Origin of the sequence: Nocardia sp. NPDC058519, assembly GCF_042719755.1 — a bacterium.
Classification (GTDB): Bacteria; Actinomycetota; Actinomycetes; order Mycobacteriales; family Mycobacteriaceae; genus Nocardia.
The window spans coordinates 55,565-111,903 of record NZ_JBHXNK010000019.1 but is presented as its reverse complement, the minus strand read 5'-3'; the positions used below and the strand labels follow the sequence as shown (position 1 = coordinate 111,903).

Sequence of the window (56,339 nt, the reverse complement as noted above, 5' to 3'; positions counted from 1 at the left end):
CTGCTCGGTTCCTTCGCCAGCACCTACGCCTCGCCCGACCGCTGGTTCCTGGCCGCGGGCGCCATGCTCGCCAGCGTCATCTGGTTCGTTGCCCTCGGCTACGGTGCTCGCAGGCTCGGTCCGCTCTTCGCGCGCCCGATCGCGTGGCGTGTCCTCGATTCGCTGATCGCGGTGGTCATGCTCGCGCTGGCCGCCGGGCTGCTGCTCGCCTGAGCCGGTATCGCTAGGACTGCGCTGCCCACGGCTTCACCGGGGGCTTCACCCACAGCAGTTTCTCGTCGGCGTGTGTGCGCACCGCGGCGGCGTGCTCGGGGTTGCGGGCTGCCCAGGCGTCCTTCTGGTCGAGGAGGTCGGCGACCACCTGCCAGGTCTCGCCGGTGCTCGGCGGGTTGGTGTCGGCGGCGCGGGCCAGCTTGCGCAGGGTGGTCGCGGGCAGGGCGAGGAGTTCGGCGCTGCGGATGTCGCGCGACCAGGCGTAGGCGGCCATGCGGCGGGCTTTGGCGACGCGGCTGGCGGTGGCCGCGTCGGAATGCGCGTGATCGGGTGCCTGATCGGCGCTGTCTGGCACGACGGCGATTCTACGACGAAACGCCCCCGCTCCGGTCGGCGATGACCGGAGCGGGGGCGTTACCCCGTCTGTTGACGGTTGTATCAGTACGCGCTGTTGACGTTGTCCATCGAGCCGTAGCGGTTGGCCGCGTAGTTGCAGGCCGCGACGATGTTGGACACCGGGTTCCACACGTCGAAGGGAGTGCCCTCGACGTGGTAGGCCGCGAAGGTGGGGTCGATCACCTGGAGCAGGCCCTTGGAGGGGATGCCGTTGATCGCGTTGATGTCCCACAGGTTGATCGCCTGGGGGTTACCGGTCGACTCACGCATGATGTTGCGGTGGATGCCCTCGTAGCTGCCGGGGATGCCCTTGGCGGCCATGATGTCGAGAGCCTCGGTGATCCAGCCGTGCAGGTTGTCCTCGTAGGACTTCACCTCGGGCATCGGGGCCGGGGCGACCTCGGGAGCCGGAGCGGCCTGCGGCGCGGGGGCCGGAGCGGCCTGCGGCGCGGGCGCCGGGATGGCCTGAACAGCAGGTGCGGCGCCGACGGCGGGGATGTTCTCCACCTGCTCGACGATGGCGGCACGCTCGGGGACGCTGTCGTCGGCGAACGAGACGGCGGAGGACGCGGCTACGGCGACCAGACCGACCGCGGCAACTGCCACGGTGAACGCCTCACGGCGCGAGCGACGGCCGATAACGGTGCTGAGCTTGTCTTTGATGAGCATGTTTCTTCTGTTCCTTCATCTCTGTCTGGCGACGCAGGCCCTGGAGGAGGGCGCGATGGATCGCGCAGCGCGCACGGGAGTACACGCCGGTCAGGCGATGCGTTGTTTCTGTCTGTATGGGGAAGGTGCGACACTGTCGGGGGACGAACGCTCGGTGGCAGTTCATCGCTGGCGTCGCACGGTGCTCCACAGCTGGCTGCGGGGAGACCACGCGCTGTTCGGTGCTATCGGAGGTTGGATACTTCCGGGCTAACCAAACCGCAGGTCCGTTTGTGACCTGATGACAGAATGGTCACGAAGGGTTAACGCAAGGTAAACGAAACTTGAACGGCAAACGTTGCCGATCTTGTTTCCTTTCCGGGCAGTTGCAGAATCGTTATGTATGCAGGAGGTTTAGAACTCCGAACTGCGTGGTGGCCGTCACAAAAAAAGTTCGCCCGAATCGGGTTTTGCGGGGGTTTGCGCAGCTCGGGGGAGTCCGAACCGGGGTCTGAGCGCTCTAGCGCGGGATTCTCCATGGCGGTTCGATAACGAGACCGTGACCGTCGTCTGGCAGGCGACCCGCAGCAGAACGACCGCATCCCGGCAGTTGAGGTAACTGCCGGGATGCGGTCGTTGGTGCGCCGTCACTCGAACTGGCTCATGCGGCGTACTGATGCGCCGGGTAGGTCAGGTAGCCGTTGTCTCCGCCCTGGTAGTAGGTCGATTCGTCCGCCGGTGCGAGTGGCAGGTGGTTGCGCAATCGTTCGACGAGATCCGGGTTGGCGAGGAAGGCTCGACCGAAACTGATGAGATCCGCGCCCAGTTCCAGCCAGTGCTCGGCCTCGGTGAGTCCGGTCTGCTTCGGTCCCATCGGCAGCACCGGGTTCATGATGAGCGTGCCCGGCCATGTCCGCCGCAACTTCAGCAGCACCTCGTGGTCGGTGGTCGCCTCCAGGTGGATATAGGCCGGATCGAGGCGAGCGAGTTCGGTCAGCAACTCGCGGTACAGCGCGGGGACATCGGTTTCCGCCACACCCCAGAACTCCCCGCCCGGGGACAGCCGGATACCGGTCCTGGCCGCACCGACCGCGTCGACGGTGGCGGCGACCGCCTCGACGGCGAACCGGATGCGGTTGCGGATCGAACCGCCGAAGCGGTCGGTGCGCAGGTTCGCGTTCGAGGACAGGAACTGCGAGATCAGATACCCGTTCGCACCGTGCAGTTCGACGCCGTCGAAACCGGCGTCGACGGCCCGGCGCGCTGACTCGGCGTAGGCCTCGACGTGGTCGGGGATCTCGGCGATGTCCAGGGCGCGCGGCACGGGCACGGGCTGTGGTCCGGTGGGGGTGAACACTTCGCCGGTAGCGGGCACGGCGGACGGGCCGACCGGCTGCAGTCCGGTGGTGTCAGGGTGGGAGACCCGCCCGCCGTGCATGATCTGAGCGAAGATGCGGCCACCGTTGACGTGCACCGCGTCGGTCACCTGCCGCCACGCCGCGACCTGTTCGTCGGTGTGCAGTCCGGGGGTGCCCGGATTGGATTGCCCCACCGGGTTCGGGTGCGTTCCCTCGCTCACGATCAAGCCTGCGGTCGCCCGCTGGGCGTAGTAACTGGCCATCGATGGGGTGGCCAGGCCGCCCGCGGCGGCGCGGACCCTGCTCATCGGGGCCATCACCACGCGGTTGGGCAGTACCAGGTCACCGAGCCGAGAGCTTTCGAATAGGGATGCCATGTCGCTTCTCCAGATAGTCCGACTCGCCGGGTTGCCGGCGATAGACCTACGCTAAAAGCTGACACGGATGTGAGAGGCAACGGTCTGTGTCGCAGATCACGAGGAGGAACCTGTGCGGATCGGGGAGTTGTCCACCAACACGGGAGTCAGTGTCCGGTCGCTGCGCTACTACGAGGAACAGGGGCTGCTGACCAGCACTCGAAGTCCCAGCGGCCAAAGGCATTACACCCTCGACCACGTCGACCGGGTGCTGCTGCTGCGCCGGCTGTACGCGGCCGGGGTGTCCAGCCGCACGATCTCCCAGCTGCTGCGCTGTGTGGACGCCCCCAGCGAGCAGAATTCCGAGCTCGCCTTCGAACGGATGGCGCAGGAACGTGACCGGCTGACCGACCACATCGCCGAACTCACCCGTGCCCGCGACGCCCTCGACGGCCTCATGGATGTCAACCGCGCGCATCACCCGCGCGCCCCGGCGCAACCCCGCGCCGATGCGGTGATGCGCGCCCGATGCGACGCCACCCGGCTCGCGGAGTCCGGCTGAGCTAACGGTCGAGAGCGGTTGCGGGTGAGCCGGTTTCGATGATGCGTCCGGCGTCGACAATCGTGACCCGATCCGCGCGGGGCAGGTAACCGCGCAGGTCGTGGCTGATCACCAGCACCGCGGCGCCGGTGCGGTGCCGGTACTCGTCGAGGTGGTCCAGAATCCGTTGGGCCAGAGGCTGATCCAGCGACGTGGTGATCTCGTCACACACGAGGACTCGTGGCCGGGCGCCCAGTGCCCTGGCCAGCGCGGCACGCTGCAACTGGCCACCTGACAATCCGGCCGGATAGCGCCGGGCTTGATGGTGGTCGATTCCCAGGTGGTGCAGTATCTCGAGCGCGTCCGCCGCCGCGCGGGAACGGTCGGTGCCGGTCAGCCGGATCGCGGTGGCGGCGACTTGGTCGAGGACGGTGCGGCGCGGGTCGAACGACGCGGCGGACTCCTGCCAGACGTACTGCACTGCGGCGATCTGGGCTCGGGTGCGTCGCCGTAGCGACGGCAGCGGGCGGTCGTCGAGGCGTACTTCGCCCACGTCCGGGGTGACGAGCCCGGCGATGCAGCGGCCGATCGTCGACTTGCCCGCGCCGGACGCACCGATCATGGCCACCATCTCGCCGCGACGCAGTTCGAGGTCGACGGCGTGCAGGACGGTCGAACCGCGGTACGACACCGATACTTCGCGTACCCGCAACGCGGGCTCGGCCGGTGCTTTCGGTGTTCGATCGAGAGGTCCGGTGGTCACCGCTACCGGTAGATCGCCGGTTTCGTGGAGATGGCCGTGACGGATGAACAGGGTGCGATCACTGACCTGTTCGAGGGCGAACGTGTCATGGGTGACGAGCACGACGGCCTTGCCCGCGCGGCGCAGATCATCGAGCCCGGTGAGCAGTTTCGCGCGCGCGATCGGGTCGAGCCCAACGGTCGGCTCGTCGACTACGAGCACGTCGGGGTCGAAGGTCAGCACCTGGGCCAGGGCGAGCCGGGCTCGTTCGCCACCGGAGAACTCGAACGGATATTTCCGCAGGACGCCACCGAGTGCGTCGATATCGAAGGCCGCGGCCGCCAAGGTCTCGGCGATGCGACGTTGCCGCTCGGCTCGACTGCTCCCGCGGATCCCGTTGCGGCGTCGGCGGATTCGATCGAGTTCGCCGAGTGCGGTGCCGATCCTGCGGGCGGGATTCAGTGTCCCCGCCGCGTTCTGGGGGAGGTAGCCGATGCGGACCGCGCCGCGGCGACCGTGGAGAACCTGTCCGGAGACGACGGTGCCCGCCGCCGGAACACCGGCGAGCGCGGTAGCGATGGTGGTCTTGCCCGCACCGGAGGGCCCGAACAGTGTCACGATCTCGCCGCCGTGTACGTCGAGGTCGACCCCGTCGACGAGCACGGTCTCGCCTGCGCTGACCCGCAGACCGCGCACCCGGATGAGAGGTTCCTCGGTATCAGCCATGCCGGTCCGCCCGGACTGCCCGCCGAGCGGCCAGGGTGCGTGGGTCAGCGAGCATGTCGTCGGCGAGCAGATTGATCCCGATGATGAGCAGCACGATCAGCCCGCCCGGCAGGACGACCGACCAGGGGGCGATGGTCAGCGCGTCCTTGTTGGCGGCCACCGACACCGCCCAGTCGGTGGAGGTGGTGTCGAAGCCGAGGCCGAGGAAGTTCGCCGAAGCGAGGAAATAGACGGCGGCGGTGAAGCGGATAGCGAGGTCGGCGGCGATCGGCCGGGCCATCGCCCTTGCGGTGTAGTTCCCGTAGCGGAAGGTGCGGCTCTCACCCTGCATCCGCAGCGCGTCCATCACCGGGCCGCGCACTGTCCCCTTGGCCGCCATCCGGACGAAACGGGTGATCGGCGCGATCAGCGCGAGTCCGATCGCGCACGCGATCGCCACCGCGGACCCGCGCGTGCGCAGGGCCGCCACCATGATGATGAGCAGCGAAGGCAGACAGAGCATCACGTCGATCGGACGCATCAGCAATTCATCGATCCACGCTCGAGGTGCCGCCGCGGCGGCGAGACCGATCGCCGCGCCGACCACGTAGGCGAGCGCGACGGTGACGGCCGCGATGAGGATGAAGGTCTGCCCACCGGTGAGTGCCGCGGCCAGGACATCACGTCCGAGCCGGTCGGTGCCGAACGGGGACCATTCCGAGGGACCGAACGGAGCCTGCCGCCGCGTCGGCGCGGCGGCGGCGAAGAACGGACCGATGAAGGCGACCATCAGCGGCACCGCGACGATGCCCGCGTAGATCCAGCGGCGCGTGGTCATCGGGCCGAGCTTTCGGCCGAATGCGGGACCATCCGTTGCCCGGCGATGTCGATGGCGGTGTTGATCCCGATCGCGATCACACCGGTGATCGCGACGATCGCCAGGATCACCGGGTCGTCGCGATTGCCGATGGCACCGATCAGCGTCGAGGCGATACCGGGAACCACGAATATCGCCTCGACGATCAGCACGCCGGAGAGCAGCCCGTCACCGGTGCGTCCGAGTTCCTGCATCGCGGGCGCGAGCGCGTTGGGTGCGACGTGGCGTGCCAGCAGCGATACCCGGCCGACCCCGAGCCGTCGGGCCTGGGCGATATAGGGCTGATCGATCACGTCGATCACCCCGGCACGCACGAGCCGAACCAGGGGAGCGGCGACGCGGGCGACCATCACCACCAGCGGCAGCACCAGATACTCCGGCCGGTCGAGCAAGGTGTCGAGGTCGGTGCCGAGGAATGTCGCGGGGAGCAGGCCGAGTTCGAGGGAGACATAGCTGACCAACAGCACCGCGAGCACGAAGTCCGGAATGGAATCCAGGCCGATACTGATCGTGGTGACGAGGCGATCAACCCACGATCCCGGCCGCAGCCCCGCCGCGAACCCGGCCGTGACACCGATGGGGACCAGCAGCACGAATGCCAGCGCGGCCATCAGCGCGGTAGTCAGCAACGGGTCCGCGATCACCTCGGCGACCGGGCGGCCGTTGGCATAGGAGACACCGAAGTCGCCCGTCACCGCGTCACCGAGCCAGTCGGCGAAGCGTCTGACCGGCGCGACATCGAGTCCGAGCAGTTGCCGTGCCGCCGCCCGCTGTTGTTCGCCGAGTACATCATTGCTCTGCACATCGGCCGCGTCGCCGGGCAACAGCAGCGACAGCCCGAACACCAGCACCATCAGTATGCTGAGCTGCCCTGCTCCGATCACGCTGCGGCGCACCAGGAATCGGGAATACGGTGTCGAAACACGCACGGACGCTACCGAATACTGGTCACGATGCGGCGATCCCAGCGGTCGACCCGGCACCGCGCCCGCGCGGCGTCCAGGACGGTCATCGGGCACCCACACGGTTGAAGCGAGCCCAACCGTGCGAATTGGGCACGGCGTCCGGCAGGTTCTGGAACCGATCGCGGGCGGCAGTGTTCCACGCCGTATTGCCGAAGAACACGAATCCACCTCTGTCGTAGAGGATCTCGTGCATCGTCTGATAGATCGCCGCGCGGGCCTGCTCGGTCGGTGTCGCCTGTGCCCTCGCGTACAGGGCGTCGAACTCCGGGTCGGACCACTTCGTCCGATTCTGTGGTGAACCGGTCAGCAGCCGCGAGGCGAAATGGTTCGGAATCGGCAACGGTCCGGACTGGCCCATCGTCAGCTGGCCGGTGTTGAGCGCGTCGGTGTAATAGGTGTCCTTCGAACCGAGGACGACATTCACCTTGACCCCGCAGCGTGCGGCGTGCTCGGCGAAAAGCCTTGCCGCCTCGACGAATCCGTGCGCGACGGGCGCGGTGAAAAGATCGAACGACAGGTCGCGCACCCCGGCACGACTGAGCAGGCGCCCCACCTCGTCGGGGTCGAAGCTGTGTTGGGGCAGGTCGGCGGAGTACTGGAAGCCCTTGCCGAAAACATCGTTGCCGACCTCGCCCTGGCCCTCCAGCGCGACCTTGACCAGTTCGTCGCGGTCCAGCATCCGCATCACCGCCCGGCGGACGTCAGGGTTATCGAACGGTGCCCGGTCGGTCTTCATGGCGAAGAAATAGATTCCACTGTTCGGGGTCGATCCCAGCGAGACCCCGCGCTTGCCCTGCAAGGTCCGAACCGCCGAGGGTGTGAGGTTGTCGGCGTAGTCGATCTCGCCGCTCTGCACGGCCGAGAGCCTGGCGTCGGATTCCGCGCTCACGATCCGCAACCGGCGGATCTCCGGTGCGCCGTCCCAATAGTGGTCGTTGGCGGTGGCGACGAACTGCCTTCCCGCTTCGAAGGACTCGAACACGAACGGGCCGGTGCCCACCGGCCGGTCGAAATCGGTGGCACCGTTCTGCACGATCTTGGTTCCGTAGGCCGACAGCGCGATCAGGAACTCGAAAGACGGTTCGGTGAGCGCGATCTCGACGGTGCGGGCATCGACGGCACGGCTCCGCGCCAGGTCGACGTTCGCCAGCGACGACGCGGCGATGAACGGGCGCCGCTGTGGCGGGCCGAGCACCCGCGAGAACGTGTATAGCACGTCATCGGCGGTGAACGCCTTCCCGTCGTGCCAGCGCGCCTCACGCAGCGCGATCCGCCATCGTGTGCCGTCGGCGTTCGGTTCGGCTGAAACCGCCAGCCGGGGAATCGGTGTCATCGTCGCATCGATCTCGAACAACCCGTCGTAGACCGATTTCATCCTGGCCTCGTCGATGAACAAGGTGTTCACGCCGGGGTCGATGCCTTCGCCCGCACCCGAACCCTGGAAGGCCGCGGTGAAGGTGTCGACCGCACCGTCCGCGGATGTCGATGACCGGTTGCAGCCGGCCAGAACAGTGCCCGCGGCGAGCGCGCCACCGAGCAGGAACGTGCGACGACGCAGAGTCGAGGACTGCATGGGAAGGGCTCCTATCGCGTCTGGCTCTCACGCGATGAGGACATGCGGAAACAAGCCGTCAGAGCACGGCTCGGTTCGGCGCATCGATCAATACCCACGTGATCACGACCGTGTTCAGTACCTCATCCGCAGGTATCTGGCTTCGGCCCGCGTACGGGCCTCACAGTTGCGGGACAGCGCCGGACTCACACCGGACTTCCCTACAGACAGGCGTCATCCTACGCATACACGTGCGGTCGGTGACGGTTCCGATCGGTGAAACGAAGGAAGCCCCTGACCATTTGACCTGGTCAGGGGCTTCCTGTTGTGCGCCATCAGGGACTTGAACCCCGAACCCGCTGATTAAGAGTCAGCTGCTCTGCCAATTGAGCTAATGGCGCGTGTTTTTGTTCTTTGCCCCGTCTCCGGTGCGGAACAAACATTAGCAGGCGGTGGGCCGGAAAGTGAAATCGGGCGCTGACCAGCAACAATGCCGCACACTCGGCGTTGTTAACACCAGCGGCCCTCGCGCGTATCTAACGATTGTGACTTGGTCGTGTCGCGGGGTCTTTCCCGTTGGAACCGGCCGGGCCAGCTGGCAGAATGGGCGAGACGTCGAGTTCGTAACGCCCCCCGCTCACACGGATGGCTCTAGCGATTCGGGTCGGTGGGATCTGCGGCGCACTGTAATCGCGTCGGTACGGAAACGGGGTTGACATGGGTAAGAAGCGGGGGCGACCTCGGTCGCTACGGACGATCGTTCCGGTGGTGCTGCTGGCGGTGTTCGCCCTCGGGGCGTCGGCGTGTTCGGCGGCGGAGGGTGCCGGTGTGGAGGTGGCGATCGATCGCAACCCCCTCGCCGAGCTCATCAAGCCGAAGCTGGTCTCGACCATCAAGGACGGGCAGGTCGGCGTCTCGCCCGGCATGCCGATGGCCTTCCAGGTCGAAGACGGCAAGTTCACCGACGTCAAGCTGACCAATCAGCAGGGCACCACGGTGGCGGGCCAGCTGGCCGCGGACGGCCGCTCCTGGTCGACCGCCGAGGTTCTCGGCTACGGCAAGACCTACCAGCTCACGGCCTCGGCCATCGGGCTCGGTGGCGCGAACTCCTCCACGCTGAGCTTCACCACCAGCTCGCCGAAGAGTCAGACCAAGCCGTACCTGCTGCCCGGCGAGGGTGATGTGGTCGGCATCGGTCAGCCGGTGGCGATCCAGTTCGACGAGAACATCCCCGATCGCCGGGCCGCGCAAGAGGCCATCAAGATCACCACCGAGCCCGCTGTCGAGGGTGCCTTCTACTGGGTGAACAATCGCGAAGTGCGGTGGCGCCCAGAGCATTACTGGGCACCGGGCACCAAGGTGACCGTCGATGTGAACGTCTACGGCAAGGACCTGGGCAAGGGTCTGTTCGGCCAGGACAACATCCATTCGTTCTTCACCATCGGCGACGCGGTGATCTTCACCGCCGACGACAACACCCACCAGGTGACGGTGGAGAAGAACGGTCAGGTGATCATGACCATGCCCACCTCGATGGGTAAGGACAGCACGCCCACCGACAATGGCATCTACATCGTCAGCGACCGGCACGAGAAGATCGTGATGGATTCCTCGACCTACGGTGTGGCGGTGAACTCGGCCGACGGGTACCGCACGCCGGTCGACTACGCGACGCGAATCTCCTACAGCGGCATCTTCTTCCACTCGGCGCCGTGGTCGGTCGGGCAGCAGGGTTACTCCAACGCGAGTCACGGCTGCCTGAATCTGAGTCCGGCGAACGCGCGCTGGGTGTACGAGAACGCCAAGCGCGGTGATATCACCGTCATCAAGAACACGGTCGGTGGCACCCTGTCCGGTGTCGACGGGCTGGGTGACTGGAACATCGCGTGGCCGGAATGGAAGGCGGGCAACGCCGACGCTCCGTAGTCGCGTAGCGCACGAAAAACGAAGGGGCACCGGAAACTTCCGGTGCCCCTTCGTGGTGTCTGTGGCTGTCTCAGAGCGGTGTGGGGAGCTGGCTGCAGTCCATCATCGCCTCACCCGCGACGGCGAGCGCGCTGCCGAAGGCGCCGCACAGGATGCGTCCGCCGAACAGCAGGCGGTCGAGGTTGGGCAGACCGGCCGAGCCGGTGCCGGAGGAGCCCGTGGTCTCGAGGCCGGTGGTGGAGCCGCTCTGCGCCGAACCGGATTCGGGCTGATCGCTCGGCAGGCCGAAGTCGCCGATGGGGGTCTCCGCCGCGAAGTCGGTGAGGGGCAGGCCGGGCGAGGCCGCCGCGGAACCCGCGACGGGGCCGAGCACGGTGGCGGCCGCGAGGATGGCGACAACGGTGGAACGCTTCATCAAGGGGTCTTTCCGGTCGAGCGCTGACGCTATGGCGAGATCTGCCCCACATCTGGGCAGCGGTCCAAAGTGTAGCGGTCAAACGTGATGTTCGTCATGGTGGTGCGAGTTATCCGGTGGCGGCGAGGCCGGGTTCGTCGCGGTGGATCTCGGACGCGACGCTCAGGTGGTCGACGACCACTCGGCGTGCGCCGCAGCGGCAGCGTTGGTAGGCGACGAGGCCCTCGCTGGTCCGGTGACGCGATTCGATCTGCCAGGTGTGCGCGGGATGACTGGTCATGAATCGAGTGTGTTGTAATGGCATTGTGCATTACAACCATTACGGACGGGAGCCGGTGCTGCTCGGCGTCGAGTTGCTCAACGATCCATGTTCGAGCGCCGCGGAGCTGGCGCGGCGCTGTGCGGCGGCGGGGTTGGTGCTGTCGGCGGGGGTGTCCGACGCCGATCTCGTGTCGGTGACGGCGTTTCTGGGGCGCTGGCGAGGTGTGGTGGACTGCGCGGACCGCACCGAGCGTGCGGCCAGGCTCAACGTGTTGCTGGCCGAGTACGCGTCGGCGCCGCGCTTGACCGACCATGTCGGCGACGGTTGGCATCTGCACTTCCGCGATCCAGGAGTGGCGACGGACCGCCAGATCGCCGCCTTGATCACCGTCGGCACCGCCTTGCACCTGACCGGGCTCGGTATGGACCGTTTGGGCGCCTGTGAGGCCGATGGGTGCGCACAGGTGTACGCCGACATCTCACGCAACGGCAGACAACGCTTCTGCAGCCCGGCCTGTGCGAACCGGTCGGCCGTCCGACGGCACCGGGCGAACCGCGCCTCCGCCTGACAGTCGTCCGACGGATTCACTCCCTGGCGCGCCCTTCGTCGGCGCGGCGAACAATCCGAACTCGCGATGACGGCCTGTGCGGCCGACACGCGCGACCCGCGCCGTCGGCTGTGGACGGCGCGGGTCGGCGGTCAGCCAAGGACAGGGAAGTTGGCGCGCAAGACGTTTCGCGGGTCGCGGGCCTGTTTGATCTCGCGGAGGCGGTCCAGAGTGACTGTGTCGAAGGCGGCCGCGGCCGATTCGCCCGGGGCGAGGAAGGTGTACGGCTTCTTGCCGGTGACGTGGGCGCCGAGGTTGTCGACGATGGTGGTGAAGGCCGCCTTGACGTCGTCGATCAGGTGCGGCAGGCCGAGGCCGAGCAGATAGAGGGCGTAGGGCTCGGTGACCGGGCCCCGGGCGCCGTGTTCGCGGGTGGTGTCGGCGAGAGCGCCGCCGAGGCCGCGGATCTGGATGTTGAGCAGGGGCGCGACCGGGGCGTCGATGAGTGTTTTGACGACCGCGTCACCCAGGTCGGTGAGCAGTTCGCCGCGCGACAGCGAAGGGCTGGGGTCGGTGGGTTCGGCGGTGATGGTGCCGATCCGGTCGGGGGTCATGGTGGTGCGGGTGTCGGCGAGCGCGCCGGTGACGGTGTCGAGGCGGCCGGTCAGCTCGCGGCCCCGCGCCTCGTCGCCGAGGTAGGCGAAGTCGATGGCGACAGTCGGTGCGGCGCCGGGGATCTGGTAGCGCTGCAGCCAGACCGACAGCTCCGGCGGTGCGTGGGTGGTGAGTTCGGTGAAGACGTCGAACACGTCGCGGGTGCGCTCGGCGGACCAGCTCACCCGGCCGCCGTAGAGCTGTGGCAGTTCGAACAGGTCGATCTCGAGCGCGGTGACGATCGCGAAGTCGCCACCGCCGCCGCGCAGCGCCCAGAACAGCTCGGGATCGGAGTCGGCGCTCACCCGGCCGCGTCGGCCGTCGGCGTCGACGATCTCGAACGCGCGGACCGCTTCGGCCGCCCACCCGTGTTTGCGGGCCAGCCAGCCGAAGCCGCCGCCGAGGGTGTATCCGGTGACACCCACCACGGGGTTGCTGCCTGCCAGGCCGCTCAGGCCGTGCGCGGCGGCCGCGGTCTGGATGGCGCCCCACTCGGCGCCGGAGCCGATGTGGGCCACCCGCTGGGCGGGGTCGATGTCGACGGTGTCGAGGTGGCCGGTGCGCACGAGGATGGCGTTGTCGATGTCGCCGGTCGCGCCGTGGCCGGTCGGTTGGGTGACCACCGTACGGCCCGCGCGGTTCGCGTAGCGCACGACGTTCGCGAGGTCGTCGGCGTCGGCGACCTCGACGACGGCGGCGACCGACTGGGTGATCGCGGTGTTCCAAGGGCGGGCGGCCAGGTCGAAGGCGGTGTCACCCGGCAGGAGAACGTTTCCCCGGATATCGGTACGCAGATCGTTGATGCTCATAACCATTCGACGATGTGGGGGCGGCGAGTGTGACATGCTGCGGAGAGCAGAGAAGGCCCGGTCCAGGGGACCGGGCCTTCTTCTCGGGGTGACCGACGGGACTCGAACCCGCGACATCCAGGATCACAACCTGGTGCTCTACCAACTGAACTACGGTCACCATCACCGGTGAATCACCGGCGCCGTCGATACTAGCGTGACTTTGGTGCCAGGCCCTAATCCGCTGGTAGAGGGCTTGAACCGGTGACATCCACGGCCTCGGTGGCAGCCAGCGCGGCGGCGGCGATCTCCGTGGTGGTCGGTCCGGGCAGCGGCACGAACGCGGTGCGACGGTAGTACTCGAGTTCGCGGATGGATTCCTTGATGTCGGCCAGCGCGCGGTGGGCGAGGCCCTTCTCCGGCTGACCGAAGTAGATGCGCGGGTACCAGCGGCGGCACAGTTCCTTGATCGAGCTCACGTCGACCATCCGGTAGTGCAGGTGCGCGTCGAGTTCGGGCATGTCGCGGGCGATGAAGCCGCGATCGGTGCCGATGGAGTTACCGCACAGCGGCACCGTGCGCGCGGTGGGCGCGTACTCGCGGATGTAGTCGAGTACCTGCTGCTGGGCCTGCTCGAGGGTGACGGTGGAACGCCGAACCTCTTCGGTCAGACCGGATTTCGCGTGCATGGTGGCGACGACCGGTGGCATGCAGGCCAGGGCGGCGTCGTCGGCGTGGATGACGATGTCGACACCGTCACCGAGAATGTTGAGGTCGCTGTCGGTTACGAGCGCGGCGATCTCGATCAGCTTGTCGCTGTCGAGACGGAGCCCCGTCATTTCGCAATCCATCCAGACCAGGAGTTTGTCTGACACGGGAGCCACCCTAATGGTGGGTCCGCGCCCCGGGTCGGCAGGTGTGTCGCGTGGGCGAGGCGGGTCGGGTTTGCCGCCGACATCGGTGGATGTTCGCCGCCCAGGTGACCGGCACGGATACAGTTTGCCTGGAATTACCCGCAGACGTTTCGAGCATTTCTTGCGTACGTGCCAGTGAGCAGACGGAGGACGCGCGAATGACCACCCCACAGGAGAAGGCGGCAGCGGCACGCAAGGCGGCCGAGGACGCTGCCCGGGTTGCCGCCGAGGCCATGGCCGCCGCGGAGGCCGCCGAGCAGGAAGCCCTTGCGGCGAGCTCCGCCCCGAAGCCACCGGCATCCGGCGATTCGACGGCATCTGCCGAGATCGCCGCGGGCTACGCCTTCAGCGGACCGGCTTTGGAACTGGGCGCGGTGATGGTCGACGGTGTGGTCGATCCTGTTGCGCGCGTGCGTATTCCGCTGCGGATGATGAACCGGCACGGACTCGTCGCCGGCGCGACCGGGACCGGCAAGACCAAGACCTTGCAGGGCATCGCCGAACATCTTTCCCGTGCGGGCGTTCCCGTGGTGATGGCCGACGTCAAGGGCGATCTGTCGGGCTTGAGCGAGCCGGGCGCCGACACCGAGAAGATCCGGGCGCGCGCGGCGGAGACCGGCGCGACCGACTGGGCGCCTGGCGCGTTCCCCACCGAGTTCGTCTCGCTCGGCACCGGCGGCATCGGGGTGCCGATCCGGGCGACGATCACCTCGTTCGGCCCGATCCTGCTCAGCAAGGTGCTCGGTCTCAACGACACCCAGGAATCGACGCTTGGCCTGATCTTCCACTGGGCCGATCAGCGCGGCCTCGCCCTGCTCGATCTGAAGGACCTGCGCGCGGTTATCACCCACCTGACCAGCCCCGAAGGTAAGGAAGACCTCAAGGGCATCGGTGGTGTGTCCTCGCAGACAGCGGGGGTGATCCTGCGGTCGCTGGTGAATCTGGAAGCCGAAGGTGGCGATACCTTCTTCGGCGAGCCCGAACTCGACCCGGCCGATCTGCTGCGCACCGCGGGCGGGCTCGGCGTGATCACCCTGTTCGAGCTCGGCCAGCAGGCAGCGCGGCCCGCACTGTTCTCGACGTTCCTGATGTGGGTGCTGGCCGATCTGTTCCAGACGTTGCCCGAGGTGGGTGACATCGACAAGCCCAAGCTCGTGTTCATCTTCGACGAAGCGCATCTGCTGTTCGCCGAGGCGTCCAAGGCGTTCCTGCAGCAGGTCGAGCAGACGGTGAAGCTGATCCGGTCCAAGGGTGTCGGCGTGTTCTTCTGCACCCAGCTGCCCACCGACATCCCCAACCCGGTGCTGTCCCAGCTCGGCGCCCGCGTCCAGCACGCCTTGCGCGCCTTCACCCCCGACGATCAGAAGGCGCTGTCCAAGACGGTCCGCACGTATCCGAAGTCGTCGGTGTACGACCTGGAAGAGGCGCTGACCTCGCTCGGTACCGGCGAGGCGATCGTCACCGTGCTCTCCGAAACCGGCGCACCGACACCGGTCGCCTGGACCAAGATCGCGCCACCGCGCTCGCTGATGGACACCATCGGCGACGAGGCGATCAAGTCCAAGGCACTGTCGAGCGCGCTGCAGGGCAGATACGGGCAGAGCATCGACCGGGAATCGGCCTACGAGATGCTGCTGGCCAGCGTGGCCGCCGCCGATCCAGCGCCCGATGCCCCGCAGGCACCCGGCCGATCGCAGGCGCAGCAGGAAGAGGACTCGGCGGCCGAGCGGATGATGAGGAATCCGGCGGTGAAGAGCTTCCTGCGATCAGCGGCGAGTGCCGCCGGCCGCGAGATCAGTCGCAGCATCTTCGGCACCCGGCGGCGCTAGCGGGAGGTCGGTTCGGGTCAGCTGCTGCCGAACCAGCCCCAGGGGAACCAGTTGTTGTATCCGCCGCGGCCGCGGTCGCAGCGGTTCCAGTCACGGTCGTTCCATTGGTTGCGGCCGTACCAGTCGTTGTCACATCGGTGCCCGCGGTCGCGGTCGCAGTAGTCGTAGTTCCGGTAGTTCCAGTCGTCGCACCGTGGGCGGTTGGTCTGTACCTGGTCTGGGGCTGCTGCGGGCAGTGCGGTCGCGGGCGCCGCCACCGTCATCGGAAAAGTGGCCGCCATACCGGCCACCGCCAAGCTCATGAGCAGTCGGCGCAGGCCGACCTCGCGTGTTCTGTTGGTCTTCATGGCTACCTCTTCCGGTGCGCTCGTCACCGGACTCAACGCACCGTCGGTCGAGTTGGTTGATTTTCCCCGACTCATCTGATAGTAGGCGCGCGACGGGTGCCGCCACCAGACCGGTGGCGGCGGTAACCCGGCTTATTCCAGAATTTCGCGCATCAGCAGATCGGCGGTTGTCTCGCGGCGCAGCAACTGGGTGGCGCGGCCGTCGGCGACGGCGACGATCGGCGGCCTGCCGACGGTGCTGTAGGTCGAGGCCAGCCCGTGGTGGTAGGCGCCGGTGCACGGCACGGCGAGTATCTCGCCCGGCCGCAGATCGGCGGGCAGGCGCACGTCGGTGGCGATGAGCTGCCCGGATTCGCTGTGCTTGCCCGCGATGGACGCGGTGAGCTGCGCGCCGGTCGGATGCCGGTTGACGACGACCGCGCCGCTGTGTCCGCCACTTCGGCCGCAGCCGCCGCCGTCGACGATCACCCGGGTGCCACCGTCGGTGGTCTCGGTGACGGCCAGCACCCGATACAGGGTGACACCCGCCCTGGCGACGATCGCCCGTCCGGGTTCCATGGCGAGCACGGGGCGGGGGAAACGGTGCCGCGCGCAGCCGGCGTCCAGCGCGTCGTCGAGGATGTCGGCGAGGTCGTGCAGGTTCAGTTCCGCGTCGCCGCTGCGGTAGGCCACCGCGTGCCCGCCGCCGATGTCGAGGTGGGACAGCAGCAGGCCGTATTCGTGGTCGATCCAGGACATCTCGCCGATCATCCGGCGGATCGCCTCGCCGTAGTGGTCGGGGTTGTGGATCTGCGGGCCGAGGTGGCAGTGCAAGCCCACGAGCTGCAGATTGCACCTGCCCGCGATCCGGGCTACGGCGGTCTCGAACGAACGACTGCCGAGCGGGAAGCCGAACTGGTCACCACCGGGAACGTCGATCCCGGTCGCGACCCGGAGCAGCACCTGCTGCGGTTGGGTCGCCAAGGCAGTGAGCAGCGTGATCTCGGTGAGCGAGCCGACCACGATGCGGCCGACACCGGCGCGCACGGCGGACTTCAGTTCGTCGAGAGTCTTGCCGTTGCCGTGCAACACGATCCGGCGCGGATCGATGCCCGCGGCGAGCGCGACCGATAACTCACCGCTCGAGCCCACCTGCACCGACAGACCCTCGTCGGCGACCCAGCGCGCCACCGCGCTGACCATCAACGCGGTACCCGCGTAGACGATCTCGGCGTCGGGGAAGTGCTTGCGGTAGGCGCGGCAGCGCTCGCGCACCTCGGCTTCGTCGACCACCTGGACGGGGGTGCCGAACTGATCGGCGATATCGGCGAGCGCCACCGCGCCGAGGGTGATCCGGCCGTCGGGGTCGTAGTGGGTATCGGCCGGCCAGACCGCGGGATCGAGCCGCGGCACGGTGGTCGCGCGCAACGACGGGAAGATGTCGAGCAACGTCACGGTGGTCTCCTGGGGACGCCCCCGCGTTCGGAATGGCGGGGCCGACTCAAGAAATACGCCGTTTCCGGACCGCTGAACTCGGTGTTTACGGGTCCTTGACCACCTGCGAGTCCTTCCTGACGGGTTGCTGACACGCCAACCCGTCAGGCGGCGCTCAGCTGCCGAGCTTCTTGTAGAACGCGCCGGCGACCGGGGCGGTCAACGCGCGGGGGCCGTAGTTGCCCGCCACGCTCATGCCCTTGCTGATGAGGCCGGGGACGATGCGCATCTTGTTGCGGGCCAGCGCGTCGATGGAGACCTTGGCGGTGTATTCGGAGGACACCCAGAGGAAGTCGGGGACCATCTTGTCGACGATCGACTGGTCCTCGGGGGCGGGAGTCTCGGTGCGGACCGGGCCGGGGGCCAGCAGGGTGACATTCACGCCGCTGCCCTTGAGCTCGCCGCGCAGCGACTCCGAGAAGGTGTTCGCGAACGCCTTCGACGCCGCGTAGGTCGCGTTGTTCGGGATCGGCATATTGCCCGCGGCCGAACCGCTGATCAGGATTCCGCCCGCTTTGCGCTCGATCATGCCGGGCAGCACGGCCAGGCTCAGGTCGTGCACGGCGGTGGCGTTGAGCTCCATCTGCATGCGCTCGTAGGCGAAGTCGAGCTCGGCGACCGGGCCGAAGGTCGCGATACCCGCGTTGTTGCAGAGAACGGCGATATCGCGGACCGCGAGCTCGTCGACGAGGCCGGCCCGCTGGGTGCGATCGGCCAGGTCGACCGCGCGGACCTCCGCGGTGATGCCATGGGCCAGGGTCAGCCGCTGGGCCAGCTCGGTGAGGATCTCACCGCGGCGCGCGACCAGGATCAGCGAATAGCCGCGCCCGGCCAGTTCGGCGGCCAGCGCGGTGCCGATGCCGGAGGACGCGCCGGTGACGACGGCACGATTGTCTGCAGTGGGGGAGGGCAAGCTCACGAGGGGAGCTTAGGGGATCGGCTCAGGCCGTGCCCGCGTCGACAGGGTGGCAGGGCGCTCCGACGGTGGATCGCCGGAACCGGGAGCCCGGCAATAGCATGAGTGACGCCATGACAACCGACTCGACGCAGCCTCGCACCGGGCAGGGGTGTGCGCCGTGCGGTGTGGGCGGGCGTTGCGGTGGCTGACGAGCAGGTGTTCGGGATGGGCGATGACCCGTTGGCCGAACCGACATGGCCCGCGCTGACCGAGGACGAGATCGCTCGCGCTGTTGTCGCGACGTGGAGTGGGTCGGCGCCCTGCGCGATCGAATGGCGTGGTGCGAGGCCGCTGTCGTCGACGGTGGGTGTGCGGTTGGACGATGGCGAGCGGCTCGTCGTGAAGCGGATGCCGCTGCGATTGCGGGATGGGGTGGCGCTGGCCGAGGAACATCGGTTCATGGCGCATCTGCGCGAGCGCGGGATTCCGGTGCCAGAAGTGCGAGCCACCGTGGGCGACGGTGCACCGGACGGGTTCGTCTACGAGGTCCATCGTGTCGGCTCCGGACACGACCGCTACCGCGCCGACTTCTCCTGGTCGCCCTATCGCGACACCGATGACGCGCGAGCAGCGGGCGCGATGCTGGCCCGATTGCACCGCGCCGCAGCAGGTTTCGATGCGCCGGCCCGTCCGGCCCGTCCGCTGCTCGCGACCGTGCACAGCGACGTGGTCACCGCCTTCGAATGGCATATCGCACGCCGACCCGCTGTCGCCCGGTTCCTCGGTGAAAGGGACTGGCGCGCTGAGGTTCCCGAGTTGTCGGCCGACCTCACCGGCGTCGCACCGCTGTGGACGCATGGGGACTGGCACGGAACCAACCTGCTGTGGAAAGACCACGAGGTGACCTCGGTGATCGACTTCGGGCTGGCCGACCGCACGACCGCCGTCTTCGACCTCGCTACTGCTGTCGAACGCACTGCGATCGACTGGGTTTCGCTGCGTGACGGCGGTCCCGCGAATGTTCGGGAGGACCAGATCATCGCGCTGATCCAGGGGTATCGATCCGTGCGAGGACCCTCGACCGCCGAGCAGAACCTGCTCCCCGACCTGCTCCCACTGGTCCACATCGGCTACGAACTCTCCGAGATCGACTATTTCCTCACCATCGCCAATGACATTCGCAACGCCGAAATCGCCTATCAGGACTGGCTTCTCGGCCACCTGCACTGGTACGAAATCGCCGAGGGCCGCGACCTGCGCGCCCTGGTTCGCGACGTATTCACCAGCTGAGCTGCCCCCGGGTCGGCTGCTCGACCCGCAACGAAACACCGCCCCGCGTGCCGGATGCGAGTTCGGCGCGCGGGGCGGTGCGGCGGTCGTCCGTCGCGTCGGACGACCGGGTCTCGGGTGGGGCTACAAGCGCGCGGCCAGGCGGGTGCCCTGGTCGATCGCGCGCTTGGCGTCGAGCTCGGCGGCCAGGTCGGCGCCGCCGATGAGGTGCAGGTCGACGCCCGCGGCGCGCAGGGGTTCTTCGAGTTCGCGCACGGATTCCTGTCCGGCACAGACGATCACATTGTCGACCTCGATCACCCGCGGGTTCTCGTGCTTCTCACCGAAGCTGATATGCAGGCCCGCGTCGTCGATGCGGTCGTAGTTCACGCCGCCGACCTGCTCGACACCCTTGGCCTTGAGGGCCGCGCGGTGCACCCAGCCCGAGGTCTTGCCGAGATCCTTGCCGAACGGGGTCGACTTGCGTTGCAGCAGGACGACATCGCGGGCCGCGGGGGAGGGCTTGGGCTTGCGGAGCTGGCCGGGCACCTGCTCGTTCTCGGAATCGACGCCCCATTCCTCTTTCCACTCGTCGAGCTTGAGCGTGGGATGTCCTTCGACAGTGAGGTATTCGCTCACGTCGTAACCGATACCGCCCGCGCCGATCACCGCGACCTTCTTGCCGACCGGCTTCTCCTCCTTCACCAGTTCGGCGTAGGACAGCACCATCGGGTGGTCGATACCGGGGATGTTGGGGATGCGCGGGCGCACACCGGTCGCCAGGATCACCGAGTCGTACTCGCCCGCGATCAATTCCTCGGCGCTGACCCGCTTTTCGAGATGCAGGGTGACGCCGGTGAGGTCGATCTTGCGGCGGAAGTAGCGGATCGACTCGTCGAACTCCTCCTTGCCGGGAATCCGGCGGGCGATGTCGAACTGGCCGCCGATCTTGTCGTCGGACTCGAACAGGTCTACGTGATGGCCGCGCTCGGCCAGGCTCACCGCGGCCGACAGACCGGCCGGCCCCGCACCGACGACGGCAACCCGCTTGGCACGGCGAGTCGGCAGCAGATTGAGGGTGGTCTCGCTGCCCGCCCTCGGGTTGACCAGGCACGACACCTTCTTGTTGCCGAAGGCGTGGTCGAGGCAGGCCTGATTGCAGGCGATGCAGGTATTGATCTCGTCGGCGCGGTCGCCCATGGCCTTGTTGGCCCATTCGGGGTCGGCGAGCAGCGGGCGGGCCATCGAGATCAGCGCCGCGTCGCCGCGAGTCAGAATCTCCTCGGCGATCTCGGGCATATTGATGCGGTTCGACGCACAGACCGGGATGTTCACCTTGCGCGCGATCTTCGCGGTGAACTCCACGAACGCCGCCCGCGGCACCGAGGTGACGATGGTGGGCACCCGTGCCTCGTGCCAGCCGATATCGGTATTGAGGATATCGACGCCGACGGCCTCCAATTCCTGTGCCAGGGCGACGATTTCGTCGAAGGTCTGCCCCTTCTCGACCAGTTCGGCCATCGACAACCGGAACACGATGATGAAATCGGGGCCCACCTCGGCACGGATGCGCCGGGCGATCTCGACGGGGAGCCGACGCCGGTTCTCCGGTGTGCCACCCCACTTGTCGGTGCGCTTGTTCACCCGCGGGGCGAGGAACTGGTTGAGGAAATAGCCCTCACCGCCCATGATCTCGCAGCCGTCGTACCCGGCGAACTTGGCCAAGCCCGCGCAGCGCGCGTAATCGTCGATGGTGCTCTCGACACCCTTCGACGACAGCGCCCGCGGCTTGAACGGATTGATCGCCGACTTGATCGCCGAAGCCGAAACACTGGTCGGCATATACGAATAACGTCCCGCGTGCAGGATCTGGATGGCGATCTTGCCGCCCTCGGCGTGCACCGCCTTGGTGATCGTGCGATGCCGGTACGCCTCGGTCTTGTTGGTGAGCTTGCCGCCGAGCGGCAACAACCAGCCGGTTCGGTTCGGTGCGTAGCCGCCGGTGATGATCAGGCCGACGCCGCCGCGGGCACGTTCGGCGAAGTAGGTGGCCAGCTTGTTGGTGTCCCAGGCGCGGTCTTCCAGACCGGTGTGCATGGAGCCCATGACCACGCGGTTGCGCAGAGTGGTGTGGCCGAGGTCGAGTGGCTCGAACAGATGGGGATAAGCGGTCATGGGCGGTCTTCACCTTTTCGCGGTCGCAGGGCCTGCAGTACTTCGTCGCACCATTCGAGGTAGCCGGACTCCGCGCGGATGCCCGCGCGAAGCACCAGATACTGGTGCAGAGCGGTGCCGGAGAGCTGGTCCGGCGCCGGGAAGAATTTCTTTTCGCTGAGGCGGTACTCGTCGAGGCGCTGGGCGTGCTGCGCGCGATGGCGCGCCACCTCGTCGCAGACGGCATCGATGTCGCCGTACGCGGCGGCGCGGATCTTCACGCCCAGTTCGTCGCGGGCGGGGATGGCGTCGGTGGGCTCGGCGAGCCAGCGGGCGATCTCGGTCCGACCGGCCGGAGCTACCGAGTACACCTTCTTGTCGGGCTTGCCCTGCTGGGTCACCGATTCCACGGTGACCCAGCCGGAGGACTCCATCCGCTTGAGCACCCGGTATATCTGCTGGTGGGTAGCACTCCAGAAGTAGCCGATCGACTTGTCGAATCGGCGTGCGAGCTCGTAACCCGACCCGGCCCGCTCGGTGAGCGAGACCAGCAGCGCGTGCTCCAGTGCCATGGCACGAGGATATCTGGAACGCCGGGTACTATGCAACCAGGTTCATATGAATTTATGGCGTGGATGTACATAGACGGCGTGGGTGGTTGATCGCCGTGACTCTTCGGCGGAACACGGTGCGCGCGTTATGGGCGGCGGACGGGTTTGATCGCCGTTACTCTTCGGCCTATGACCGAGGTGAACGCGGCCGAAACCGTTGGCGAGGCGGCTGGGCGCGGGCAGGTGCTGGCGTGGGGGCTGTGGGACTGGGGGTCCTCGGCGTTCCAGGCCGTGACACTGACCTTCGTGTTCTCGGTGTATCTCACCGACAAGGTGGGAGACGATCTGCCGGGTTCGACACCGGCGAGTGCGTGGCTTGGTTGGGCGCTGGCGGGGGCGGGGCTGGTCGTCGCGCTCACGGCGCCGGTCTGTGGGCAGTACTTCGACGCGGTCGGCTCACGTAAACGGGCATTGGCGACCTTGACGGCGCTGACGGTCGGCGCGATGTCGCTGATGTTCTTCGTCCGCGACGACTACCACGATCTCTGGCTCGGCCTGGCGCTGCTCGCGTTCGCCTCGGCCACCTTCGAGCTCGCCGGTGTGCCCTACAACGCGATGATGCGGCAGGTGTCGACCCCGGCCACGGTCGGCCGGGTCTCCGGATTCGGGTGGGCGATGGGCTATTTCGGTGGCATCGTGCTGCTGCTGATCTGCTACGCGGGATTCCTCGCCGGTGACGGCGACACCCGCGGTTTGCTCGGGATGTCCACCGATCAGGGCCTCAATGTCCGGCTCGTCATCGTGCTCGCGGCGGTGTGGTTCACCGTGTTCGCGCTGCCGGTGCTGTTCGCGGTGCCGGAGATGCCACGCACCGGTGCCGACCCCGGCGCGGCGAAGGTCGGCTTCCTCGGTTCCTACCGGGTGTTGTGGCGCGACGTGCGGGTGCTGTGGGGTCAGGATCGGCACACGGTCTATTTCCTGCTGGCCAGCGCGGTGTTCCGGGACGGTCTGGCGGGGGTGTTCACCTTCGGCGGCGTGCTCGCGGTGACGGTGTACGGGTTCGCCGACGCCGATGTGCTGCTGTTCGGGATCGCCGCGAATGTCGTCGCGGGGGCGGCCGCGGTGGTGGCCGGACGGTTCGACGACCGGATCGGGCCCAAGCGGGTGATCGTGGCGTCGCTGGCCGGGATGCTCGCCTGTGGTGTCGCGCTGCTGTTGGTGTCGGGCTCGGCGATGTTCTGGATCTTCGGGCTCGCGCTCACCGTGTTCGTCGGTCCCGCGCAGGCGTCGGCGCGTTCGTTCCTGGCGCGGCTCGCACCGCCGGGACGGGAAGGTCAGTTGTTCGGCCTGTACACCACGACCGGCCGAGCGGTCTCGTTCCTGGCACCCGCCCTGTTCGGTGTGTTCGTCTCTGTTTTCCACAGCGACCGTGCCGGAATCGCCGGACTTCTCGTCGTGCTGGCGGCAGGCCTTTTGGTACTGCTCCCGGTGCGCGCGCCGTCGCGCACGGTGTCTGCCGATATGTGACGCCTCACCGCTGGGGCGCGGCCGAGTTGTGTGAACGCCCGTACTCTGAGTTCAGTCAGCGTTTTTGGGTACCCAGCCCGCGATACCCAAAGCGATCAGCCGCATCTGCATGACGGTGCGTTCCACGATCGCCGATTCCTCACGGGGGGTGGACGCGACGAACGCGGCAATACCGTCGGTAACGGTGGTGACGAGCAGATCCGCGGCGATCTCCAGCTCGGTGGTGCTCCATGAATCCAGTGCACGCAGGCGGGACAGATCGGCGACGATCTCGCGCACGATCAGCTGCATCTCCATCGCGATCGCCTGACGCAGCGGGGCAGGCCCACCGTGACGCTCGCGAATGAGGAAACCGAACAGTGCGCGTTTGACGCGTACCTGCTCGAACACGAAGCGGACCGTATCCGCCAGATGGGCGTCCGGCTTGCGCCTGACCTCGCGCAACGCCAAGCGCAGTGCGGTGACGCCCTCGTCGACGATCGTCGCGCCGAGGTCGTCGAGCGAGGCGAAGTGGCGGTAGAAGGCGGTGGGCACGATGCCGGCCGAACGGGCGATCTCACGCAGGCTCAATGCCGCGAATCCGCGCTCCGAGGCCAAGGTCAGGGTGCCGTCGAGGAGAGCTGCGCGGGTATGCGCTTTGCGCTCGTTGCGGGTTCCTGCCTGCTCAGTCACATCGGTGAGCATACATCCGTTCACCATAGCGGCCTTCGTCATTATGTTGTCCGCCTCACATTGTTGCCGGTTGACAGTGGCCCGGGGTCGTCAGGCACACTGGTGAGTGTACAGACGTGCACTGAAATTCGGAGCGAACGTCGAAGGACTTCTCCGTACCGCGCAAAAAGGGGCAACACGACATGGTGGGACTGATCGATCTGGTGCAGACGTTGACAACGCCGCACCCGCTGGACCGGTACCTGGAGCTCGTCCGCCCCGGGCTCACCGCTCGGGAGCTGCGCGCCGAGGTCACCCATGTCTCGCACGCGGTGCCCGGCTCGGTGACGCTCACCCTGCGCGCCTCGCGGCAGTGGCGCGGCCACGCCGCCGGTCAGTACGTGCAGATCGGTGTCTCGATCGACGGTGTGCGCCACACCCGCTGCTACTCGCCGATCGACCCGGAGAGCCGAGGCGAGCGCTACCTGCAGCTCACCGTCAAGGCCCACCCGGGCGGGCTGGTGTCGAACTACCTGCACGCCAATGCCAAGCCTGGCATGGTCGTCGACCTGGCACCCGCCTCCGGTGTGTTCCACCTACCCGAGCAGCGGCCCGACAAGGTGCTGCTGGTCAGCGGCGGCAGCGGCATCACGCCGGTACTGTCGATGCTGCGGACCCTCGACGCCGAGGGTTACACCGGGCAGGTCACTTTCCTGCACTACGCCCGTCAGCCCGAGATGGTGCCGCACCGGGCCGAACTGTCCTCGATCGCGCAGCGCCGCGCCAACTTCCGCATCGAATACCGGTACCCGGTCGAGCCGGGCACCGTGATCGACGGTGAAACCTCCACCGGCAGTGGATTCTTCGACTACGACGAGCTCGAGCGGGTCGCACCCTGGTTCGCCGACGCGCAGACCTTCGTCTGCGGGCCGCCGCCGCTGATGCGGGCCGTGCAGACGATCTTCGCCGCCGAGGGCCTCGAAGATCGGGTGCTCAGTGAGGAATTCACGCTCACCACGATCCCGACCGATCCGTCCGAGGCCACCGGCACCATCACCTTCTCCGACAGCGACGTCGCCGCCGACAACACCGGAGCATCGTTGCTCGAGCAAGCCGAAGCCGCGGGCCTCACGCCGCTGCACGGCTGCCGGATGGGGATCTGCTTCACCTGCACCGCGACCAAGCTCTCCGGCTGCACTCGCGACCTCCGCACCGGTGAGCTCAACGCCGATCCCGACAAGCAGATCCAGATCTGCATCAACGCTCCTGTCGGCGACGTCGACATCGCCCTCTAGATCACACCGACCAACCACAAGGGGAGATACAGCCATGACGATCCTCACCGAAGGCAAAGACGGCCCGGTCATCCTGAGCCCGGAGCAGGTCGAAGAACTCGGCGCCGCGCTCGACGCGATCCGTGCCCGCGTCGTCGACGACCTCGGCGAACGCGACCGCGACTACATCTACAACATCATCAAGACCCAGCGTGGCTTCGAGATCGCCGGCCGCGGTCTGATGTACCTGGGCTTCCTGCCGCCGTTCTGGCTGGCCGGTGTCGCCGCGCTCGGTGTGTCGAAGATCCTCGACAACATGGAGATCGGCCACAACGTCATGCACGGCCAGTACGACTGGATGCGTGAGCGCGGCATCAACTCCCGCGAATTCGACTGGGACACGGTCTGCCCGGCCGACCAGTGGAAGCACTCGCACAACTACATGCACCACACCTACACCAACATCGTCGACATGGACCGCGACATCGGTTACGGCATCCTGCGGATCGACCCCGCGCAGAAGTGGAACCCGTATTACCTGGGCAACCCGGTGTACGCGTTCCTGCTGATGATGCTGTTCGAGTGGGGTGTGATGGCCCACGATCTCGAGTTCGACAACATCGTCAAGGGCAAGCGCAAGTGGTCCGACATCAAGCCGCTGCTCAAGGGGCAGGGTAAGAAGGCGGGCAAGCAGGTCCTCAAGGACTACGTGATGTTCCCGGCGCTGACCGGTCCGCTGTTCCTGCACACACTGGCCGGCAATGCGGCGGCCAACTTGGTGCGCAATGTGTGGACCTACTCGATCATCTTCTGCGGTCACTTCCCGTCGGGTGTACAGACGTTCTCCAAGGACGAGACCGAGATCGAGACCCGCGGTGAGTGGTACGTGCGTCAGATGCTCGGCTCGGCCAACATCAAGGGCTCGCGGCTGTTCCACATCATGTCGGGCAACCTGTCGCACCAGATCGAACACCACCTGTTCCCCGATATCCCGGCAAATCGGTACCCGGAGATCGCACCCGAGGTGAAGGCGCTGGCCGAGAAGTACGGCCTGCCCTATAACACCGGTCGTTTCTCCAAGCAGATCGGGTCGGTCTGGGCCAAGATCTTCCTGCTCTCGGTGCCCGATCGTTTCGTGAAGAGGGCGACCCAGCCCGGTGTTATCGTTATGCGTAATCGGAAGGCAACCGAAGTGGGCGTGTAATGGTCGGCAAATTCGAAAGCAATAAGGATCTGGTCCAGGAACTGACGTCATCCGGTGCCCAGCGGGTCGGCAAGATCGCCACCCTGATCACGGGAACCGTCGCCGAGGTTGCCCGGGAGATCGGTGAGTTCGTCACCGACGCGATCGAGATGAGAGAAGCCGCGGCTGCTGCTCGTCGCGATGCGGCACAGGACCGGGCCGAGGCCGAGTTCGCGAAGGAGCGGGTCGTCGAGACCGACACGGTCGACCTCGACGCTCCGGCCGACGGCGATCTCGGTGCGGCGCCCCTGTTCGCCGAGCCGGGCGACAAGGCCTGAGGGTTCACCACACCGGCAACCGCCTGCGGTGTTCGGTGACATCGGTGATCAGATCCCGGTAGCCGTCGGTCAATTCGGCAAGACGACACCACTGCAGATGGGTGCGAGCCTCCCGCTGCCGTGGTGTCGTCGTCGTTTGCGCCGGTCCGGCCATGGCCTGCTGGGCGGCAATCCATTTCGCGGCCATCCGGTCGATCACCGCGCCGAGGGTCTCGGTGTGCAGCGAGGCGCCGTCGCGGTGTTCGACATGGGCGGCGACCCAGTCGTCGATGCGGGCGATCAGCGCGTTGCGGTCGTTGTCGATGTCGTCGACCAGGCGCCCGCATGCCGCGCCCGTGCTACTCGACGCGGCGGGGTCGCGTGCCTGCTCCAGGACTCTGCGCCGGCGATCGTGGCAGCTCGCGAGCCCGCTGGCGGCGTCGAGAACCCGGTGTCGCGTCGGGTCGGGGTGGTCGGTTTCCAGAAAAGCCCGCAACAGTGCCGAGGGAGTCGGCAGTTGCGCGGCATCCAGGCGATGGCCGTGATCGATCGGCATGGTGGTTGCCCCCCTGATAACGCATTTGTGCATGGATACGCCAGAGCCGAGGAGGATGTATGGGGGTGCACTCCCCGGCACCGGCGTAGCCCCGCCCGGACGTCGACAAATGTCCGCGACGCTGCGGGTGGAGAAGACGGCCCGGGGAAAATCGGGACCCTTTCAGGAAAGCGCGATCCGGCCGTGGCGCGCAATAGTATGGTGTACAAACCCGGCGGTCGGCGGAAATTGTTATCCACCATTACGGATGGGTCTCCCCATGAGCACTCCCCGGTAACCGCGGTGGCACATTTCTGGCAATCATTTCGGCGCCGAATGCACTAACCTCGATATGTGCCCGCCTACGTGTCCTCCCCAGAGCTGACCTTCGGGTTCCTGTTCGCACTGGAATCCCCAGAGCGCATCGCCGATGTCGTGCGCGGCCTCATGGAACGTCGAGCGGTGTCGGTATTCCGGCTCGCGCGCCTGTCCGACGACGACGGCCCACCCGAGCGCTACGTCGTGAACTGGGCATCCATCCCGCAGATATCGATCACCACCGGAGCTCCCGACGACGAGGACCTGCGCGGGCAGCGGATCATGCTGGTCAACGCCTTCCTCGGGGAGGGCGGAGAGGTGAGCATGTACGCGGGGGCTCCGGACGGGTCGAGCTGAGTTCAGCGGGTCGACTCGTAGATCCGGCGGACCACGTCCTCGATATCGGGTTCCTCGATGGACAGATCGCGCACCTGCGCCCGGTCCGACACCGCCGCCAGTAAAGCCGCCGCGGTGGTCTTCTCGGCGTCGAACGCCAGGCGCTGGCGCATGCCGCCCGCCTCGCTGGACAGCAATTGCGCCCCGCACGGCAGATCGTCGAGATCCGGTGTGGGAGCGGCCAGGTCGACCACGAGTACCCGGCGCGCGCCGACGGTTGCCCCGAGCCCGGTCAGTGAACCGTCGTACACCAGCCTGCCGTAATCGACGACGAGCACCCGATCGCAGAGCCGTTCGATATCGCCCATATCGTGGGTGGTGAGCAGCAGTGTGGTGCCGCGCTCGATGCGTTCGGCGCGCAGGAACTCACGTAATCGCTGTTTCGACAGCACGTCGAGGCCGATCGTCGGCTCGTCCAGGATCACCAGCTCGGGCGAATGCAACAGTGCGGCCGCAACTTCCGCGCGCATGCGCTGACCGAGCGAGAGCTGGCGTACCGGGGTGTCGAGGGTATCGGCCATTTCCAGCTGCTCCACCAGTTCGTGTGTCCGCTTGTCGGCGATGTCGGGGTCGAGGCGATGGATCGCCGCCAGGATCGAAAACGATTCGTGCAGCGGCAGATCCCACCACAGTTGCGAACGCTGCCCGAACACGACGCCGATCCGCGAGGCGAGTTCCTTTCGCTGGCGCACCGGCTCCAGGCCGCAGGTGCGCACGGTGCCGGTGGTCGGCACGAGGATGCCGGTGAGCATCTTGATGGTCGTCGACTTGCCCGCGCCGTTGGCACCGATATAGCCGACCGCGGAGCCGCGTTCGATCCGGAAGCTCATCCGGTCGACTGCGGTGATGGTGTCGCGATGTCGGCGCCAGCGGCTGCCGTTCTTGCGGTAGACGGTGAATTGCCGGGTGAGGTCATCGATGTCGATGATCGGTTCCTGGTTCTCGTGCTCGTCCAACATCTATCCCCCTCCTCCCTGATAGTGCCTCGTACCGATCCGCCATGCCGCCGAAGCGAGCAGCCACACCCACGCCGCGGCGAGTGGCGTGAGCCACGCCGACCACGCCGGCAGCAGCGCCGGTCCCGGCAGTCCGAGTAGCGCGATGGTCGGCACGTACGCCGTGAACGCGACGGGAATCGCGAACCCGAACAACAGTTTCAGCGGTGTCGGGAACACCGAGGCCGGCTGCATCGCGGCGAACGAACCGCCGTAGGTGAAGCTGTTGGTGAGCTCGGCACCGTCGATCAGGAAGAACTGTAGTCCGGCCGCGCATACGAAAAGGCCACAGAACAGCGCGATTCCACTGATCAGGGTGATCACGATCAAGGTAACCGGGGCGATGCCCCAGTCGATATCGTTGCGCCACAGCCCGATCCCGAGCACGATCACCGCGACCGCGGCCCGCGCGAGTCTTCGTAACGAGATGTCACTGGTCACCAGCTGCAACAGCAACGGCTGTGGGCGAAGGTGATAGGCGTCGAGGGTGCCCATGCGGATCATCGACGGCAGCGAATCCAGATGTCCGACCGCGACCTGGGACAGCGCGAACGAGGTGTTGGACAACCCGAACAGCAGCAGTGCCGCGTCGACATCGAGACCGCCGAGTGTGCCGACATTGTGGAAGATCACCCACACCTCGCCGAACTCGACCAGGCCGATCAGGAAGGCGCTGAACACCTCGGTGGCGAACGAAAGGCGGTACACCTGCTGGGCTTTCACACGCGAACGCAATACTGCGAGATAGGGAGTGAACCAGGTCCCGGCCAGGATGCGCGCGGAATCCGGTTCAGCCACCCTGTACCTCCAGCCTGCGTTGTCCCGCTCGCAGCAACACCCTGCCGAGCAGTCCGATCACCAGCACCCAGAAGCCTTGTACCGCAACGATGATCAGGGCGTCCGACCCAGCGGCCCGCCCTGACAGCGTATCGATCGGGGCCTGCAGGATGGAGGGAAACGGCGTAGACATGGCGACGACACGCAGCCAGTCGGGGAACATGTGTACCGGGACGAAAAGGCCTGCGAGAAACGTTCCGACGATCTGGTACAGCACCCGGATACCACGGATCTCGACCACCCAGAACCCGATCAGCGCCACCGCGAACAGGCACAGAAACGACAACGCCACCGCGAGCAGCACACTGATCAGACCGAGTAGATAGGACACCGGTGAGCTCGGCATCGACAAGCCGAACGTGGCGGCGCCGATGGCTATGCTCGGTACTCCGCGCGGCAGGATCGTGCAGGCGGCGCGACCCATATCGGTGGCCAGGTAGCCGAGTTGCACGTCGATCGGGCGCAGGAAATCGATCGCCACATCACCGGATTTGATCCGGTCGACGAGGTCGATCTGCGGTCCCATGAACTGGGTGGCGCCCAGCAGGGCCTGCGACAACCACACATAGGCGCCGATGGTTCCCTCGTCGTACCCGCCGAAATCACCGGCGGAACGCACCGCCGCGACCATCACGGCCGCACGAACGAACCCGAACACACAGTTGGTGAACAGCCCGGCGAACATCGCCAGCTTGTATTGCGCCTGCCGCTTGAATCCCGCCCGCGCCAGCGTCCAATACACCCGGACAGCCCCAGGCTTGCGACGACGCCGCACCGCGAAAGCAAGCCCTCCATCCCCCGCCACATTGCCCCGCACAATCAGTCAACTCTAGGCCGATCGCCACGAATCAGGACGAGAACGGGTCGGATCGCTGGTGCTCGCCACGCGCAGGGCTATCGGGACATGCTCAGTCCTTGGGGAAGCCCGTCGCGAACAAGATCGCGATGGCGACCGAGCTGACCACGGAGATGGCAAGGATGATCCACATGGGGCGAAAGATTACCCGGCTCCGTCCCCCATCCCGGCATCGCACCGCTGTGACCTGCATCGGCGCAGGTCACAGCGATATGTGCGACGGTGCGGGCAACCCGCTATTCGTCGACCACCGTGATCGTGGCCTCGTCGGCATCGACCGCCTGGTCGGAGGGATTCGCGTCGGACTTCACCGTGATCCGCGACTTGTCGATGCCGTCGCCCTCCAGCGCGGCCACGATGTTGTCACCGCGTGCCTCGGCCAGCGATTTGGCCGTGACGACATTCGAATCCTCGGCGTAGGTCGTGATCTGGATCTTCGTGTCGTTGCCCTGCAACGGGACCGCTACCGCTTTGAGGGTCGCGACGGCGCCCGCGCCGAGGTCGGAACTACCCGCGTCGAAGGTGATCGGCGCGGCGGCCAGGACCGTGTTGATCGCGTCCTGAACCGCTTGCTGCGCGGTGTCGCGCATGGTGCTCACCACCGAGGAGGCCGTCGCGGCGACACTGCTGCGTACGGCGTCGGTCTGGGTGGTCGAAGTGACTGCCGGGGCGGATGCGTCATCGTCGGAGCCACACGCCGCGGTCATCAGCACAACCACCGCGATCGATGCGATCCCACAGATGCTGGTTCTGAGTTTCATCGGATTCTCCTGGTCTGTGAATGATGCTCAGATTCACATACCGGCAGCGGGCGCGACTCACCCGAAAAGGGTGAGTCATCCGAATGTCGTGGCCACTCCGACGCTATTCCGCAGCGGTCGGGCCGGAGTAGATTCAATACATCCGACCCACACTGCGAGGTGCATTTCCGATGACACCGGATCAACTCATGGAAGAGGCATGCAGGCTGGCGAAAGAGTCTGTGGACAACGATTGGGGTGGACCGTTCGGCGCGGTCATCGCGAAGGACGGAGTGATCGTCGCACGAGGGCAGAATCGAGTGCTACTCACTGGTGACGCTACCGCGCACGCCGAGATAGAGTCCATCCGCAAGGCGACCCAGGTCCTCAACGGTGAGGCCCCGAGCATTTCCAAAGAGCACCAGAACGAGGCGACGCTCGAATTGGTCCCGCGACCGGCGGGATCCGCCGACAAGGTCCCGGAGCGCGCGAAAATGTTGATGGGGATGGAGATATTCATCAGCGGCGCACCGTGTCCCATGTGTATGAGCGCAATCTATTGGGCGCGTCTCGACGCCGTGCATTTCGCGAGCGATCTGGCCGACACCAGCGAAATCGGCTTCGACGACGCGTATCAATACGAGGACTTCACGAGGCCGCTGCCCGAGCGGTCCGTGAAAATCGAACAGTTCCGCAGGGATCTGGGCGCCGAAGCGTACAAGACCTGGGCCGAAAAACCCGATAAGCACCCGTACTGACATGTCGGCCTCGAAAGCTGTGCCGCCGAGGCCCGCCCCGGCGACGGTGGTCGTCACCCAACAGCCTCTAGCCGGTCGGGAGGTCGAGTTTCGGCGGTGGCAGACGGAGGTGAACGACGCCGCGGCGACATTCCCGGGATTCCTCGGCGCCGACGTGACACCACCGGGTGACGCTCGATCCGACTGGTCGGTCGTGTATCGGTTCGATGACATCGTCGACCTGAAGCGCTGGCTCGCCAGCGATACCCGAGACGAACTCCTCGCGAGAGGAAACGGGCTCTTCGAGCGGCCGGCGACGCAGCATGTGCTGGTCGACGAGCAGGACGACGAGGTAGTGACCGTCGTCGTTTCGCACCCCGTCGCGGCCGAACGTGAGACGGAATTCATCGCCTGGCAGGACCGCATGACCGAGGCCGAGCGGACATTTCGGGGCTTTCGCGGATCCGGGCTGCATCGGCCGATTCCCGGTGTGCAGAACGACTGGACGATCATCTATTCCTTCGCCTCGGCCGAGCATCTCGACCGGTGGCTCGAATCGCCCCAGCGCAAGGCGCTGCTCGCGGAAGCGCCGGACTTCAGGGACTTCGAGGTTCACCGAATCGCCAACCCCTACGGGTCGTGGTTTCCGCCGAGCGAAACCGGCGTGGAAGGTGGTCCCGCGTCGTGGAAGACGGCACTGTCGGTCCTGGTAGGGCTGTATCCGACGGTCGTGATCCTCACCGTGGCCATCGCCGAGATCTGGCCGGGCGCGCAGCTGTGGATCAGTTTGCTGGTCGGGAACATCCTGTCGGTCAGCCTGCTGACCTGGGTGGTGATGCCGGTCGTCACCCGCGCCCTGGGATTCTGGATGCGACCGCGCCCACACCGCGATCCCCGCACCGACATGGTCGGACTCGCCTGCTCGGTGGGCTTTCTGACGGTCGCCGCGGTGTTCTTCTACCTGGTGACGAGAGTGTTCTGGACGCTTCCGTGACGTCGGAGCGGATGCGAAAGTTCCTGGCTGGTCGAGCCTTGTGCTCGGAACCCGTGGCGGCCCTGACCTAACATTCGTACAGGTCAGGGCCGCTGTGCGCCCCGGCAGGAATCGAACCTGCGACCTAGGGATTAGAAGTTCCTGACCAGCGAACATTGTGCTGAGCTGGCCCTATGCAGGTCGCGGGCGAGCGAAATCATAAAATCCCTAGCTGGTGAATGGCGAGTTCGGAGTGGCGAAGCACACTCGAACCGCCCCAGAGCGGCTCACACCCGGTCGACACCGGCGCGGTTGCATACCGCCTGGCGAGGTCATGGTGCCGCCGTGACGGGCGGCCAGATCTGTGGTTCGACATTGCTCGGCTTCCTGCGGCCATCCTCGCCCCAATCGAATTCCGGCGGCGGCGGACCCCACTGCCGCGGCTCGATGAACGCGATGCGCCCCGAGCCGAAGTCAGCAGCCACGAAACTGGACTTACCCGCGAACATCACCTCGTTGAACCCGGCGTCGCCGGTGAACGTCGCCGTGTTGAACCCGGCGTCGCCGGTGAATGTCGCCTCGGTGAACCAGGCGCCGCCGGTGAACGTCGCCGTGTTGAACCAAGCGTCGCCGGTGAACCTCGCCTCGTTGAACCAGGCGCCGCCGGTGAACCTCACCTCGGTGAACCCGGCGTCGCCGGTGAATGTCGCCTCGGTGAACCAGGCGCCGCCGACGAACGTCGCCTCGTTGAACCAGGCGTCGCCGGTGAACGTCGCCTCGTTGAACCAGGCGTCGCCGGTGAAAGTCGCCTTGTCGAACCAGGCGTCGCCGGTGAACCGTGCCTTGTCGAACCAGGCGCCGCCGGTGAACCTCGCCTCGTCGAACCTAGCGTCACCAGCGAATGTGGCATGCCTGAGGTCGACGTCTTCGAGGTGGGCGGTGCGGAAGTCGAAGTCGCTTGCCGACCAACTGTATTCGGCCTCCGGTCGCAGGCGATCGGCAATCACGCGCACGATGGTCTTGCGGACCTCGCTGTCGTTCTGCCGATACTCGACGTGTTCTTCGGTCTCTCCGCGAACCCGCCCATGCTCGATCCGGGGCTCTTTGACCACGAACTTGGTTCGTCCGCTGGTGCCGTGTACGGCGTCGTAGGGCAGGCGCAGATATCCGCAGAGCACATCGATGCACTGCTGACGGTGCAGGCCGTCGGCTTCGTCGGCGGCGCGAGCCATGGCGTATACCCCGGCAATTCGGACTGCGACATCGGTCGCGCCGAGCTGGGCGGCAGCGGCGCCGAACCGCTCAACGAACCGACCCTGCTCGGCATCACGCTGGCGCCGATAGGCGATCACCAACGCCACCACACCGCCGACTCCGGCGACGATCGCCAGCGCGACCTTGGCGATATCGATCGGCGCGGCCTTAGCCTGGTCGTCGGGCTGGGCGACCCCATGTACGACCTGGTAAGCCAAAAACGCGACGAGGACCCCGGCCCCGAGTGCGGAAACGACCGCCGGTAGCAACCCGAACCGCTTCGTGCGGCGCCTGATGGCCTTGTTGCTCTTTCCGATCCGCGCCTGCGCCGCGGTTGTCTTCCTGCGCAACCTTCCAGACATTGCTCGATTGTGGCCGAGATGCGCCCGAAGTGCCGGTATGCGGGGTCCAAGTGGCCGGAAAGTCTCGGTAAGCTCAGCTCTCGAGCCTCGGAAGTCGTAGGCCTGGCAGCCGGTTCCGTTCCTATCCCGGGCGGTATCGGCGGTCAGGCGGTCCGCAGGAAAGCCGGGAGATTCAGGAACCGTCGACCACGCCTTTCTGGGTTCTGAGTGCGAAAACACTGGGGGCTTGCCCGGTCGATACCGTGGAGAGCATGACGGACGACCTCGTCGTCTGGGCTGAGGAAGTCGCCCGGACGTGCTTGCGTGACCTCCCGCGCCGACTTCAACACGTAGAGGGCGTGGCGCGGCGTGCGGCTACGGTCGCCGACGCGGTCGACGATCCGGAGCTGCTCGTCGCCGCGGCCTGGCTGCATGACATCGGGTACAGCGCTGAGCTGGTGACGACGGGATTCCACTCGGTCGATGGTGCCGAGTTCCTGCACGCTGAGGGTGCGCCGCACAGGCTGTGCGCCCTTGTCGCCAATCATTCGTGCGCGTGCGTTGAAGCCCGCCGCCGCGGGTATCGCGGCGGTCCTCGAACTCCGGCCCGTCGCATGCGGCAAGGAGGCGCCGCATGGCGTCGATGGGTGGCACCGGAACTTGCTTCTCTGGGATGGTCGGTGGATCCATCCGGTCGAACGGATTGACTTCGATCAGTTCCTCGCGGAACAGGTATTTGCAGAACTGCTGCAAGCTCCGGTACTGCCTGCCCGCGTACTCCGGTGTCACGGGCTTGCCGGTGCGCTGATTCGGGCGGACCAGCGTGTGCCCGATATACGCGCCGATCGCATCCTTCGTCAGCGAGTCCACGTTCGTGGGTCTGCCCTCTGCGGCAAGGTAGGCACGGAAGTACCCGACGTTGCGGCAGTAGGTGTCGATTGTGCCCTTGGACTTGTTCGTCTGTCGGAGCTCGCCGACGAAGTCCTCCACCAGCTCCTCGAGGTCGTCGAAATCCTGGGTCATCTGCCCATTCTGAGCGCAATAATCCCTAGCTGGTGGAGCATTGTGCTCGATGGAGTGGGCGCCTCTGACCTACTATATTTGCAGGTCAGAGGCGTTTTGCGCCCCCGGCAGGAATCGAACCTGCGACCTAGGGATTAGAAGGCCCTTGCTCTATCCAACTGAGCTACGGAGGCAGTCGCATCCACCTTGGCCGAAGTCGGCCACGCTGTCCAGCTCGAAAAGTATAGCGACCGACCGGATCGTCGAGCGGGGGCTCGGGTGTGGCGCCCCATCGGGTCGCGGCCGGGCACGTCGAACTACCCTCGTTGTCATGTCGTTATCGCAGGACCCCTCCGGTGGACCCGCCGTCGACGGCGGACCACCGGCGGAAACGGGTCCGGCGGCGTCGTTCGGTGTGCTCAGCGTCGTGGCCGGGTGTATCGCCGCCGTAGTCGCGGCCATTGTGGTCGGGTTGTCGGCGGCGCACGCGCTCAGTTTGCTCGGTATACCCGATCCGGGGGCGTTGACAACATATGGATTGCCGGCGCTGCGTGCGGTGGCCGATCTGGCCGCGGCGGTGACCGTCGGGTCCCTGTTGTTCGCGGCGTTTCTGCTGCCCCCGCGTGACGGCGGTCTGCTCGATGTCGGTGGGTACCGGGCGGTGCGGCGTGCCTCGGACGCCGCGCTGGTGTGGGCGGCGAGCGCGGCGCTGTTGGTGCCGTTGACGGTGTCGGATACGACCGGTCAGCCTGTGAGCGCCATTTGGCGACCCGAGGTGTTGTGGCCGGTGATCACGCAGGTCGAGGTGGCGGGCGCCTGGCGGACAACGGTGTTGTTCGCGCTGATCGTGGCGATCGGCTGCCGGTGCGCGCTGCGCTGGGGCTGGACGCCGGTCCTGCTGGTCGGCGCGTTGGTGACGATGATGCCGCTGGCGCTGACCGGGCATTCGTCCTCCGGCGGCTCCCATGACGTGGCGACGAACTCGCTGATCCTGCACATGGTGTCGGCCTCGGTCTGGGTGGGCGGGCTGGTCGCGGTGCTGGCGCACGCGATGCGCGGCGGCGCGAACACCGACATCGCCGCCCGGCGGTTCTCGGTGGCCGCGACCATCTCGATCGTGGTGATCGGCCTCAGCGGCGTGGTCAACGCCTGGGTGCGGGTGCCCGTGTCGGACCTCTTCACCACCACCTACGGCAGGCTCGTGCTCGCGAAAGCGGCCGCGCTGCTGGTGCTCGGCGCCATCGGCTACCTGCAGCGACGGGCCTCGCTGCCCGCGCTGGCCGCCGACCCGCGCGACCGCGGTGCGCTCATCCGTTTCGCCGGCGTGGAGATGCTGATCTTCGCGGCGACCATCGGGCTGGCCGTCGGCCTCGGCCGCACGCCGCCACCGCCGCCGACCGCGGTGCCGACGCCGGTCGAAGTGGAACTGGGCTACAACCTTGCCGGGCCGCCCACGGTGAGCCGCCTGCTGTTCGACTGGCGCTTCGACCTGATCTTCGGAACTCTGGCGATCGTGCTCGCCGCGCTCTACCTGCTCGGTGTCCACCGGCTGCGCAAGCGTGGCGATGCCTGGCCGATCGGGCGCACCATCGCCTGGTGCAGTGGCTGCCTGGTGCTGTTGCTTGCCACGTCGTCGGGGGTCGGGCGCTACGCACCGGCGATGTTCAGCGTGCACATGGGCGCACACATGGCGTTGTCGATGCTGGGACCGATCCTGCTCGCCCTCGGTGGTGCGGTGACCTTGGCATTGCGCGCGCTCCCGCCGGCTGGGCGCGGCGGTGTGCCGGGCCCGCGCGAGTGGATTCTGGCGGCCGTGCACAACCCGGTCTCGCGGTTCCTCACCCAGCCCGTGGTGGCGTCGCTGATCTTCGTCGCCGGGTTCTACGCGCTGTATCTGGGCGGCATCTTCGACACCTATGTCGATTCGCACGCCGCCCACCTGATGATGAACACGCACTTCCTGCTCAGCGGCTACCTGTTCTACTGGGTGGTGATCGGTATCGATCCCAAGCCGCGCGAGGTGGCGCCGCTGACCAAGCTCGCGATGGTGTTCGGCACGCTGCCGTTCCACGCGTTCTTCGGCATCGCGCTGATGAGCATGACGACCGTGCTCGGTGACTGGTTCTATCGCACCCTCGACCTCGGCTGGCGCATCGACCTGCTCGCCGATCAGCGCAACGGCGGCAGTTTCGCGTGGGCCAGTGGTGAGGTTCCGCTGGTAGTGGTGATGCTCGCCCTGCTGATCCAGTGGTCGCGCAGCGACACCAAGCTGGCCAAACGCACCGACCGGGCCGCCGAGCGCGACAACGATGCCGACCTGACCGCCTACAACGCGATGTACGCCGAACTGGCGCGCCGTGACGGCGAGGTACGCCGGTGAGCGGATTCGGTGTGCCGTCGAGCGATTCGACCGAGCGAGCCGGACCGGAGCGGGTGCTGCGCACCGATGTGCGGGCGGCGCGGCGACGGCTGGCCGGGCGGGTGCGCAAGACACCGGTGTTCCACACGAGTGTGGACGGGCCGGACGGGCCGGTGCCGGTATCACTGAAAATGGAATTCCTGCAGCACGGCGGCACGTTCACGGTGCGTGGTGCCCTCAATGCCCTGTTGACCACCGACAGCGGTGCCGACCATGTGGTTGTCGCCTCGGCGGGCAACGCGGGCATCGCGGTCGCGTTGGCCGCCGCCCAGCTGGGCAAGGAATGCACGATCGTCGTGCCGGAATCAGCGCCGCACACCAAGGTGGCCGCGATGTGGGCGCACGGTGCCGAAGTGCTGTGGCACGGAACGAGTTACGCCGAGGCGCAACGCCGGGCCGCCACCCTGGCCGCCGAGCGCGGGGCCGACCATCTGCACGTCTACGACATGCCTGCCGTGGTGGCGGGCGCGGGTGTCATCGGGCTCGAGCTGGAAGAACAGGTGCGTGGCAGGCCACCCGTGCTCGCCGCGGTCGGTGGTGGTGGGCTGATCGCGGGCCTCGGTGCGGCGCTGGGCAAGCGCAGGGAGATCGTCGGTATCGAATCCGAGCACATCCCGGTGCTCTCGGCGGCGCTCGCGGCGGGCATGCCGGTCGACATCGACGCGCCGTCGCGTGCCACCGAGCTGCTGTGTGCGACCCGGGTGGGCGATATCGCCTTCGATATCGCCCAGCGGCACCAGATGCCCGCGCTGGCGGTCGCCGACGACGCGGTCGCGGCAGCCCGCGAATACCTCTGGCGTGAGTTCCGCGTGGTGGTCGAACTCGAAGGTGCCGCCGCGCTGGCCGCCGTGCAGAGCGGCGTGTACAAGCCCGAGCCCGGCGTACGCCCGATTGTGGTCCTGTGCGGCGCGAACACCGAGCTTCCCGTGCTCTGACACGGCAGATATCCACAACCGCCCGATTCATCCACAGATTCACCCGGCGCCTCCCACGCCTCCGTTCGCCACGTCATTCTTGGGTGGTCAGAGCAACAACGGTGGATTCGAGCGGGGGGCGAGCACGATGTACGAGGCACACGCGGCGGTGGTCGGGACCGTCATCACCCATCCGGTACGGCGCGATCTCAGCAACGGCGAGCAGATGCTGACGTTCCGGATGGCGAGTAATTCGCGCCGATTCGACGCCAAGACGGGGGAGTGGACCGACAACGGCACGTTGTATCTCACGATCAGTTGCTGGCGCAGGCTGGTCGCGGGCGTGGATCGATCGTTGCACCGTGGCGATCCGGTTATCGCCTACGGACAACTGCGCTCGCACGAGTACCGCGGCAAGGACGGCACCGAGCGGCGGGATCTGGAGATGCGCGCGGTCGCGGTCGGGCCGGATCTGGCGCGATGCCACGCGAGCGTTGTTCGCCGGTCCGAGGGCATGCGGTCGCTGCCGCATGCGGCGGTGCGGAATATTTCCGACGCCCGCGGCGCTGCGCTACCGGAGGCCGACGACGCTGCCACCGGGTATGCATCGACCGAAGCTGTTGCCGTAGCCTGTACGACCGTGGCGGATCCTCTCGCCGCGCGATCGCCGGACGTGGTGTCGAGCACCAACGGTGCCGAGCAGGTCGACGCATGAGGGTCGTTTCCGCGGCACTCGACCCTTCCGCATCCCGTCCCCGTTTCTCCCACCGATAGGCTTCCGCGTATGGCTGAGTTCATTTATCAGATGATCAAGGTTCGCAAAGCGCACGGCGACAAAGTCATCCTCGACGACGTGTACTTGAACTTCCTTCCCGGCGCCAAGATCGGTGTGGTGGGTCCCAACGGCGCGGGTAAATCCAGCGTGCTGAAGATCATGGCGGGACTGGACCGGCCGAACAACGGTGAGGCGTTCCTCGGCGCGGGCGCCACGGTCGGCATCCTCATGCAGGAACCGGACCTGAACGAGGAAAAGACCGTCCGCGGCAACGTGGAGGAGGGCCTCGGCGAGGTCAAGGTCAAGCTGGATCGGTTCAACGAGATCGCTGAACTGATGGCCACCGACTACTCCGATGAGCTCATGGACGAAATGGGCAAGCTGCAGGAGTTCCTCGACCACGCCGATGCCTGGGATGTCGACTCCCAGCTCGAGCAGGCCATGGACGCGCTGCGCTGCCCGCCGCCGGACGAGCCGGTCACCAACCTCTCCGGTGGTGAGCGTCGCCGCGTCGCGCTGTGCAAGCTGCTGCTGAGCAAGCCCGACCTGCTGCTGCTCGACGAACCGACCAACCACCTCGACGCCGAGAGCGTGCTCTGGCTCGAGAAGCACCTCGCCGACTACCCGGGCGCCGTGCTGGCCGTCACCCACGACCGGTACTTCCTCGACAATGTCGCCGAGTGGATCCTCGAGCTCGACCGTGGCCGCGCCATCGGTTACGAGGGCAACTACTCCACCTACCTGGAGAAGAAGGCGCAGCGACTCGAGGTCCAGGGCAAGAAGGACCAGAAGCTGCAGAAGCGCCTCAAGGACGAACTGGCCTGGGTGCGGTCCGGCGCCAAGGCCCGCCAGGCCAAGAACAAGGCTCGACTGGGTCGCTACGAGGAGATGGCGGCCGAGGCCGAGCAGCACCGTAAGTTGGACTTCGAGGAGATTCAGATCCCCGCGGGTCCGCGACTGGGCGACATCGTGGTCAACGTGTCGCACCTGGACAAGGGCTTCGGCGATCGTCAGCTCATCAAGGATCTGTCGTTCACGCTGCCGCGCAACGGCATCGTCGGCGTCATCGGCCCCAACGGTGTCGGTAAGACCACGCTGTTCAAGACCATCGTCGGTCTCGAATCGCCCGACAGCGGTGAGGTGAAGGTCGGCGAGACGGTCAAGCTGAGCTATGTCGACCAGAACCGCGGAGGCATCGACCCGAAGAAGAACGTCTGGCAGGTCGTCTCCGAAGGCCTGGACTTCATCCAGGTCGGCAACCAGGAGATGCCCTCGCGCGCCTACGTCAGCGCGTTCGGCTTCAAGGGACCGGATCAGCAGAAGCCGGCCGGTGTGCTCTCCGGTGGTGAGCGCAACCGCCTGAACTTGGCGTTGACCCTCAAGGAGGGCGGCAACCTGATCCTGCTCGACGAACCGACCAACGACCTCGATGTCGAAACCCTCGGTTCGCTCGAGAACGCGCTCGACCAGTTCCCTGGCTGCGCCGTCGTGATCTCCCACGACCGGTGGTTCCTCGATCGCACCTGCACCCACATCCTGGCGTGGGAGGGCGACAACGACAACGACGCCAGGTGGTACTGGTTCGAGGGCAACTTCGAAGCGTACGAGGCGAACAAGATCGAGCGTCTCGGCGCCGAAGCCGCTCGCCCGCACCGTGTTACACACCGCAAGCTGACGCGCGACTGATACGCGCGGCCCGCACGACGGCCCGGTGGAACGATCTGTGAACGGTCGCTCTGCCGGGCCGTCGGCATTGGGTCGATCGGTGCCCCCCTGGCGTTCACCCAGCATTCCGCAAGTTACCGGCGCGGCAAGCCCGAATTCCCTCAGCGTGTTCGAGTACCCGGAGCTAGTCTCGAAAACGCGTCACCTGAGTTGCGAAATCGAAGCGAACCACAATCCATGGGAGTGGGCTAAACGATGACGGTCTCGTCGGAAATCTCGAGCGCGGCGTGGGCCGCGGGAATGCCGCAGAGCTTGCGCGGCGATCTCGCGACTCTCGAGGAGGCGTATTTCCGACACGTCGATGCCGGTGACGTGGACTTCCCGATCCCCGGTATCACCCAGATCTTCCGCCACCACATGGAATTGGCCGCCGTTCGCCGCCCCGGCAAGGCGACGGTGCGGGTGCACCACCCCGACGACGGGACCGGGATGGGCGCGGCGGTGCAGGTCGTCACCGACGACATGCCGCTGCTGGTGGAGTCGGTCACCGCGGCACTGGGCCGGATGCAGGTGAGTGTCTCCGAGGTGATCCATCCGATCTTCGAAGTCACCCGCGACGAGAACGGACACCTCATCGGCGCCGCGCCGCACGAGGTGGACGGCCACGGCGCGACCGGGCTGGCCGAATCGTGGATGCACCTGCAGTTGCACCCATCGACGAGCCGGGCGCAGCTCGACCACATCGAACGCACCATGCCCGAGGTGATCGACGACGTCCGCCAGGTGATCGACGACACCGAGGCCATGGCCGCGGTGCAGAGCTCGCTCGCCGATGAGCTCGACCGCGCCGCCGCCGCGGGCTCCACACCGTTCCCCGGCGTCGATGTGGCCGATTGCGCCCAGCTGCTGCGCTGGCTCGCCGCGGGCAACTTCACCCTGCTCGGTTATGCCCGCTACCGGCGCGGCGTCGAAGGCGGCCACACGGTGTCCACGGCGGTGCCCGGCGCCAGCCTCGGCGTACTCCGCCCCGATGTCGGCACCGATTTCCAGGTGCCCATCAACGGTGAGGACCGCCCGCTGCTGCTGCTCACCCAGGGCTTGGTGCGCGCGACCGTGCACCGCTCGGTGTACCCGTACTTCGTCGGTGTCGCCGATGTCGACGAGGCGGGCACGGAGGTGGGGGTACACCTGTTCATCGGGGTGTTCACCGTGAGCGCGGTGCACGAGAACGTCCTCGATATCCCGGTGATCAACCGCCGGGTGCGCACCGCGATCGAGGGTGCGGGGTTCGACAAGGACTCCTTCTCCGGGCAGGCGATGCTCGAGGTGATCGAGTCCTTCCCGCGCACCGAACTGTTCTCCGCCGACACCGAGACCATGCGCCGCACCGCCGTCGCGGTGCTCGGCGTCGGATTGCGCAGGCAGGTCCGGCTCTTCCTGCGCTGCGACGACTACGGCCGCTTCGTGGCCTGCATGGTGTATCTGCCGCGCGATCGCTACACCACCGCGGTGCGCCTGGAGATGCAGGAGATCCTGGTCGCCGAACTCGGCGGCGTCGATATCGACTATTCGGCGCGGGTGAGCGAAGGTGAGCTCGCCAGTGTGTATTTCACGGTGATGCTGCCCGGCGAGGCCACCGGCGAAGCGGCCCCCGACACCTCCGAGGAAAACCGGCTGCGCCTGCAGAGCCTGCTCAACGCCGCCAGCCACACCTGGGACGACCGGATCGGTGACGCGGTCGCCTCCTCCACGGTGCTCGATCCCGCTGTGGTGAAACGGTATTCGGACGCACTGCCCGAGAGTTACAAGGAGGACTTCACCCCCGCTCGCGCGCTGGCCGACATCGTGCGCCTCGAGCAGCTCACCGAGGGCGGTATCGACCAGTACCTGTACCGCAGGCCCGAAGCGGAGCCCGGTTCGTGGCGGTTCAGCCTCTACATCGCCGGTTCCGGTGTGTCGCTGAGCCAGGTGCTTCCCGTACTGCAGAGCCTGGGCGTCGAGGTGGTCGACGAACGGCCCTACCAGCTCGAACACGAGGGCGGCACCGAGCGCTGGATCTACGATTTCGGCCTGCAGGCCCGTCCCGAACTGCTTCGCAACGCGCTCGGCGGCGACATCGACGCCGCGCTACTCGAAGCGCCTGGCGACATCGACGCGTTGCGTACCCGATTCACCGATGCCTTCGAAGCCGTCTGGTACGACCGCGCCGAAGCCGACGGTCTCAACGAACTCGTGCTGCGCGCGGGCCTGCCGTGGCGGTCGGTCGCGATCCTGCGTGCGTACGCGAAGTACTTGCAGCAGGCGGGATTCCCGTACTCCCAGGTCAATATCGCGCGTGTGCTGCTGGCTCATCCCGAGGTCGCGCGCGATTTCGTCGACCTGTTCGCCGCCCGATTCGATCCGGCCACCGTCTCCGCCGAGGCCGCCGTCGAGCTCGAGGCCCGGGTGCGGGCCGGGATCGACGAGGTGGTCAGCATGGATGCCGACCGCATCCTGCGCGCCATGCTGGGCCTGATCAAGGCCACGCTGCGAACCAACAACTACGTCCTCGACGCCGACGGCCGCCCGCGCGACTACCTGGCACTGAAGGTGGAGCCGCGCGAGATCGCCGAATTGCCCAAGCCACGACCGCAATTCGAGATCTTCGTGTACTCGCCGCGGGTGGAAGGCGTGCACCTGCGGTTCGGCTCGGTAGCGCGTGGCGGTCTGCGCTGGTCGGACCGGCTCGAAGACTTCCGCACCGAGATCCTGGGGCTGGTCAAGGCGCAGGCGGTGAAGAACGCGGTGATCGTGCCGGTCGGTGCCAAGGGCGGTTTCGTGGTGAAGCGTCCGCCCGCTCCGGTCGGTGACGCGGCCGTCGACCGCCAGGCGAGCATCGCCGAGGGCGTCGCCTGCTACCGCACCTTCATCTCCGGGTTGCTCGACGTCACCGACAATGTCGACCTGGCCACCGGCGCGGTGCTGCCGCCCGATCGGGTCGTGCGCCGCGATGGCGACGACACCTACCTGGTGGTCGCCGCCGACAAGGGCACCGCCAGTTTCTCCGATATCGCCAACGATGTGGCCATGCGCTACGGCTTCTGGCTCGGCGACGCCTTCGCCTCCGGCGGCTCGGCGGGCTACGACCACAAGGCGATGGGCATCACCGCCAAGGGCGCGTGGGAAGCGGTCAAACGCCACTTCCGTGAGATGGACATCGACACCCAGAGCCACGAATTCACCGTTGTCGGCGTCGGCGACATGAGCGGTGACGTATTCGGCAACGGCATGCTGCTCTCGCCCCACATCCGGCTGGTCGCCGCGTTCGACCACCGGCACATCTTCCTCGACCCGAACCCCGACGCCGCGAGTTCGTTCGCCGAACGCGAGCGGTTGTTCGCGCTGCCGCGATCCTCGTGGGCCGACTACGACCGGAGCCTGATCAGCGAGGGCGGCGGCGTGTTCGAGCGGACCGTGAAGTCGGTGCCGATCTCGCCCCAGGCACGGGCAGCGCTCGGCCTGCCCGACGCGGTGCAGACGCTCTCACCGCCGGAGCTGGTGCGCGCGATCCTGCTCGCGCCGGTGCAATTGCTGTGGAACGGCGGCATCGGCACCTATGTGAAGGCCAGCACCGAATCCAATGCCGAGGTGGGCGACAAGTCCAACGACGCGGTGCGCGTCGACGGAAATCAGTTGCGGGTCAAGGTGATCGGTGAGGGCGGCAACCTGGGCGCCACCGCGCTCGGCCGGATCGAGTTCTGCCGCAACGGCGGCAAGATGAACACCGATGCCCTGGACAACTCGGCGGGCGTCGACTGCTCCGACCACGAGGTCAATATCAAGGTCCTGCTCGACGGTGTGGTCAGCGCCGGTGGCCTCGCCTCCGCCGACCGCAATCCGCTGCTGGCCTCGATGACCGATGAGGTCGCCCGAATGGTGTTGCAGGACAACGTCGATCAGAACGCGTTGATCGGCATCGCCCGCACCGACGCGCCCCGGATGCTCAACGTGCACGGCCGCGTCATCGCCGATCTCGAACAGCGACGCGGCCTCGATCGGGAGCTCGAAGCGCTGCCGTCGACAGCCGAACTGGTTCGCCGCGGCGAGGAGGGCGCCGGCCTCGCCTCGCCCGAACTGGCCAACCTGCTCGCCCACGTGAAGCTCGGGCTCAAGGCCGACCTGCTCGATACCGACCTGCCCGACAGCACCCATTTCGCGAGCAAGCTGCCGCTGTACTTCCCGACCCCGCTGCGGGAACAGTTCGGCGCGGCGATCAAGAAGCACCGGCTGCGCCGCGAGATCATCACCACGATGATCGTCAACGAGGTCGTCGACTACGGCGGCATCACCTACGCCCATCGGCTCAACGAAGAGGTCGGCGCCACCACCTCCGACTCGGTGCGCGCGTTCGCGGCGGCCACCGAGATCTTCCAGCTGCACGACGTGTGGTCGCGCATCCGCAGTGCCGACGCTCCGACCGGGGTCTGTGACCTGCTGGAACTGGAATCCAAGCGGACGCTGGATCGCGCATCGCGCTGGCTGCTGACCAACCGGCCGCAGCCGATCGCGGTCGGTGCCGAGATCAACCGCTATCACCGCCGGGTGCAGGAGCTGGCGCCGCAGGTGCCGGGCTGGTTGCGCGGGCACCACGTCGACTCGCTCACCCAGGGCGCGGCCGAGCTGATCGCCCGCGGCGCACCCACCGACCTGGCCACCGAGGTGTTCGGGCTGCTCGGGCTGTTCCCGCTGCTCGACATCGTCGATATCGCCGATATCACCGATCGGGACGGCGCCGAGGTGGGCGCCCTGTACTACGCGCTCAACGAGCATCTCAAGATCGACTGGCTGCTCGAGGCGGTGAGCCACCTCGAACGCGGCGACCGCTGGCACGCATTGGCGCGGCTCGCCCTGCGCGACGACATGTACGGTTCGTTGCGCTCGCTCACCCTCGATGTGCTGTCCGGGGGTGACCCGGAGGAAACCTCCGACGAGAAAATTGCATACTGGGAGTCGAAGAACCAGTCCCGGCTGGGCCGTGCGCGCGCGGCACTGTCGGAATTGTTCGAGTCCGGGACCCACGACCTCGCCACACTGTCGGTTGCCGCGCGACAGGTGCGGAGCATGGTGAGCGGGGTGGGCGCCCAATCGGAGGTACCACGGTGACGAGTTCGCCGAACGGCAACACCGCCACGCCCGCACCGGAGCTGGTGTTGCCGCAGCGTTTTCACGCGAAGGTCGAGATCCGCTGGTCGGATATGGACGTGTTCCAGCACGTCAACCACGCTCGGATGGTGACACTGCTGGAAGAGGCGCGCATTCCGTGGCTGTTCGACGACGACAAGCCGACGGCGTCGATGGGGCGGCAGGGTTGTGTGCTGGTCGACCTGCATGTGAAGTACCGCGGGCAGTTGCGTCACGAGGACACCCCGCTCGACATCGCCATGTGGGTCAAGCAATTGCGGGCGGTCGATTTCACCATCGGCTACGAGGTGCGTGCCAGCGGCGCGGCCCCCGATTCGCCGCCCGCGGTCATCGCGACCACCCAGCTCGCCGCGTTCGACATCGACACCCAGCGGCTGCGCAGGCTCAGCGAGTCCGAACGCGACTACCTGGCGCTGTGGCGGGCCTGATTTCGTGAGCTCCGAACAGCGGGTGCTCCACACGCCCGACCCGGCCGAACGCGAGAACCTGGCCACCTTCCTCACCCGCGCCATCCGCCTCGACCCGGCCGCTGTCGTCCGGTTGCGGCGGCGGGGGTCCAGCCTCGTATCAGCTTGGGTGGCAACGGGTTTCGAGACGCTCGCGGTGCGCACGATCACCGCTGAACTCGGCGTCGACGATGTCACCGTCGGTGCGGACGCGGTCCTCGCGGGTCTGAGTACCGGCCACCCGATCGACCTCGGCTACTCGATGGACTCCGCCTGGCGTGGCGCCCTCCCGCCGACCGACGGCTTCACGCACGTCGACGACGTCCCCGCGCGCACCCTGGTCGAACTGGCCGAACGCGGCGCGGATGTGGCCCGCGAACACGGCGGTCCCAAAGGGCCGCCCGCCTCGCTCCTCGACCAGTCGGTGCTCACGGTCACGGGCCCCGGCGATATCGAGGTCCAGGTACCGATGCGTGTCGTCTTCGCCCTCACCGCGATGGATTTCATCCCGCATGCGGGGGAGAAGACCGAGTCACGTCGGATCCAGCCTTCGGAACTGGTTCGTGTGCGGGCTACCCGGACGTGGTTGCGGCTGGATGCTCGGTACGGATCGGTGGCTCGTCGACTGGGTGGTGGAATTTCGTTGTCGCCCAGTTGAGTTGGGTGTATCTGGTCTCAGCTCTGGTAGTCCCAGGCAGGTTTGGCTGTGTTTATCGGCGCGCTGGCGCGCGCGTGTCCGCGGCCCCAAAGGGCCGCCGGTTAGCGCTCGAGACTAGAGCCTTCGGCTCAGCGCTTTCGAGCGCTAACCGGCGACCCGGCCGCGGACCGGCCACTTCGTGGCCGCCGCTCCCTAGGGGTCGCGGGTGGGGGTTGGGAGTGCGGTCATGGCGGTCTTGGAGTGAAAGGTGGGGCTGGTAGTGCGGTAGGGCTGTGGTGTGGGTCAGTGCACGCCGACGAGGCGTAGCAGTGCGGTTGTTGTGGCTGCTGCCAGCACAGTCACCAGCAGGGGAGCGCGCCGCCACGCGAGGACTCCGCCGACGCCCACGCCAGCGGGCAGGGCGATGCCGAGGTGGCCGGAGCCGGTCGGCAGTGTGGCTGTCGCGACCAGGGCCGCGAGCAGGATGAGGGCGCCGGTGTCGAGGAGGTGAATTGCTCTGGGGGACAGCCGCAGTCGATGGCGCATCGCGGGCCCGGTCCAGCGCAGTGCGTACGTTCCCACGGCTAGCGCCAGCATGGCGGGCAGCAGGTATGGCGCGTTCATGCGACCACCACGCTGACCGCTGGTGTCCTCATGACGCCACCGGCTCCGTGATCGGCGCGGGTGGACGCAATGCGAAGACCAGCCCGATGAGCGCGATCAGTACCGGCAGCCCCGCCGGTACGAACGGCGCGACGGCCACGGCCAGTCCCGCGCCGACCAGCACCGGCCGCGCTGTCGCCCGATCGCGCAGCGCGGGCAGGATCAACGCCAAGAGGATCACCGGGAACACCGCGTCCAGTCCGAGCGCCGACGTATCCGGCACCAGCGAACCCAGCGCCGCACCGAGGGTGGCCCCCAGCGGCCAGCACAGCGCGACCCCGATTCCGCACGCCCAGTACGCGGCGCGTTTGCGTTCCTGATTGCCCGGCGCCGCGGCGAAGGCCACCGACTCGTCGTTGAGGACGTGGATGCCGAGCACCCGCTTCCAGCCGCGTCCGAACACCTCCGGCGCCGACAACCCGTACGGCAGGTGCCGCGCGTTGAGCAGCAGCCCGGCCACCACCGCGGCCAGCGGACTACCGCCGGCCGCGACGATCCCGAAGAACAGCAGCTCCGACCCGCCTGCCAGCACCGTCACCGCCATCACGATCGGCATCCACATGGGAAACCCGGCCGCGATCGTCGACGCACCGTAGGACACACCGAACAGGCCGACGGCAAAGCACGCCGCGGCTACGGCAGCCACGGTTCCCCGGTCGAGTGTTCGCCAGATCGAACGCATGTTGTTTATATTGAACGCATCGGGTGGGTAAAGTCAACGCGGTATCGCCAGCACCCAGGAGGCGTAGATGGACCGGCAGGACCCTGTCGTCGGACCGCCCCAGGCGGTGATCGCCGCGGCGCTGCGCCGCGAGCGCGCCCGCGCCGGCCTGTCGCTGACCGAGGTCGCCAATCGGGCGGGTGTCGCGAAATCCACACTGTCGCAACTGGAATCGGGCACTGGAAACCCCAGCCTGGAAACCCTGTGGGCGCTGTGCGTAGCCCTGGAAATGCCGTTCTCCCGGCTACTCGACCCGCCTCGGTCCAACGTTCAGGTGATCCGCGCCGACGAGGGATCGCCGGTCCCGGCAGCCGACGCCGACTACCGGGTGACATTGCTCGCAGCAGGCCAGTCACACACCCGCTGCGACGTCTACCGCATCGCGGCCGAACCGGGCCATATCCGGCGCTCGGAACCGCATACGCCCGGCGTCGTGGAACACGTCGTGCTCGCAGTGGGCCACGCCATGGTGGGTCCGGCCGACGAGCCCGTCGAGATGCGCCCCGGCGACTACATCCGCTACCTGGGTGATCTCCCGCATATCTTCGAGGCCCTCGAACCGGGAACCTGGGCGACGATGGTCATCGAGAGCGCCTGAACCGATCGAGGGCGGTGTGTCAGGCGGCTCCTTCGCCGAGGTACTGCAACCAGATCGGATCCAGATCGGCGGTGGTGGACAGCAGCCGCCAGTGCGGGCCTTTGGGGGAGACCAGCGGGTGGCGCAGGTGCCAGCCCAGGTCGGCCAGCATCTTGTCGGCCTTGCGGTGATTGCAGGGGGCGCAGCTGGCGACGCAGTTCTCCCACGAGTGCTCGCCGCCGCGACTGCGGGGGATCACGTGGTCGATGGTCTCGGCCTTGCCGCCGCAGTACCCGCATCGGTAGTGGTCGCGATGCATGAGCGCGGCGCGGGTCATCGGCACGCGGGCGCGGTAGGGCACCCGCACATAGGTGCGCAGGCGGATGACGGACGGAATCGCTACCTGGGAGCCTGCCGAATGCAGGACCGGGCCTTCGGGATTGTCGTGGACGGCGTCTGCTTTGGCGCAGATCAGCAGCACGACAGCGCGACGCGCGGACAGCGCGGTGAGCGGCTCGTAGGTGGCGTTGAGGAGGAGGACCCGGCGTTTGCGCCAAGCGGCGGCGTCGTGGTCTCCGGCGAGATGCAGTGGCGCGGGGAGATGCGGCAGGTCGTGAAGACCGTGTGCGCCCGGATGGTGATCGGACAAGATGTGCAGCGGAATAGCCCCCGAGCCACGGTTGTGGACGTCGGCGGGCTGGAGTTGTCGATGCGTGCGCGCCTCGTGTGAACGGGCGCTCGGTCGCTGCTTCATCCTCTTGACCTCAATTTCATGATTGGCAGGATCATGTGGTATCTGGGGCCGATACTGCCCCCAGTTGACCATGGTTCCGGCGGTATTGCACGGCTATTTTTCAAACTTCCGGATGAACTGTGGTTGAAGGGCGGCGCGTTCGTGACCCTGGTGAACGGGGCACAATGGAACCCGTGAGCACCGGTGAGCAGACAACGACCTCCTTCTACGAAGCCGTGGGCGGCGCCGAGACGTTTCGTCGTCTGGTGTCGGTGTTCTATCGCGAGGTCGCGGCCGACGAGATCCTGCGTCCGCTGTACCCGGAGGAGGACCTCGGCCCGGCCGAGCGCCGGTTCCGGATGTTCCTCGAACAGTACTGGGGTGGTCCACGCACCTACTCCGACGAGCGCGGGCACCCGCGCCTGCGCATGCGCCACAACCCGTTCGTCATCGGCCCGCTCGAGCGCGACGCGTGGATGCGGTGCATGCGGATCGCCGTCGGCGAGATCGAACCGTCGATCCTCGACGACGAACACCGCAAGGCCCTGCTGGACTACTTCCAAATGGCCGCTGCTTCCCTCCAGAACGCCCCGAGCTGACCCAGGCGTACACCGCATTCCCGCAGCTTCCCTCCAGAACGCCCCATAGACGCCCGATAGACGCCCCGCCTGAGCCTACGGGTGCCCGGTGTTCGCTGATGACGGGCAGATAGCAGTCTGGTTTCGCGACGGTGCCCTCCTTTACCACGATGTTTCTCCGTGGCGTGGCGAACGCTGGTGATTTGCCGGATTCGCAGAAAGTCTCGGCCCCCCATGAATATTGCGGGCGAACTTTGGCAATATTGCGGGTGTGACACAGACACCTGCCTCGCCGGTGCCGGGGGAAGCAAGCACCGCTCCGTGGTGGAAAACCGCCGTGTTCTATCAGGTCTATCCGCGTTCGTTCGCTGACTCCGATGGTGACGGTGTCGGTGATCTGGGCGGTGTACGCGAGAAGATGGGGTACCTGGAGCTATTGGGCGTCGACGCGCTGTGGATCTGTCCCGTGATGCGGTCACCGCAGGCCGACGGCGGCTACGACGTGTCCGACCCGCGCGATATCGACCCGCTCTTCGGCGGGCTCGGGGCGCTGGACGAGTTGATCGCCGAAGCGCACGACCGCGAGATCAAAGTGACGATGGATCTGGTGCCCAACCACACCAGCGTCGAACACGCGTGGTTCGCCGAGGCGCTGGATGCGGCGCCGGGCAGCCCCGAACGCGCCCGCTACATCTTTCGCGACGGTCGCGGCGAGAACGGCGACGAGCCGCCCAACAACTGGCCGAGCATCTTCGGCGGCCCCGCCTGGACCAGGATCACCGAGCCCGACGGCACCCCCGGGCAGTGGTACCTGCACATCTTCGCGCCCGAACAACCCGACCTGAACTGGGACAACCCCGAGGTCGCCGACGATTTCGAGAAGACCCTGCGCTTCTGGCTCGACCGTGGCGTCGACGGTTTCCGCCTCGATGTCGCGCACGGCATGGCCAAGCCCGAAGGCCTGCCCGACATGGCGAAAGTCGAAACCAAGATGCTGGTGCACGACGACGACGATCCCCGCTTCAACAACCCCGGCGTGCACGCCATCCACCGCCGCATCCGCACGGTGCTCGACGACTACCCGCACGCGGTGTCGATCGGCGAGGTCTGGGTCGACGACAACGTCCGCTTCGGCGAATACGTCCGCCCCGACGAGTTGCACCTGGCATTCAACTTCCGCCTCGCCGAGACTCCCTTCACGGCGCAGGCCGTCCACGACGCGATCACCCACTCCCTCGAGGCCGTGGCCGACGCGGGTGCCCCACCCACCTGGACGCTGTCCAACCACGACATCGAACGCGAGGTGACCCGCTACGGCGGCGGCAAGACCGGTGTCGCGCGGGCGCGGGCGATGGTCATGGTCGAACTCGCCCTGCCCGGTGCGGTGTTCGTCTACAACGGCGCCGAACTGGGCCTGCCCAATGTCGACGACCTGCCCGACGACGTCTTGCAGGACCCGGTGTGGGAGCGCACCGGCCACAAGGAACGCGGTCGCGACGGTTGCCGGGTCCCGATGCCGTGGGAGGGTCCGGCCACGCCGTTCGGTTTCACCGAGGGCAAGCCGTGGCTGCCGATCCCCGTCGACTGGGCCGACCGCACCGTCGAAGCGCAACTGGAAACCCTGCACTCGACACTGTCGCTGTACCGCCTGGCGATCGACCTGCGCGCCACCCGGCCGGAGTTCGCCGGCCAGCGGATCGAGTGGTACGGCAGTCCCGACGGCTGTCTCGCCTTCCGTCGTCCGGGCGGGCTGACCTGCGTGCTCAACGCCTCCGACAGCCCGATCCAGCTGCCGCCGGGGGAGGTGCTGCTGTCGAGCGCACCGGTGGCCGACGATCGGTTGCCCCCGAACGCGGCGGCGTGGTTGGTGTAGCCGCGGCCGGACACGCGGTGCGGCAACCTATGGCCGGAGGATGAACTACTACACAGCATCGTCTACCGTTGGTGCGTGAGCATTCTCGAGACAGTGCTGATCTTCGTCGGCATCCCGGCCGCGATCTACTTCGCGATCGCGGGTTTGTCCTATCTCGGTAAGCCATTCCCCGGTGAGAAGCCGGCCCACTTCGCACTCGGGCAGAAGTGGACCCACCGGCCGGTGCTGTGGAGTGCTACCGATGAGGTGACCGCCGCGGCGGGGCACCACACCGCCGAGCCGCATGGTCATGCGGCTCTCGAAACCGCGCATGCGGAGCTGATCGGAGGCCGGGCAAGTGGCAAGTTCTAATTGGCCCGCGGTGGTCGAGGCCGACCTCCCGCACGGGTTCGCCCTGACCAGCAGCGGTCGGGTGTCCGGCGTGCACGAGCCCGGCACCGTGTTCGACGAGGTGCCGTTCACCGATCACGAGCGCATCTGCCTCGACAACGCGCTCACCGAGGCGACCCGCGCCACCAAGATCCGCTTCAACATCTACCTCGGCGATCTCGGTTCCGATCCGGCGGCCGGTGCCGACGCGATCCTGCCGAGCACCCCGGAGTCGGCCGATTCGGTGCTCATCGCCGTGTCCCCGAACCAGGGCGCGATCGAGGTCCGCTCCGGTGCCGACGTGGCCGAGCGCGCCAATGACCGCATCTGCCAGCTCGGCGTCACCGCCGCCCTGGCCTCGTTCCGTCAGGGCAACCTGATCGACGGCCTGATCTCGGCCACCCGCGTGATGGCCGCCGCGATCGGCCGCTAGCTCGTTCTCTTCCGGACGGCGCGTTCACCTCATGGTGAACGCGCCGTTGGTGTTTGCGGACTTTCGTGACGAAGGAATACGGCCGCCGCCTGTCGAGTTATAACCTCTAAAAGTCATTTAGAGAGTTAGGAAGTGCCATGATCAACCAGATCAGCCACCACACCGTCGAGATCCAGGGCCAGTCCCTCTTCTATCGCGAGGCGGGCGACCCGGACAAGCCGACTCTGCTTCTGCTGCACGGCTTCCCGTCCAGCTCGGTGATGTTCCGCAACCTCATCCCTGCGCTCGCCGACGACTATCACGTGATCGCCCCCGATCACCTGGGCTTCGGCCAGTCGTCCATGCCGTCGGTCGACGAATTCGACTACACCTTCGACAAGCTCACCGAGCTCACCCGCGAACTGCTCGACACCCTCGGCATCGAACGCTTCGCGCTCTACATCCAGGACTACGGCGCCCCCATCGGTCTGCGGATCGCCGCGCGCGACCCAGGGCGGGTCAGTGCCATCATCACCCAGAGCGGCAACGCCTATATGGAGGGCTTCACCCCGTTCTGGGAGGTGCTGTTCGCGCACGCGACCGACCGCGTCACCCATGAGCCCGAAGTGCGCAAGCTGCTCGAGCTCGACGCCACGAAATGGCAGTACACGCACGGTGTTCCGGCCGACCGGCGCGCGCTGGTCAGCCCGGATACGTGGACCCTCGACCAGGCCTACCTGGACCGTCCCGGCAACAAGGAGATCCAGCTGCAGCTGTTCTTCGACTACAAGAACAACCTCGACGGTTACCCCGGCTTCCAGAAGTACTTCGCCGAGCACCGGCCGCCGACACTCATCGCCTGGGGTGAGCACGACGAGATCTTCGGCGCCGACGGTGCCCGCGCCTACCTGCGCGACCTGCCCGACGCCGAACTGCATCTGCTCGACGCGGGTCACTTCGCGCTGGAGACACACGGACCCGAGATCGCCGCGCTGATCCGCGACTTCCTCGGCCGGGTCGCGCGCTGAGTCCGGCGGACGGCTGGGCATCGGGGGTGCCCAGCCGTCCGGGCGGCATCGAGTAACCTGGTCGGCGGTCTATCGGCCACATCGTCGGCCGTCGGCATATCGGGGGGAAACTTGCACGCACGTATCACTCGGGTGCTCGCGGCGGCGTGCCTGGCGCTGACGGCGTCGGCCTGCGCGCAGGACAGCCGACCGGTCGAATTCGCCGCGGCCGCACCTCTTTCCGTGTTCTACAACCCCAGCGCGGAGTCGATTCCGGGACAGCGTGGTTCGGTGATCCGCTCGCAGCCGCTCACCGGCGCGCAGGTCGTGCCCGGTGCCCGTAACTACCTGACGCTGTACCGGTCGCTGGACGCGCAGGAGAAGCCCGTCGCGGTGTCGGGGACGCTCGCGGTGCCCGAAGGTGTTGCGCCCGCAGGGGGTTGGCCGCTCATTTCCTGGGGGCCGGGTAGCACCGGGGTCGCCGATGTCTGCGCGGCCTCGCGCTCCGAAGGTTCCTCGCCGAGCAGAGACGAACAAGCTCGCTGGGTGGCCAAGGGGTACGCGGTCGCCAGAACCGACTACCAGGGCTTGGGGACGCCGGGCGGTCACGGATACATGATCGGCGAGACCGAACAGCGTGCGATGGCCGATCTCGCCACGGCGGCAAGGGAAATCGACAAGTCGGTCGGATCACGCTGGGTGGCGATGGGGCATTCGCAAGGTGGTCACGCGGCCCTGTTCGCCGCCGTCGACGCCAAGGGCTGGACGCCGAATTCGCCGTTGCTCGGCGCCATCGCGCTGGCACCCGCCTCGCACCTGGGCGAACAGGTCCGCATGGCGAAGTGGGCGGCGTCGAATCCGCTGGGCAAACTGGGTACCGGCGATGTGTCGGTGTACCTGCCGCTGTTGGTTCGCGGCGCCCAGACGGTGACCGATGTGGACCCCGCCCGATTCCTCACCGGCCGTGCGCAATCCCTGCTGCCGGTCGTCGACTCCGAATGCACCGGCGGTCTGCGCGACAAGGGCAAGTGGGGTGGTCTGTCGGCGAAGGAC

At 67.0% G+C, this 56,339-nt stretch carries 54 protein-coding genes, 3 tRNA genes and 1 riboswitch (2 of these 58 running past the window's edge); of the genes, 28 read left to right on the top strand and 29 right to left on the bottom strand.

Annotated elements, in window-relative coordinates:
* On the top strand, positions 1-213 hold the 3' portion of the coding sequence (locus ACFWPK_RS21350; protein WP_378918333.1) for a LysE/ArgO family amino acid transporter. The gene continues 408 nt to the left of window position 1, outside the view; the window shows 213 of its 621 coding nt (coding positions 409-621); its start codon lies beyond the left edge, outside the window; it ends in the stop codon at positions 211-213.
* A 10-nt stretch (positions 214-223) separates the two neighbouring features.
* Here ACFWPK_RS21350 and ACFWPK_RS21345 read toward each other — a convergent pair whose 3' ends face one another.
* The 3 genes from ACFWPK_RS21345 to ACFWPK_RS21335 form a co-directional block, all read right to left on the bottom strand.
* The gene (locus ACFWPK_RS21345; protein ID WP_378918331.1) at positions 224-568 is read right to left on the bottom strand and encodes a hypothetical protein; all 345 of its coding nucleotides are present in this window, start codon (positions 566-568) and stop codon (positions 224-226) included.
* Between the two features lie 83 nt (positions 569-651).
* Positions 652-1,278 carry a transglycosylase SLT domain-containing protein gene (locus tag ACFWPK_RS21340; RefSeq protein ID WP_378918330.1) on the bottom strand — a complete coding sequence of 209 codons (627 nt, stop codon included), beginning with the start codon at positions 1,276-1,278 and terminating at the stop codon, positions 652-654.
* 640 nt (positions 1,279-1,918) lie between these two features.
* The gene (locus ACFWPK_RS21335) at positions 1,919-2,992 is read right to left on the bottom strand and encodes an alkene reductase (protein ID WP_378918328.1); all 1,074 of its coding nucleotides are present in this window, start codon (positions 2,990-2,992) and stop codon (positions 1,919-1,921) included.
* Positions 2,993-3,104: 112 nt separating this feature from the next.
* On the opposite strand from ACFWPK_RS21335, the gene ACFWPK_RS21330 reads away from it, so the two are divergent.
* Entirely contained in the window at positions 3,105-3,533 is a 429-nt protein-coding gene (locus ACFWPK_RS21330) for a MerR family transcriptional regulator (RefSeq protein WP_378918326.1), read from the top strand.
* A gap of 1 nt (position 3,534) precedes the next feature.
* Here the strand turns inward: ACFWPK_RS21330 and ACFWPK_RS21325 are convergent, their stop codons facing one another.
* The 5 genes from ACFWPK_RS21325 to ACFWPK_RS21305 form a co-directional block, all read right to left on the bottom strand.
* Positions 3,535-4,980: an ABC transporter ATP-binding protein gene (locus ACFWPK_RS21325; protein ID WP_378918324.1), complete on the bottom strand. Its 1,446-nt coding sequence runs from the start codon at positions 4,978-4,980 to the stop codon at positions 3,535-3,537.
* Positions 4,973-5,797 (bottom strand): ABC transporter permease, encoded by an 825-nt coding sequence (locus tag ACFWPK_RS21320; protein ID WP_378918322.1) that lies wholly within the window; start codon positions 5,795-5,797, stop codon positions 4,973-4,975. Before ACFWPK_RS21320 ends, ACFWPK_RS21325 begins: the two co-directional genes overlap by 8 nt.
* A complete protein-coding gene (locus tag ACFWPK_RS21315) occupies positions 5,794-6,765 on the bottom strand; it encodes an ABC transporter permease (RefSeq protein WP_378918320.1) in 972 nt (323 codons plus the stop codon). The genes ACFWPK_RS21320 and ACFWPK_RS21315 overlap by 4 nt, the downstream gene beginning before the upstream one ends.
* 79 nt (positions 6,766-6,844) lie before the next feature.
* Positions 6,845-8,374, bottom strand: a complete 1,530-nt coding sequence (locus tag ACFWPK_RS21310; protein ID WP_378918318.1) for an ABC transporter substrate-binding protein — start codon at positions 8,372-8,374, stop codon at positions 6,845-6,847.
* A 109-nt stretch (positions 8,375-8,483) separates the two neighbouring features.
* Positions 8,484-8,615: riboswitch (cobalamin riboswitch) on the bottom strand.
* 66 nt (positions 8,616-8,681) lie between these two features.
* Positions 8,682-8,754: transfer RNA gene (locus ACFWPK_RS21305), tRNA-Lys, on the bottom strand.
* Positions 8,755-9,070: 316 nt separating this feature from the next.
* Between ACFWPK_RS21305 and ACFWPK_RS21300 the strand changes: the two genes are divergently transcribed.
* A complete protein-coding gene (locus ACFWPK_RS21300) occupies positions 9,071-10,279 on the top strand; it encodes an Ig-like domain-containing protein (RefSeq protein ID WP_378918316.1) in 1,209 nt (402 codons plus the stop codon).
* A gap of 70 nt (positions 10,280-10,349) precedes the next feature.
* On the opposite strand, the gene ACFWPK_RS21295 is transcribed toward ACFWPK_RS21300, so the two are convergent.
* Both ACFWPK_RS21295 and ACFWPK_RS21290 read right to left on the bottom strand, forming a co-directional pair.
* Positions 10,350-10,694, bottom strand: a complete 345-nt coding sequence (locus ACFWPK_RS21295) for a hypothetical protein (RefSeq protein ID WP_378918314.1) — start codon at positions 10,692-10,694, stop codon at positions 10,350-10,352.
* Between the two features lie 109 nt (positions 10,695-10,803).
* A complete protein-coding gene (locus ACFWPK_RS21290; RefSeq protein ID WP_378918312.1) occupies positions 10,804-10,974 on the bottom strand; it encodes a hypothetical protein in 171 nt (56 codons plus the stop codon).
* A 25-nt stretch (positions 10,975-10,999) separates the two neighbouring features.
* Here ACFWPK_RS21290 and ACFWPK_RS21285 point away from each other — a divergent pair, with 25 nt between their 5' ends.
* On the top strand, positions 11,000-11,524 hold the full coding sequence (locus tag ACFWPK_RS21285) for a CGNR zinc finger domain-containing protein (protein WP_378918310.1): 525 nt from the start codon (positions 11,000-11,002) through the stop codon (positions 11,522-11,524).
* A gap of 131 nt (positions 11,525-11,655) precedes the next feature.
* On the opposite strand, the gene ACFWPK_RS21280 is transcribed toward ACFWPK_RS21285, so the two are convergent.
* From ACFWPK_RS21280 to orn, 3 genes are all read right to left on the bottom strand, one after another.
* On the bottom strand, positions 11,656-12,966 hold the full coding sequence (locus ACFWPK_RS21280; protein ID WP_378918308.1) for an FAD-binding oxidoreductase: 1,311 nt from the start codon (positions 12,964-12,966) through the stop codon (positions 11,656-11,658).
* 87 nt (positions 12,967-13,053) lie between these two features.
* A tRNA-His gene (locus ACFWPK_RS21275) sits at positions 13,054-13,126 on the bottom strand.
* Between the two features lie 55 nt (positions 13,127-13,181).
* Positions 13,182-13,820 carry an oligoribonuclease gene (gene orn, locus ACFWPK_RS21270; protein WP_378918306.1) on the bottom strand — a complete coding sequence of 213 codons (639 nt, stop codon included), beginning with the start codon at positions 13,818-13,820 and terminating at the stop codon, positions 13,182-13,184.
* Between the two features lie 197 nt (positions 13,821-14,017).
* On the opposite strand from orn, the gene ACFWPK_RS21265 reads away from it, so the two are divergent.
* A complete protein-coding gene (locus tag ACFWPK_RS21265) occupies positions 14,018-15,688 on the top strand; it encodes a helicase HerA-like domain-containing protein (RefSeq protein ID WP_378918304.1) in 1,671 nt (556 codons plus the stop codon).
* A 17-nt stretch (positions 15,689-15,705) separates the two neighbouring features.
* On the opposite strand, the gene ACFWPK_RS21260 is transcribed toward ACFWPK_RS21265, so the two are convergent.
* From ACFWPK_RS21260 to cmrA, 3 genes are all read right to left on the bottom strand, one after another.
* Complete coding sequence (locus tag ACFWPK_RS21260) at positions 15,706-16,035, bottom strand: hypothetical protein (protein ID WP_378918302.1); 330 nt, start codon at positions 16,033-16,035, stop codon at positions 15,706-15,708.
* A gap of 132 nt (positions 16,036-16,167) precedes the next feature.
* Positions 16,168-17,469 (bottom strand): diaminopimelate decarboxylase family protein, encoded by a 1,302-nt coding sequence (locus ACFWPK_RS21255; protein WP_378918300.1) that lies wholly within the window; start codon positions 17,467-17,469, stop codon positions 16,168-16,170.
* Between the two features lie 154 nt (positions 17,470-17,623).
* Complete coding sequence (gene cmrA, locus ACFWPK_RS21250; protein ID WP_378918298.1) at positions 17,624-18,427, bottom strand: mycolate reductase; 804 nt, start codon at positions 18,425-18,427, stop codon at positions 17,624-17,626.
* Positions 18,428-18,607: 180 nt separating this feature from the next.
* Between cmrA and ACFWPK_RS21245 the strand changes: the two genes are divergently transcribed.
* Positions 18,608-19,696, top strand: coding sequence for a phosphotransferase enzyme family protein (locus ACFWPK_RS21245; RefSeq protein WP_378918296.1), 1,089 nt, complete (start codon positions 18,608-18,610; stop codon positions 19,694-19,696).
* Between the two features lie 123 nt (positions 19,697-19,819).
* On the opposite strand, the gene ACFWPK_RS21240 is transcribed toward ACFWPK_RS21245, so the two are convergent.
* On the bottom strand, positions 19,820-21,850 hold the full coding sequence (locus tag ACFWPK_RS21240) for an FAD-dependent oxidoreductase (RefSeq protein ID WP_378918294.1): 2,031 nt from the start codon (positions 21,848-21,850) through the stop codon (positions 19,820-19,822).
* A complete protein-coding gene (locus ACFWPK_RS21235) occupies positions 21,847-22,401 on the bottom strand; it encodes a PadR family transcriptional regulator (protein WP_378918292.1) in 555 nt (184 codons plus the stop codon). The genes ACFWPK_RS21240 and ACFWPK_RS21235 overlap by 4 nt, the downstream gene beginning before the upstream one ends.
* A 168-nt stretch (positions 22,402-22,569) precedes the next feature.
* On the opposite strand from ACFWPK_RS21235, the gene ACFWPK_RS21230 reads away from it, so the two are divergent.
* Positions 22,570-23,907 (top strand): MFS transporter, encoded by a 1,338-nt coding sequence (locus ACFWPK_RS21230; RefSeq protein ID WP_378918290.1) that lies wholly within the window; start codon positions 22,570-22,572, stop codon positions 23,905-23,907.
* Between the two features lie 51 nt (positions 23,908-23,958).
* Here the strand turns inward: ACFWPK_RS21230 and ACFWPK_RS21225 are convergent, their stop codons facing one another.
* On the bottom strand, positions 23,959-24,606 hold the full coding sequence (locus ACFWPK_RS21225; RefSeq protein WP_378918402.1) for a TetR family transcriptional regulator: 648 nt from the start codon (positions 24,604-24,606) through the stop codon (positions 23,959-23,961).
* A gap of 155 nt (positions 24,607-24,761) precedes the next feature.
* On the opposite strand from ACFWPK_RS21225, the gene ACFWPK_RS21220 reads away from it, so the two are divergent.
* From ACFWPK_RS21220 to ACFWPK_RS21210, 3 genes are read left to right on the top strand one after another with little or no spacing between them, the layout of a single operon-like run.
* Entirely contained in the window at positions 24,762-25,853 is a 1,092-nt protein-coding gene (locus tag ACFWPK_RS21220) for a ferredoxin reductase (RefSeq protein WP_378918286.1), read from the top strand.
* A gap of 34 nt (positions 25,854-25,887) precedes the next feature.
* A complete protein-coding gene (locus ACFWPK_RS21215) occupies positions 25,888-27,036 on the top strand; it encodes a fatty acid desaturase family protein (protein ID WP_378918284.1) in 1,149 nt (382 codons plus the stop codon).
* A complete protein-coding gene (locus ACFWPK_RS21210) occupies positions 27,036-27,353 on the top strand; it encodes a hypothetical protein (protein WP_378918283.1) in 318 nt (105 codons plus the stop codon). The genes ACFWPK_RS21215 and ACFWPK_RS21210 overlap by 1 nt, the downstream gene beginning before the upstream one ends.
* 4 nt (positions 27,354-27,357) lie before the next feature.
* Here the strand turns inward: ACFWPK_RS21210 and ACFWPK_RS21205 are convergent, their stop codons facing one another.
* Positions 27,358-27,888 carry a DUF4254 domain-containing protein gene (locus ACFWPK_RS21205; protein ID WP_378918282.1) on the bottom strand — a complete coding sequence of 177 codons (531 nt, stop codon included), beginning with the start codon at positions 27,886-27,888 and terminating at the stop codon, positions 27,358-27,360.
* Between the two features lie 333 nt (positions 27,889-28,221).
* Here ACFWPK_RS21205 and ACFWPK_RS21200 point away from each other — a divergent pair, with 333 nt between their 5' ends.
* Positions 28,222-28,542, top strand: a complete 321-nt coding sequence (locus tag ACFWPK_RS21200) for a hypothetical protein (RefSeq protein WP_378918280.1) — start codon at positions 28,222-28,224, stop codon at positions 28,540-28,542.
* Positions 28,543-28,544: 2 nt separating this feature from the next.
* Here the strand turns inward: ACFWPK_RS21200 and ACFWPK_RS21195 are convergent, their stop codons facing one another.
* From ACFWPK_RS21195 to ACFWPK_RS21180, 4 genes are all read right to left on the bottom strand, one after another.
* Positions 28,545-29,540, bottom strand: a complete 996-nt coding sequence (locus ACFWPK_RS21195; protein WP_378918278.1) for an ATP-binding cassette domain-containing protein — start codon at positions 29,538-29,540, stop codon at positions 28,545-28,547.
* Entirely contained in the window at positions 29,541-30,374 is an 834-nt protein-coding gene (locus tag ACFWPK_RS21190) for an ABC transporter permease (protein WP_378918276.1), read from the bottom strand.
* Positions 30,367-31,155: an ABC transporter permease gene (locus tag ACFWPK_RS21185; RefSeq protein WP_378918275.1), complete on the bottom strand. Its 789-nt coding sequence runs from the start codon at positions 31,153-31,155 to the stop codon at positions 30,367-30,369. Before ACFWPK_RS21185 ends, ACFWPK_RS21190 begins: the two co-directional genes overlap by 8 nt.
* A gap of 350 nt (positions 31,156-31,505) precedes the next feature.
* The gene (locus tag ACFWPK_RS21180; protein ID WP_378918273.1) at positions 31,506-32,030 is read right to left on the bottom strand and encodes an OmpA family protein; all 525 of its coding nucleotides are present in this window, start codon (positions 32,028-32,030) and stop codon (positions 31,506-31,508) included.
* Between the two features lie 170 nt (positions 32,031-32,200).
* On the opposite strand from ACFWPK_RS21180, the gene ACFWPK_RS21175 reads away from it, so the two are divergent.
* Entirely contained in the window at positions 32,201-32,767 is a 567-nt protein-coding gene (locus ACFWPK_RS21175) for a nucleoside deaminase (RefSeq protein WP_378918271.1), read from the top strand.
* A gap of 109 nt (positions 32,768-32,876) precedes the next feature.
* Positions 32,877-33,740: an antibiotic biosynthesis monooxygenase gene (locus ACFWPK_RS21170; RefSeq protein ID WP_378918269.1), complete on the top strand. Its 864-nt coding sequence runs from the start codon at positions 32,877-32,879 to the stop codon at positions 33,738-33,740.
* A 311-nt stretch (positions 33,741-34,051) separates the two neighbouring features.
* Here the strand turns inward: ACFWPK_RS21170 and ACFWPK_RS21165 are convergent, their stop codons facing one another.
* The gene (locus ACFWPK_RS21165) at positions 34,052-35,335 is read right to left on the bottom strand and encodes a pentapeptide repeat-containing protein (RefSeq protein WP_378918267.1); all 1,284 of its coding nucleotides are present in this window, start codon (positions 35,333-35,335) and stop codon (positions 34,052-34,054) included.
* Between the two features lie 251 nt (positions 35,336-35,586).
* Here ACFWPK_RS21165 and ACFWPK_RS21160 point away from each other — a divergent pair, with 251 nt between their 5' ends.
* Positions 35,587-36,021, top strand: coding sequence for an HD domain-containing protein (locus ACFWPK_RS21160; protein WP_378918265.1), 435 nt, complete (start codon positions 35,587-35,589; stop codon positions 36,019-36,021).
* 415 nt (positions 36,022-36,436) lie between these two features.
* Here the strand turns inward: ACFWPK_RS21160 and ACFWPK_RS21155 are convergent.
* Positions 36,437-36,510: transfer RNA gene (locus tag ACFWPK_RS21155), tRNA-Arg, on the bottom strand.
* A gap of 137 nt (positions 36,511-36,647) precedes the next feature.
* Here ACFWPK_RS21155 and ACFWPK_RS21150 point away from each other — a divergent pair.
* From ACFWPK_RS21150 to ACFWPK_RS21120, 7 genes are all read left to right on the top strand, one after another.
* Positions 36,648-38,696 carry a cytochrome c oxidase assembly protein gene (locus tag ACFWPK_RS21150; protein WP_378918263.1) on the top strand — a complete coding sequence of 683 codons (2,049 nt, stop codon included), beginning with the start codon at positions 36,648-36,650 and terminating at the stop codon, positions 38,694-38,696.
* Positions 38,693-39,670 (top strand): serine/threonine dehydratase, encoded by a 978-nt coding sequence (locus ACFWPK_RS21145; RefSeq protein ID WP_378918261.1) that lies wholly within the window; start codon positions 38,693-38,695, stop codon positions 39,668-39,670. The genes ACFWPK_RS21150 and ACFWPK_RS21145 overlap by 4 nt, the downstream gene beginning before the upstream one ends.
* A 127-nt stretch (positions 39,671-39,797) precedes the next feature.
* Positions 39,798-40,364, top strand: coding sequence for a single-stranded DNA-binding protein (locus ACFWPK_RS21140; protein WP_378918259.1), 567 nt, complete (start codon positions 39,798-39,800; stop codon positions 40,362-40,364).
* Between the two features lie 69 nt (positions 40,365-40,433).
* A complete protein-coding gene (gene ettA, locus ACFWPK_RS21135) occupies positions 40,434-42,110 on the top strand; it encodes an energy-dependent translational throttle protein EttA (protein WP_378918257.1) in 1,677 nt (558 codons plus the stop codon).
* 234 nt (positions 42,111-42,344) lie between these two features.
* Positions 42,345-47,231 carry an NAD-glutamate dehydrogenase gene (locus tag ACFWPK_RS21130; RefSeq protein WP_378918255.1) on the top strand — a complete coding sequence of 1,629 codons (4,887 nt, stop codon included), beginning with the start codon at positions 42,345-42,347 and terminating at the stop codon, positions 47,229-47,231.
* The gene (locus ACFWPK_RS21125; protein WP_378918253.1) at positions 47,228-47,698 is read left to right on the top strand and encodes an acyl-CoA thioesterase; all 471 of its coding nucleotides are present in this window, start codon (positions 47,228-47,230) and stop codon (positions 47,696-47,698) included. The genes ACFWPK_RS21130 and ACFWPK_RS21125 overlap by 4 nt, the downstream gene beginning before the upstream one ends.
* Before the next feature lie 4 nt (positions 47,699-47,702).
* Positions 47,703-48,374 carry a hypothetical protein gene (locus ACFWPK_RS21120; protein WP_378918251.1) on the top strand — a complete coding sequence of 224 codons (672 nt, stop codon included), beginning with the start codon at positions 47,703-47,705 and terminating at the stop codon, positions 48,372-48,374.
* Between the two features lie 282 nt (positions 48,375-48,656).
* Here the strand turns inward: ACFWPK_RS21120 and ACFWPK_RS21115 are convergent, their stop codons facing one another.
* Both ACFWPK_RS21115 and ACFWPK_RS21110 read right to left on the bottom strand, forming a co-directional pair.
* Positions 48,657-48,977, bottom strand: coding sequence for an AzlD domain-containing protein (locus ACFWPK_RS21115; RefSeq protein WP_378918249.1), 321 nt, complete (start codon positions 48,975-48,977; stop codon positions 48,657-48,659).
* A gap of 28 nt (positions 48,978-49,005) precedes the next feature.
* On the bottom strand, positions 49,006-49,698 hold the full coding sequence (locus ACFWPK_RS21110; protein WP_378918247.1) for an AzlC family ABC transporter permease: 693 nt from the start codon (positions 49,696-49,698) through the stop codon (positions 49,006-49,008).
* 67 nt (positions 49,699-49,765) lie between these two features.
* Here ACFWPK_RS21110 and ACFWPK_RS21105 point away from each other — a divergent pair, with 67 nt between their 5' ends.
* Entirely contained in the window at positions 49,766-50,335 is a 570-nt protein-coding gene (locus ACFWPK_RS21105; protein WP_378918244.1) for a helix-turn-helix domain-containing protein, read from the top strand.
* A 19-nt stretch (positions 50,336-50,354) separates the two neighbouring features.
* Here ACFWPK_RS21105 and ACFWPK_RS21100 read toward each other — a convergent pair whose 3' ends face one another.
* Entirely contained in the window at positions 50,355-51,068 is a 714-nt protein-coding gene (locus tag ACFWPK_RS21100) for an HNH endonuclease (RefSeq protein WP_378918242.1), read from the bottom strand.
* A gap of 164 nt (positions 51,069-51,232) precedes the next feature.
* Here ACFWPK_RS21100 and ACFWPK_RS21095 point away from each other — a divergent pair, with 164 nt between their 5' ends.
* The 6 genes from ACFWPK_RS21095 to ACFWPK_RS21070 all read left to right on the top strand — a co-directional run.
* Positions 51,233-51,646 (top strand): globin, encoded by a 414-nt coding sequence (locus ACFWPK_RS21095; protein ID WP_378918240.1) that lies wholly within the window; start codon positions 51,233-51,235, stop codon positions 51,644-51,646.
* Positions 51,647-51,896: 250 nt separating this feature from the next.
* Positions 51,897-53,498: a glycoside hydrolase family 13 protein gene (locus tag ACFWPK_RS21090; RefSeq protein WP_378918238.1), complete on the top strand. Its 1,602-nt coding sequence runs from the start codon at positions 51,897-51,899 to the stop codon at positions 53,496-53,498.
* Between the two features lie 75 nt (positions 53,499-53,573).
* Positions 53,574-53,849: a hypothetical protein gene (locus tag ACFWPK_RS21085; RefSeq protein ID WP_378918236.1), complete on the top strand. Its 276-nt coding sequence runs from the start codon at positions 53,574-53,576 to the stop codon at positions 53,847-53,849.
* A complete protein-coding gene (locus ACFWPK_RS21080; protein WP_378918234.1) occupies positions 53,836-54,300 on the top strand; it encodes a DUF5130 domain-containing protein in 465 nt (154 codons plus the stop codon). The genes ACFWPK_RS21085 and ACFWPK_RS21080 overlap by 14 nt, the downstream gene beginning before the upstream one ends.
* A 140-nt stretch (positions 54,301-54,440) precedes the next feature.
* A complete protein-coding gene (locus ACFWPK_RS21075; protein WP_378918400.1) occupies positions 54,441-55,307 on the top strand; it encodes an alpha/beta fold hydrolase in 867 nt (288 codons plus the stop codon).
* 111 nt (positions 55,308-55,418) lie between these two features.
* Positions 55,419-56,339: the 5' portion of an alpha/beta hydrolase family protein gene (locus ACFWPK_RS21070; RefSeq protein WP_378918233.1), read on the top strand. The gene runs 279 nt beyond the window's last position; the window shows 921 of its 1,200 coding nt (coding positions 1-921); the start codon lies at positions 55,419-55,421; its stop codon lies off the right edge, out of view.

What these genes read in the sequence shown, in the direction of transcription:
- ACFWPK_RS21340 (WP_378918330.1), bottom strand. Translation starts at nt 1,278, where the DNA reads ATGCTCATCAAAGACAAGCTCAGCACCGTTATCGGCCGTCGCTCGCGC.
- ACFWPK_RS21335 (WP_378918328.1), bottom strand. Translation starts at nt 2,992, where the DNA reads ATGGCATCCCTATTCGAAAGCTCTCGGCTCGGTGACCTGGTACTGCCC.
- ACFWPK_RS21325 (WP_378918324.1), bottom strand. Translation starts at nt 4,980, where the DNA reads ATGGCTGATACCGAGGAACCTCTCATCCGGGTGCGCGGTCTGCGGGTC.
- ACFWPK_RS21320 (WP_378918322.1), bottom strand. Translation starts at nt 5,797, where the DNA reads ATGACCACGCGCCGCTGGATCTACGCGGGCATCGTCGCGGTGCCGCTG.
- ACFWPK_RS21310 (WP_378918318.1), bottom strand. Translation starts at nt 8,374, where the DNA reads ATGCAGTCCTCGACTCTGCGTCGTCGCACGTTCCTGCTCGGTGGCGCG.
- ACFWPK_RS21300 (WP_378918316.1), top strand. Translation starts at nt 9,071, where the DNA reads ATGGGTAAGAAGCGGGGGCGACCTCGGTCGCTACGGACGATCGTTCCG.
- ACFWPK_RS21295 (WP_378918314.1), bottom strand. Translation starts at nt 10,694, where the DNA reads ATGAAGCGTTCCACCGTTGTCGCCATCCTCGCGGCCGCCACCGTGCTC.
- ACFWPK_RS21290 (WP_378918312.1), bottom strand. Translation starts at nt 10,974, where the DNA reads ATGACCAGTCATCCCGCGCACACCTGGCAGATCGAATCGCGTCACCGG.
- ACFWPK_RS21280 (WP_378918308.1), bottom strand. Translation starts at nt 12,966, where the DNA reads ATGAGCATCAACGATCTGCGTACCGATATCCGGGGAAACGTTCTCCTG.
- ACFWPK_RS21265 (WP_378918304.1), top strand. Translation starts at nt 14,018, where the DNA reads ATGACCACCCCACAGGAGAAGGCGGCAGCGGCACGCAAGGCGGCCGAG.
- ACFWPK_RS21260 (WP_378918302.1), bottom strand. Translation starts at nt 16,035, where the DNA reads ATGAAGACCAACAGAACACGCGAGGTCGGCCTGCGCCGACTGCTCATG.
- ACFWPK_RS21240 (WP_378918294.1), bottom strand. Translation starts at nt 21,850, where the DNA reads ATGACCGCTTATCCCCATCTGTTCGAGCCACTCGACCTCGGCCACACC.
- ACFWPK_RS21235 (WP_378918292.1), bottom strand. Translation starts at nt 22,401, where the DNA reads ATGGCACTGGAGCACGCGCTGCTGGTCTCGCTCACCGAGCGGGCCGGG.
- ACFWPK_RS21230 (WP_378918290.1), top strand. Translation starts at nt 22,570, where the DNA reads ATGACCGAGGTGAACGCGGCCGAAACCGTTGGCGAGGCGGCTGGGCGC.
- ACFWPK_RS21225 (WP_378918402.1), bottom strand. Translation starts at nt 24,606, where the DNA reads ATGGTGAACGGATGTATGCTCACCGATGTGACTGAGCAGGCAGGAACC.
- ACFWPK_RS21220 (WP_378918286.1), top strand. Translation starts at nt 24,762, where the DNA reads ATGGTGGGACTGATCGATCTGGTGCAGACGTTGACAACGCCGCACCCG.
- ACFWPK_RS21215 (WP_378918284.1), top strand. Translation starts at nt 25,888, where the DNA reads ATGACGATCCTCACCGAAGGCAAAGACGGCCCGGTCATCCTGAGCCCG.
- ACFWPK_RS21210 (WP_378918283.1), top strand. Translation starts at nt 27,036, where the DNA reads ATGGTCGGCAAATTCGAAAGCAATAAGGATCTGGTCCAGGAACTGACG.
- ACFWPK_RS21205 (WP_378918282.1), bottom strand. Translation starts at nt 27,888, where the DNA reads ATGCCGATCGATCACGGCCATCGCCTGGATGCCGCGCAACTGCCGACT.
- ACFWPK_RS21195 (WP_378918278.1), bottom strand. Translation starts at nt 29,540, where the DNA reads ATGTTGGACGAGCACGAGAACCAGGAACCGATCATCGACATCGATGAC.
- ACFWPK_RS21180 (WP_378918273.1), bottom strand. Translation starts at nt 32,030, where the DNA reads ATGAAACTCAGAACCAGCATCTGTGGGATCGCATCGATCGCGGTGGTT.
- ACFWPK_RS21175 (WP_378918271.1), top strand. Translation starts at nt 32,201, where the DNA reads ATGACACCGGATCAACTCATGGAAGAGGCATGCAGGCTGGCGAAAGAG.
- ACFWPK_RS21165 (WP_378918267.1), bottom strand. Translation starts at nt 35,335, where the DNA reads ATGTCTGGAAGGTTGCGCAGGAAGACAACCGCGGCGCAGGCGCGGATC.
- ACFWPK_RS21160 (WP_378918265.1), top strand. Translation starts at nt 35,587, where the DNA reads ATGACGGACGACCTCGTCGTCTGGGCTGAGGAAGTCGCCCGGACGTGC.
- ACFWPK_RS21150 (WP_378918263.1), top strand. Translation starts at nt 36,648, where the DNA reads ATGTCGTTATCGCAGGACCCCTCCGGTGGACCCGCCGTCGACGGCGGA.
- ACFWPK_RS21140 (WP_378918259.1), top strand. Translation starts at nt 39,798, where the DNA reads ATGTACGAGGCACACGCGGCGGTGGTCGGGACCGTCATCACCCATCCG.
- ettA (WP_378918257.1), top strand. Translation starts at nt 40,434, where the DNA reads ATGGCTGAGTTCATTTATCAGATGATCAAGGTTCGCAAAGCGCACGGC.
- ACFWPK_RS21130 (WP_378918255.1), top strand. Translation starts at nt 42,345, where the DNA reads ATGACGGTCTCGTCGGAAATCTCGAGCGCGGCGTGGGCCGCGGGAATG.
- ACFWPK_RS21115 (WP_378918249.1), bottom strand. Translation starts at nt 48,977, where the DNA reads ATGAACGCGCCATACCTGCTGCCCGCCATGCTGGCGCTAGCCGTGGGA.
- ACFWPK_RS21110 (WP_378918247.1), bottom strand. Translation starts at nt 49,698, where the DNA reads ATGCGTTCGATCTGGCGAACACTCGACCGGGGAACCGTGGCTGCCGTA.
- ACFWPK_RS21105 (WP_378918244.1), top strand. Translation starts at nt 49,766, where the DNA reads ATGGACCGGCAGGACCCTGTCGTCGGACCGCCCCAGGCGGTGATCGCC.
- ACFWPK_RS21100 (WP_378918242.1), bottom strand. Translation starts at nt 51,068, where the DNA reads ATGAAGCAGCGACCGAGCGCCCGTTCACACGAGGCGCGCACGCATCGA.
- ACFWPK_RS21095 (WP_378918240.1), top strand. Translation starts at nt 51,233, where the DNA reads ATGGAACCCGTGAGCACCGGTGAGCAGACAACGACCTCCTTCTACGAA.